At 71.7% G+C, this 55,186-nt stretch carries 51 protein-coding genes and 7 tRNA genes (2 of these 58 running past the window's edge); 21 read left to right on the top strand and 37 right to left on the bottom strand.

Annotation, left to right across the window (positions count from 1 at the left end; genetic code table 11):
* Positions 1–508: the 5' portion of a phosphatidylinositol phosphate synthase gene (pgsA, locus tag ACZ5PB_RS38245; RefSeq protein WP_468697764.1), read on the bottom strand. Its footprint begins 149 nt before the window's first position; only the first 508 of its 657 coding nucleotides appear in the window; it begins with the start codon at positions 506–508; its stop codon lies off the left edge, out of view.
* 391 nt (positions 509–899) lie between these two features.
* Here pgsA and ACZ5PB_RS38240 point away from each other — a divergent pair, with 391 nt between their 5' ends.
* On the top strand, positions 900–3,104 hold the full coding sequence (locus tag ACZ5PB_RS38240) for an elongation factor G-like protein EF-G2 (RefSeq protein ID WP_468697762.1): 2,205 nt from the start codon (positions 900–902) through the stop codon (positions 3,102–3,104).
* A gap of 222 nt (positions 3,105–3,326) precedes the next feature.
* Positions 3,327–4,994 (top strand): hypothetical protein, encoded by a 1,668-nt coding sequence (locus ACZ5PB_RS38235; RefSeq protein ID WP_468697761.1) that lies wholly within the window; start codon positions 3,327–3,329, stop codon positions 4,992–4,994.
* A 15-nt stretch (positions 4,995–5,009) separates the two neighbouring features.
* On the opposite strand, the gene ACZ5PB_RS38230 is transcribed toward ACZ5PB_RS38235, so the two are convergent.
* The 4 genes from ACZ5PB_RS38230 to ACZ5PB_RS38215 form a co-directional block, all read right to left on the bottom strand.
* Positions 5,010–5,564, bottom strand: coding sequence for an HIT family protein (locus ACZ5PB_RS38230; protein WP_468697759.1), 555 nt, complete (start codon positions 5,562–5,564; stop codon positions 5,010–5,012).
* A gap of 96 nt (positions 5,565–5,660) precedes the next feature.
* Entirely contained in the window at positions 5,661–7,637 is a 1,977-nt protein-coding gene (gene thrS, locus ACZ5PB_RS38225; protein WP_468697758.1) for a threonine--tRNA ligase, read from the bottom strand.
* A gap of 114 nt (positions 7,638–7,751) precedes the next feature.
* Positions 7,752–8,975 (bottom strand): hypothetical protein, encoded by a 1,224-nt coding sequence (locus ACZ5PB_RS38220; protein ID WP_468697756.1) that lies wholly within the window; start codon positions 8,973–8,975, stop codon positions 7,752–7,754.
* A complete protein-coding gene (locus ACZ5PB_RS38215) occupies positions 8,975–9,541 on the bottom strand; it encodes a DUF4365 domain-containing protein (protein WP_468697755.1) in 567 nt (188 codons plus the stop codon). The genes ACZ5PB_RS38220 and ACZ5PB_RS38215 overlap by 1 nt, the downstream gene beginning before the upstream one ends.
* Before the next feature lie 227 nt (positions 9,542–9,768).
* Here ACZ5PB_RS38215 and ACZ5PB_RS38210 point away from each other — a divergent pair, with 227 nt between their 5' ends.
* A complete protein-coding gene (locus ACZ5PB_RS38210) occupies positions 9,769–10,497 on the top strand; it encodes an exonuclease domain-containing protein (RefSeq protein WP_468697754.1) in 729 nt (242 codons plus the stop codon).
* Here the strand turns inward: ACZ5PB_RS38210 and ACZ5PB_RS38205 are convergent.
* The 3 genes from ACZ5PB_RS38205 to ACZ5PB_RS38195 all read right to left on the bottom strand — a co-directional run bounded on the left by ACZ5PB_RS38205 (position 10,494) and on the right by ACZ5PB_RS38195 (position 11,497).
* Positions 10,494–10,703, bottom strand: coding sequence for a hypothetical protein (locus tag ACZ5PB_RS38205; protein ID WP_468697752.1), 210 nt, complete (start codon positions 10,701–10,703; stop codon positions 10,494–10,496). The two genes, ACZ5PB_RS38210 and ACZ5PB_RS38205, sit on opposite strands and share 4 nt — an antisense overlap.
* 216 nt (positions 10,704–10,919) lie before the next feature.
* A tRNA-Val gene (locus ACZ5PB_RS38200) sits at positions 10,920–10,991 on the bottom strand.
* A gap of 50 nt (positions 10,992–11,041) precedes the next feature.
* Positions 11,042–11,497, bottom strand: a complete 456-nt coding sequence (locus ACZ5PB_RS38195; protein WP_468697750.1) for an SRPBCC family protein — start codon at positions 11,495–11,497, stop codon at positions 11,042–11,044.
* A 104-nt stretch (positions 11,498–11,601) separates the two neighbouring features.
* Between ACZ5PB_RS38195 and ACZ5PB_RS38190 the strand changes: the two genes are divergently transcribed.
* The gene (locus ACZ5PB_RS38190; protein WP_468697746.1) at positions 11,602–14,016 is read left to right on the top strand and encodes an SCO7613 C-terminal domain-containing membrane protein; all 2,415 of its coding nucleotides are present in this window, start codon (positions 11,602–11,604) and stop codon (positions 14,014–14,016) included.
* Positions 14,017–14,077: 61 nt separating this feature from the next.
* Here ACZ5PB_RS38190 and ACZ5PB_RS38185 read toward each other — a convergent pair.
* Both ACZ5PB_RS38185 and ACZ5PB_RS38180 read right to left on the bottom strand, forming a co-directional pair.
* Positions 14,078–14,149 (bottom strand) — tRNA-Val (locus ACZ5PB_RS38185).
* Positions 14,150–14,218: 69 nt separating this feature from the next.
* Entirely contained in the window at positions 14,219–14,674 is a 456-nt protein-coding gene (locus ACZ5PB_RS38180) for a TIGR02611 family protein (protein ID WP_468697745.1), read from the bottom strand.
* A 190-nt stretch (positions 14,675–14,864) separates the two neighbouring features.
* Here ACZ5PB_RS38180 and ACZ5PB_RS38175 point away from each other — a divergent pair, with 190 nt between their 5' ends.
* Positions 14,865–15,278, top strand: a complete 414-nt coding sequence (locus ACZ5PB_RS38175; RefSeq protein ID WP_003959770.1) for an SsgA family sporulation/cell division regulator — start codon at positions 14,865–14,867, stop codon at positions 15,276–15,278.
* Positions 15,279–15,483: 205 nt separating this feature from the next.
* Positions 15,484–16,041: a CGNR zinc finger domain-containing protein gene (locus ACZ5PB_RS38170; RefSeq protein ID WP_468697743.1), complete on the top strand. Its 558-nt coding sequence runs from the start codon at positions 15,484–15,486 to the stop codon at positions 16,039–16,041.
* 63 nt (positions 16,042–16,104) lie between these two features.
* On the opposite strand, the gene ACZ5PB_RS38165 is transcribed toward ACZ5PB_RS38170, so the two are convergent.
* Entirely contained in the window at positions 16,105–16,263 is a 159-nt protein-coding gene (locus ACZ5PB_RS38165) for a hypothetical protein (RefSeq protein WP_468697741.1), read from the bottom strand.
* 169 nt (positions 16,264–16,432) lie between these two features.
* Positions 16,433–16,894 (bottom strand): hypothetical protein, encoded by a 462-nt coding sequence (locus ACZ5PB_RS38160; RefSeq protein ID WP_468697775.1) that lies wholly within the window; start codon positions 16,892–16,894, stop codon positions 16,433–16,435.
* A gap of 160 nt (positions 16,895–17,054) precedes the next feature.
* On the opposite strand from ACZ5PB_RS38160, the gene ACZ5PB_RS38155 reads away from it, so the two are divergent.
* Positions 17,055–17,582 (top strand): DsbA family protein, encoded by a 528-nt coding sequence (locus tag ACZ5PB_RS38155; RefSeq protein WP_468697740.1) that lies wholly within the window; start codon positions 17,055–17,057, stop codon positions 17,580–17,582.
* 18 nt (positions 17,583–17,600) lie between these two features.
* Here the strand turns inward: ACZ5PB_RS38155 and ACZ5PB_RS38150 are convergent, their stop codons facing one another.
* From ACZ5PB_RS38150 to ACZ5PB_RS38140, 3 genes are read right to left on the bottom strand one after another with little or no spacing between them, the layout of a single operon-like run.
* Positions 17,601–18,440, bottom strand: a complete 840-nt coding sequence (locus ACZ5PB_RS38150; protein WP_468697738.1) for a GNAT family N-acetyltransferase — start codon at positions 18,438–18,440, stop codon at positions 17,601–17,603.
* 42 nt (positions 18,441–18,482) lie between these two features.
* Positions 18,483–19,304: an aminotransferase class IV gene (locus ACZ5PB_RS38145; protein WP_468697736.1), complete on the bottom strand. Its 822-nt coding sequence runs from the start codon at positions 19,302–19,304 to the stop codon at positions 18,483–18,485.
* Positions 19,301–20,365 (bottom strand): chorismate-binding protein, encoded by a 1,065-nt coding sequence (locus tag ACZ5PB_RS38140; protein ID WP_468697734.1) that lies wholly within the window; start codon positions 20,363–20,365, stop codon positions 19,301–19,303. The genes ACZ5PB_RS38145 and ACZ5PB_RS38140 overlap by 4 nt, the downstream gene beginning before the upstream one ends.
* Before the next feature lie 225 nt (positions 20,366–20,590).
* Here ACZ5PB_RS38140 and ACZ5PB_RS38135 point away from each other — a divergent pair.
* From ACZ5PB_RS38135 to ACZ5PB_RS38115, 5 genes are all read left to right on the top strand, one after another.
* Positions 20,591–20,663 (top strand) — tRNA-Gly (locus ACZ5PB_RS38135).
* Positions 20,664–20,703: 40 nt separating this feature from the next.
* Positions 20,704–20,777, top strand: a tRNA-Cys gene (locus ACZ5PB_RS38130).
* A 1-nt stretch (position 20,778) separates the two neighbouring features.
* Positions 20,779–20,850 (top strand) — tRNA-Val (locus ACZ5PB_RS38125).
* A 65-nt stretch (positions 20,851–20,915) separates the two neighbouring features.
* Positions 20,916–20,987: transfer RNA gene (locus tag ACZ5PB_RS38120), tRNA-Val, on the top strand.
* 41 nt (positions 20,988–21,028) lie between these two features.
* A tRNA-Val gene (locus tag ACZ5PB_RS38115) sits at positions 21,029–21,100 on the top strand.
* 80 nt (positions 21,101–21,180) lie between these two features.
* Here ACZ5PB_RS38115 and ACZ5PB_RS38110 read toward each other — a convergent pair.
* The 6 genes from ACZ5PB_RS38110 to ACZ5PB_RS38085 form a co-directional block, all read right to left on the bottom strand.
* Positions 21,181–21,303 carry an MFS transporter small subunit gene (locus ACZ5PB_RS38110; RefSeq protein ID WP_468697733.1) on the bottom strand — a complete coding sequence of 41 codons (123 nt, stop codon included), beginning with the start codon at positions 21,301–21,303 and terminating at the stop codon, positions 21,181–21,183.
* Positions 21,284–22,663: an L-lactate MFS transporter gene (locus ACZ5PB_RS38105; protein WP_468697732.1), complete on the bottom strand. Its 1,380-nt coding sequence runs from the start codon at positions 22,661–22,663 to the stop codon at positions 21,284–21,286. The genes ACZ5PB_RS38110 and ACZ5PB_RS38105 overlap by 20 nt, the downstream gene beginning before the upstream one ends.
* A gap of 135 nt (positions 22,664–22,798) precedes the next feature.
* Positions 22,799–23,107, bottom strand: a complete 309-nt coding sequence (locus tag ACZ5PB_RS38100; protein ID WP_468697730.1) for a TFIIB-type zinc ribbon-containing protein — start codon at positions 23,105–23,107, stop codon at positions 22,799–22,801.
* A gap of 81 nt (positions 23,108–23,188) precedes the next feature.
* Complete coding sequence (locus tag ACZ5PB_RS38095; protein WP_468697728.1) at positions 23,189–24,151, bottom strand: phosphotransferase; 963 nt, start codon at positions 24,149–24,151, stop codon at positions 23,189–23,191.
* 261 nt (positions 24,152–24,412) lie between these two features.
* On the bottom strand, positions 24,413–24,634 hold the full coding sequence (locus tag ACZ5PB_RS38090; RefSeq protein ID WP_468697726.1) for a hypothetical protein: 222 nt from the start codon (positions 24,632–24,634) through the stop codon (positions 24,413–24,415).
* Between the two features lie 259 nt (positions 24,635–24,893).
* On the bottom strand, positions 24,894–25,142 hold the full coding sequence (locus ACZ5PB_RS38085; RefSeq protein ID WP_468697724.1) for a hypothetical protein: 249 nt from the start codon (positions 25,140–25,142) through the stop codon (positions 24,894–24,896).
* Positions 25,143–25,373: 231 nt separating this feature from the next.
* On the opposite strand from ACZ5PB_RS38085, the gene ACZ5PB_RS38080 reads away from it, so the two are divergent.
* Positions 25,374–26,675 carry a serine/threonine-protein kinase gene (locus ACZ5PB_RS38080; RefSeq protein WP_468697723.1) on the top strand — a complete coding sequence of 434 codons (1,302 nt, stop codon included), beginning with the start codon at positions 25,374–25,376 and terminating at the stop codon, positions 26,673–26,675.
* A 101-nt stretch (positions 26,676–26,776) separates the two neighbouring features.
* Here the strand turns inward: ACZ5PB_RS38080 and ACZ5PB_RS38075 are convergent, their stop codons facing one another.
* From ACZ5PB_RS38075 to ACZ5PB_RS38040, 8 genes are all read right to left on the bottom strand, one after another.
* Entirely contained in the window at positions 26,777–27,607 is an 831-nt protein-coding gene (locus tag ACZ5PB_RS38075) for a TrmH family RNA methyltransferase (RefSeq protein ID WP_468697721.1), read from the bottom strand.
* A 69-nt stretch (positions 27,608–27,676) separates the two neighbouring features.
* Positions 27,677–28,951, bottom strand: coding sequence for a uroporphyrinogen-III C-methyltransferase (gene cobA / locus ACZ5PB_RS38070; RefSeq protein ID WP_468697719.1), 1,275 nt, complete (start codon positions 28,949–28,951; stop codon positions 27,677–27,679).
* Between the two features lie 569 nt (positions 28,952–29,520).
* Entirely contained in the window at positions 29,521–33,480 is a 3,960-nt protein-coding gene (cobT, locus tag ACZ5PB_RS38065; protein ID WP_468697717.1) for a nicotinate-nucleotide--dimethylbenzimidazole phosphoribosyltransferase, read from the bottom strand.
* 500 nt (positions 33,481–33,980) lie between these two features.
* A complete protein-coding gene (gene cbiE / locus ACZ5PB_RS38060) occupies positions 33,981–35,270 on the bottom strand; it encodes a precorrin-6y C5,15-methyltransferase (decarboxylating) subunit CbiE (protein ID WP_468697716.1) in 1,290 nt (429 codons plus the stop codon).
* 118 nt (positions 35,271–35,388) lie between these two features.
* Positions 35,389–36,039, bottom strand: coding sequence for a GNAT family N-acetyltransferase (locus ACZ5PB_RS38055; RefSeq protein ID WP_468697714.1), 651 nt, complete (start codon positions 36,037–36,039; stop codon positions 35,389–35,391).
* A 292-nt stretch (positions 36,040–36,331) separates the two neighbouring features.
* Positions 36,332–37,192 carry a MetQ/NlpA family ABC transporter substrate-binding protein gene (locus tag ACZ5PB_RS38050; RefSeq protein WP_468697711.1) on the bottom strand — a complete coding sequence of 287 codons (861 nt, stop codon included), beginning with the start codon at positions 37,190–37,192 and terminating at the stop codon, positions 36,332–36,334.
* A gap of 102 nt (positions 37,193–37,294) precedes the next feature.
* Positions 37,295–37,963, bottom strand: a complete 669-nt coding sequence (locus ACZ5PB_RS38045; RefSeq protein ID WP_468697710.1) for a methionine ABC transporter permease — start codon at positions 37,961–37,963, stop codon at positions 37,295–37,297.
* Positions 37,960–39,048: a methionine ABC transporter ATP-binding protein gene (locus ACZ5PB_RS38040; protein WP_468697707.1), complete on the bottom strand. Its 1,089-nt coding sequence runs from the start codon at positions 39,046–39,048 to the stop codon at positions 37,960–37,962. The genes ACZ5PB_RS38045 and ACZ5PB_RS38040 overlap by 4 nt, the downstream gene beginning before the upstream one ends.
* A gap of 524 nt (positions 39,049–39,572) precedes the next feature.
* On the opposite strand from ACZ5PB_RS38040, the gene ACZ5PB_RS38035 reads away from it, so the two are divergent.
* Together ACZ5PB_RS38035 and ACZ5PB_RS38030 are read left to right on the top strand one after the other, a co-directional pair.
* Positions 39,573–39,932 carry a hypothetical protein gene (locus tag ACZ5PB_RS38035; protein ID WP_468697705.1) on the top strand — a complete coding sequence of 120 codons (360 nt, stop codon included), beginning with the start codon at positions 39,573–39,575 and terminating at the stop codon, positions 39,930–39,932.
* A gap of 1 nt (position 39,933) precedes the next feature.
* The gene (locus ACZ5PB_RS38030; RefSeq protein ID WP_468697704.1) at positions 39,934–40,356 is read left to right on the top strand and encodes a hypothetical protein; all 423 of its coding nucleotides are present in this window, start codon (positions 39,934–39,936) and stop codon (positions 40,354–40,356) included.
* Positions 40,357–40,755: 399 nt separating this feature from the next.
* Here the strand turns inward: ACZ5PB_RS38030 and ACZ5PB_RS38025 are convergent, their stop codons facing one another.
* The 3 genes from ACZ5PB_RS38025 to ACZ5PB_RS38015 all read right to left on the bottom strand — a co-directional run bounded on the left by ACZ5PB_RS38025 (position 40,756) and on the right by ACZ5PB_RS38015 (position 43,060).
* Entirely contained in the window at positions 40,756–41,256 is a 501-nt protein-coding gene (locus ACZ5PB_RS38025; RefSeq protein ID WP_468697703.1) for a GNAT family N-acetyltransferase, read from the bottom strand.
* Between the two features lie 36 nt (positions 41,257–41,292).
* Positions 41,293–41,799, bottom strand: a complete 507-nt coding sequence (locus ACZ5PB_RS38020) for a sigma-70 family RNA polymerase sigma factor (RefSeq protein ID WP_468697701.1) — start codon at positions 41,797–41,799, stop codon at positions 41,293–41,295.
* Between the two features lie 91 nt (positions 41,800–41,890).
* On the bottom strand, positions 41,891–43,060 hold the full coding sequence (locus tag ACZ5PB_RS38015; RefSeq protein WP_468697700.1) for a glycerophosphodiester phosphodiesterase: 1,170 nt from the start codon (positions 43,058–43,060) through the stop codon (positions 41,891–41,893).
* 202 nt (positions 43,061–43,262) lie between these two features.
* Between ACZ5PB_RS38015 and ACZ5PB_RS38010 the strand changes: the two genes are divergently transcribed.
* The gene (locus tag ACZ5PB_RS38010; protein ID WP_468697699.1) at positions 43,263–43,934 is read left to right on the top strand and encodes a lysophospholipid acyltransferase family protein; all 672 of its coding nucleotides are present in this window, start codon (positions 43,263–43,265) and stop codon (positions 43,932–43,934) included.
* Between the two features lie 103 nt (positions 43,935–44,037).
* Here ACZ5PB_RS38010 and ACZ5PB_RS38005 read toward each other — a convergent pair whose 3' ends face one another.
* The 4 genes from ACZ5PB_RS38005 to ACZ5PB_RS37990 all read right to left on the bottom strand — a co-directional run bounded on the left by ACZ5PB_RS38005 (position 44,038) and on the right by ACZ5PB_RS37990 (position 49,033).
* Positions 44,038–45,597, bottom strand: a complete 1,560-nt coding sequence (locus ACZ5PB_RS38005) for an MFS transporter (protein ID WP_468697698.1) — start codon at positions 45,595–45,597, stop codon at positions 44,038–44,040.
* On the bottom strand, positions 45,594–46,142 hold the full coding sequence (locus ACZ5PB_RS38000; protein WP_468697696.1) for a TetR/AcrR family transcriptional regulator: 549 nt from the start codon (positions 46,140–46,142) through the stop codon (positions 45,594–45,596). The genes ACZ5PB_RS38005 and ACZ5PB_RS38000 overlap by 4 nt, the downstream gene beginning before the upstream one ends.
* 177 nt (positions 46,143–46,319) lie before the next feature.
* Entirely contained in the window at positions 46,320–47,747 is a 1,428-nt protein-coding gene (gene argH, locus ACZ5PB_RS37995) for an argininosuccinate lyase (RefSeq protein WP_468697694.1), read from the bottom strand.
* Between the two features lie 92 nt (positions 47,748–47,839).
* Entirely contained in the window at positions 47,840–49,033 is a 1,194-nt protein-coding gene (locus ACZ5PB_RS37990) for an argininosuccinate synthase (RefSeq protein ID WP_468697693.1), read from the bottom strand.
* A 200-nt stretch (positions 49,034–49,233) separates the two neighbouring features.
* On the opposite strand from ACZ5PB_RS37990, the gene ACZ5PB_RS37985 reads away from it, so the two are divergent.
* From ACZ5PB_RS37985 to ACZ5PB_RS37965, 5 genes are all read left to right on the top strand, one after another.
* Complete coding sequence (locus ACZ5PB_RS37985; RefSeq protein ID WP_468697692.1) at positions 49,234–50,592, top strand: NAD(P)/FAD-dependent oxidoreductase; 1,359 nt, start codon at positions 49,234–49,236, stop codon at positions 50,590–50,592.
* 447 nt (positions 50,593–51,039) lie between these two features.
* Positions 51,040–52,266 (top strand): hypothetical protein, encoded by a 1,227-nt coding sequence (locus ACZ5PB_RS37980; protein WP_468697690.1) that lies wholly within the window; start codon positions 51,040–51,042, stop codon positions 52,264–52,266.
* A gap of 25 nt (positions 52,267–52,291) precedes the next feature.
* Positions 52,292–52,876 carry a pyridoxamine 5'-phosphate oxidase family protein gene (locus tag ACZ5PB_RS37975; protein WP_468697689.1) on the top strand — a complete coding sequence of 195 codons (585 nt, stop codon included), beginning with the start codon at positions 52,292–52,294 and terminating at the stop codon, positions 52,874–52,876.
* Positions 52,877–52,878: 2 nt separating this feature from the next.
* The gene (locus ACZ5PB_RS37970) at positions 52,879–53,580 is read left to right on the top strand and encodes a L,D-transpeptidase family protein (RefSeq protein WP_468697686.1); all 702 of its coding nucleotides are present in this window, start codon (positions 52,879–52,881) and stop codon (positions 53,578–53,580) included.
* 89 nt (positions 53,581–53,669) lie between these two features.
* Positions 53,670–54,737, top strand: coding sequence for a bile acid:sodium symporter family protein (locus ACZ5PB_RS37965; protein WP_468697684.1), 1,068 nt, complete (start codon positions 53,670–53,672; stop codon positions 54,735–54,737).
* Here ACZ5PB_RS37965 and ACZ5PB_RS37960 read toward each other — a convergent pair.
* Positions 54,734–55,186, bottom strand: the 3' portion of a protein-coding gene (locus ACZ5PB_RS37960) for an arginine repressor (protein ID WP_389248745.1). The gene runs 96 nt beyond the window's last position; the window shows 453 of its 549 coding nt (coding positions 97–549); the start codon falls outside the window, past its right edge; it ends in the stop codon at positions 54,734–54,736. The two genes, ACZ5PB_RS37965 and ACZ5PB_RS37960, sit on opposite strands and share 4 nt — an antisense overlap.

Here is a 55,186-nt window from a genome sequence, read left to right as displayed (position 1 = left end):
ACTTGTGCAGTCCCGCGACACCTGCCGCGACCAGCGTGATGACCAGGCGCTCCGCCCGCTCGACGAGACCGTTGACCGCCACCGGCAGTCCGATCGCCTCGCCCCTGGCCTTGGTGTACGACACGACCTGACCGCTCGCCAGACAGAAGATGGCGATCGCGCAGAGGATGTTGTCGTTGCCGTTGCCCGCGTACCAGAGGGCCAGTCCGCCGAAGATGCCCGCGTCGGCCACCCGGTCCAGGGTGGAGTCGAGGAAGGCGCCCCACCGGCTGGACACCCCCGCCTGGCGGGCCATGTTGCCGTCGACGAGGTCGGAGAAGACGAAGAGGGTGATGACGATGGTGCCCCAGAAGAACTCCCCGCGAGGGAAGAAGACCAGCGCACCCGCCATCACTCCGGCCGTACCGATGAGCGTGACCGCATCGGGGCTGACTCCGCGTCGGAGCAGAAATGCGGCAAACGGTGTGAGGACACGCGTGAAGAATGCACGCGCGTACTTGTTCAGCATGGCCTTCCCGAGGGGTCGGTGGGCCGAGCGGCCCCTACGGCCACCGGCTGGCCCATCGTAGCCACGGCGGCCCCGGTCCAGCGCCGGGCACCCGGCCGGGCGCCGTGTCCGTACGGCGGATGGCGGCACCGGGCCGCGCGTCGACCGCCTGCCGGCCCCGCGTCGGCCGCCTGCCGGACGCGTGCCTCACACCCGTCGGCCGCCTGCCGGCCCCGCCCCGGCCGCCCCCGCACCACAGCAGAGCGCACCGGGGTATGGACGCACAGTGACCCGAGTGGAAAGCTCGAATGACCGCGGGCGTCATCGGTGCCGCCACGCCGCTGCGGCTCCTCGTGCTCCGATGTCCGCGCCCTTCTCCTCACCGTGCACCAACACCGGGAGGCCAGAAACCATGGGCGACAAGTCACACACGAGCGCACACTCCGGAGCCGCCGGCAGGGCAGCGACGGCCGACCGCCCCTCATCCGTACGGAATGTGGTGCTGGTCGGCCACAGCGGATCGGGCAAGACCACACTGGTGGAAGCCCTCGCGCTGGCGGCGGGGGCAGTGAACAGGGCGGGCCGGGTCGAGGACGGCACCACCGTCTCCGACCACGACGAGATCGAGCACCGGCAACAGCGCTCCGTCCAGCTCTCGCTGGTCCCCGTCCCCTGGGACGGCATCAAGATCAATCTTCTGGACACTCCCGGATACGCCGACTTCGTCGGGGAGTTGAGGGCCGGTCTGCGAGCCGCGGACGCGGCCCTCTTCGTCGTCTCGGCCTCGGACGGCGTGGACGGCGCGACCCGCATGGTGTGGGAGGAGTGCGCGGCCGTCGGCATGCCGCGCGCCATCGTGGTGACCCACCTGGAGGCCGCCCGCGCCAACTTCGAGTCCATGACCGACTTCTGCGCCGAGGCCTTCGGGCACGACGACCCGGACGCCGTGCTCCCCCTCTACCTCCCGCTGTACGGCGACCACGGGGCCGACGGGCACGCCCCCGTCGTCGGCCTCCTCGGTCTGCTCTCGCAGCGGATCTACGACTACTCCTCGGGCGAGCGCAGGGAATTGCTCCCCGACCCGGCCCAGTTGCCGCGCATCGAGGCGGCCCGCAACCGGCTCATCGAGGGGATCATCGCCGAGAGCGAGGACGAGTCCCTGATGGACCGCTACCTCGCGGGCGAGGAACTCGACCTCAAGACCCTGATCGGCGACCTCGAACGGGGCGTCGCCCGGGGCACGTTCCACCCCGTGCTCGCCGCCGCACCCGCCCCCGAGGGCAGCCGCCAGGGCCTGGGCACCGTGGAGATCCTGGAACTCATCACCGGCGGCTTCCCGACCCCCGCCGAACACGAACTGCCCGCCGTCACCACCCCGCAGGGCAAGCCCTGCCCGCCGATCACCTGCGACCCGGCGGGCCCGCTGGTCGCCGAGGTGGTCAAGACCGCCTCCGATCCGTACGTCGGCCGGATCTCCCTGGTACGCGTCTTCTCCGGCACGCTGCACCCCGACGAGACCGTCCACGTCTCGGGGCACGGCCTCGCCGACCGGGGACACGAGGACCACGATGTCGACGAACGCGTCGGCGCCCTCTCCTCCCCCTTCGGCAAACAGCAGCGCCCCCTCTCCCACGCCATCGCGGGCGACCTCGCCTGCGTGGCCAAACTCACCCGCGCCGAGACCGGCGACACCCTCTCCGCCAAGGACAACCCGCTGCTGATGGAGCCCTGGTCGATGCCCGACCCGCTGCTCCCGCTCGCCATCGAGGCGCACAGCAAGGCCGACGAGGACAAGCTCTCGCAGGGTCTGGCCCGGCTGGTCGCCGAGGACCCGACGATGCGCCTGGAGCAGAACCAGGCCACCCGCCAGCTCGTCCTGTGGTGCCTGGGCGAGGCCCACCGCGAGGTCGCCCTGGAGCGGCTGCGCTCGCGGTACGGGGTCCAGGTCGACGCCGTCGACCACAAGGTGTCGCTCCGCGAGACCTTCGGCGAGCGCACCGCGGGCCGCGGCCGGCACGTCAAGCAGTCCGGCGGCCACGGCCAGTACGCCATCTGCGAGATCGACGTGGAGCCGCTGCCGCCGGGCACCGGCATCGAGTTCGTCGACAAGGTGGTGGGCGGGGCGGTGCCGCGCCAGTTCATCCCGTCCGTGGAGAAGGGCGTACGGGCCCAGGCCGCGCGCGGTCTGGCCACCGGCTACCCGCTGGTCGACGTACGGATCACCCTGCGCGACGGCAAGGCGCATTCGGTGGACTCCTCCGACGCCGCCTTCCAGACGGCGGGGGCGCTCGCCCTGCGCGAGGCCGCCGCCGACGCCAGGATCGACCTGCTGGAGCCGGTCGCCGCCGTCACCGTCATGGTCCCCGACAACTACGTCGGCCCGGTCATGAGCGACCTCTCGGGACGCCGGGGCCGGGTCGTCGGCACCGAACAGGCGGGCCACGGCCGCACCCTGATCCGGGCCGAGGTGCCCGAGATCGAGATCGGCAGGTACGCGGTCGACCTGCGCTCCGTGTCGCACGGCACGGGCCGCTTCAGTCGTACGTACGCCCGGCACGAAGCCATGCCGCCCCCACTGGCAGGCAAATTCCGCGAAAAGGAGCAAAACGGCGGGTAGTTGACCGATTTGCGGCATTGCCGTCCGCCCAATTCCCTTGCGGTGGGCGGCATTCCGTGCACCCATGACGAGCAGTGCACCACGTCGATAGTCTGTGACCCCAGCTCAGCAGGTGTGCGGTGGGCGGCAGTTGGGCACAGGCCGCAGAGCGGGACCGTCGCCCGCGGCACACGCGAGCGGCGGGCAGTGTCCTGCACAGACGATGTCGTACGTGAACGGTCGATGGGGGCGGTAGTGGCGGACTCGGGATTCGATTTCTCACCCGGTGCACAGGTACCACTCATGGGCGCCGCAGGGCAGACCGCGGCGACCCATGCGCTGGCCTCGGCCGCGTACCGGGACAGCCCGGTGACCCAGATCCTCGACGCGAACAGCGACTGGCACAAGTCCGAGGTGAAGAAGGGCAGGCTCTCCCTCTTCGAACCCAACCTGGGCGAGGCGTTCTCCCGGGCCGTGCAGGTCCGCATGCTCGGCGGCGCCCGCGCGGCGCTCATCCAGTCCTTCGGCACCGAGCCGCAGACCGTCGTCGAGCACTGCCTGGCCGCCACCAACATCCGCAAGGCACGCGACACCAAACTCACCGCCGTCATGGCTGTCTTCGGCCTGCTCTTCCTGCCCGGACTGCTGATCTGGCTGGCGGTCTTCCAGCTCCGCCGCACCATCGCGGGGGCCAAGGACAGGAGGGCCGGAGCCCTCGGCACCGCACTCCTCATCGCCGTCGCGGGCCTGGTGGTGATCTTCCTGATCAAGCTGCCCTTCGGCGGAGTCCTCGGCATCTACCTGCGGGCGATGGTCGTCGCCCCGGTCATCGGGTGGTTCCTGGCCAAGCAGATCTGCGAGTCCACCGCGAAGGACCTGCGCGAGCGCTGGTCCGCGCTCCTGTCGGGCGGCGGGATCGGCGCCAAGATCCCCGAGGCGGTCCCCCGCAGCCCCGGCGAGATCTCCGCCGAGAACCTCCGCCAGGGCCTCGCCCGCCTCACCGCCGAGCAGCAGTCCAACTCGGTCTTCTACGCGGGCCCCAAGGGCATACTCGGCATGGGCACCCGCTGGGGCAGCTGGCAGCTCGCCGAGGAACTCAACCGCGCGGACCCCGCCAAGGAGATCCACGGCTTCCGCAGCTGGGACGTCATCCGCGCCATCCACGACCAGCTGCGCATGCTGGAGCGCGGCCCGCTGCACACCGGCGGCTTCCCCGCTCCCTCGGTCAAGCACTGGATCGTCGCCCCGGTCGGCGAGAACGCGGGCTCGGTCAGCCGCCCCGAGGGCCAGGACGTGGACGCGTACCAGATCAAGACCCACGAGATACAGCGCATCTGCAACGAGCAGCAGTTCGGCGCCGGCAACCGGCACTACCTGGGCGTCCAGTTCACCCTGTGGGACGGCCAGCTGGTGATCACCATGCTCATCACCGTGACCGTCCTGCACGAGACCCTGCGCATCGAGGTCACCGGGCACGCGCTCGGCCCCGTGCACTCCCTCTTCACCACGAAGCCGAGCCCCAAGACGGTGACGGTCAGCAAGACGGTCAAGTTCTGGGAGACCAAGACCAACGAGCTGCCGCTCATCGACACGGCCGATGTCGTACGCCTCAGCGTCCGGGCCCCGCTGACCTGGTTCCCGAACGTACTGGACTTCATGGGCGGCAAGCTCGTGCTCCCCGAGCCGTTCGGCCTGCGGCACGCCTGGGCGGACAAGCCCTGGCGGCACCGCTTCATGGCGGACGACGCGATGCGCGCGGCGGCCCCGGTACTGCGGGTGGTGCACACGGCCGCCATCAAGGTCCTGGAGGACCACGGTGTCGACACCGAACGCTTCAGCGGCCGCGCGATGAACCTCAGCGGCGCGATCCAGGACCCGTCACCGCGCAGGGCCGACGTCTACGACGCGTAGCACCGGCAAAGACGCCTACGGAACGTCCGGCCACACGTCGGCGAGCATCTTGCGCGTATCGGCGAGGAGTTGCGGCAGCACCTTGGTGTGCCCGGTGACCGGCATGAAGTTGGTGTCGCCGTTCCAGCGCGGCACCACGTGCTGGTGCAGATGGGCGGCGATGCCGGCACCGGCGGCGGCACCCTGGTTGAGCCCAATGTTGAATCCGTGCACCCCGGACGCTATCCGCAACGCCGTCATCGCCTTCTTCGTGAAGACGGCCAGCTCGGCGGTCTCGGCGTCGTCCAACTCGGTGTAGTCGGCGACGTGCCGGTACGGCATGACCATCATGTGGCCGCCGTTGTAGGGGTACAAATTCATGATCGCGAAGACGCTCGTGCCGCGCGCGACGATCAGCGCGTCCTCGTCACTGTGCCGGGGAGCCTCACAGAAGGGGCAACCGTCACCGGACCCGGGCCCGGTCGGCTTGTTCTCACCCTGGATGTACGCGATCCGGTGGGGCGTCCACAACCGCCCGAACCCGTCCGGCTCACCCACCGGTCCACTCTGCTGCTCCGGCTCAGTCGTCATGCGGAAAGCATAGGCGTACGACCTGGGGGGACGGCGGGGAGGGCAGCGAAAAGGGCGGCCCCGGAAGGGACCGCCCTCTCACTCGTTCAGCAATGCTCAGACCTGGACGCGACGCTCCACGACGTCCACCAGCTTGGCCAGTGCCTCGTCCTTGGCGATCCCGTTCTCCTGCGAACCGTCGCGGTAGCGGAAGGAGACGGTGCCCGCGGCCATGTCCTCGTCACCGACGATGATCATGAACGGGACCTTCTGCTTCTGCTGGTTGCGGATCTTCTTCTGCATCCGGTCGGACGAGGCGTCCACCTCGACCCGCAGCCCCTTCTTCTTCGCCTCTGCGGCGAACTCCTGGAGGTACGGGATGTGGCTGTCGCCGATCGGAATGCCGACCGCCTGGACGGGCGCCAGCCACGCCGGGAACGCACCCGCGTAGTGCTCCAGGAGCACCGCGAAGAACCGCTCGATCGAACCGAACAGCGCCCGGTGGATCATGACCGGCTGCTGCTTCGTGCCGTCCGGACCGGTGTACTCCAGGTTGAAGCGCTCCGGCAGGTTGAAGTCGAGCTGCACGGTCGACATCTGCCAGGTGCGGCCGATGGCGTCCTTGCACTGCACGGAGATCTTCGGCCCGTAGAACGCGGCCCCGCCCGGGTCCGGAACCAGGGGCAGCCCCTGCTTCTCGGCGACCTGCTGGAGCGTGGCGGTGGCCTCTTCCCAGAGCTCGTCCGAACCGACGAACTTCTCCGGGTCCTTGGTCGAGAGCTCCAGGTAGAAGTCGGTCAGACCGTAGTCGCGCAGCAGCCCGAGGACGAAGGTGAGCGTCTTGTCGAGCTCGTCCGCCATCTGCTCCTTGGTGCAGTAGATGTGCGCGTCGTCCTGGGTGAAGCCACGGGCCCGGGTCAGACCGTGCACCACACCCGACTTCTCGTATCGGTACACGGTGCCGAACTCGAAGAGACGCAGCGGCAGTTCACGGTACGACCGCCCGCGCGCATCGAAGATCAGGTTGTGCATCGGGCAGTTCATGGGCTTGAGGTAGTAGTCCGTGCCCTCGTCGAGCTGCATGGGCGGGTACATGCCGTCGGCGTACCAGTCCAGGTGCCCGGAGGTCTCGAAGAGCTTCCCCTTGGTGGCGTGCGGGGTGTAGACGAACTCGTACCCCTCCTCCTCGTGCCGGCGTCGCGAGTAGTCCTCCATGACCCGGCGGATGACGCCGCCCTTGGGGTGGAAGACCGCGAGGCCGGAACCGATCTGCTCCGGGATGGAGAAGAGGTCCAGCTCGTTGCCCAGCTTGCGGTGGTCGCGCTTCTCGGCCTCGGCGAGGAACTCCAGGTGCGCCTTCAGCTCGTCCTTGGAGGGCCACGCGGTGCCGTAGATGCGCTGGAGCATCGGGTTCTTCTCGCTGCCGCGCCAGTAGGCGGCCGCGTTGCGCATCAGCTTGAAGGCGGGGATGTTGCGGGTGCTGGGCAGGTGCGGGCCCCGGCAGAGGTCGCTCCAGCACACCTCGCCGGTCTTCGCGTCGAGGTTGTCGTAGATGGTCAGCTCGCCGCCGCCCACCTCGACGTCCGCACCGTCGTCGCTGGACGCGGCGCCCTTGAGGCCGATGAGCTCCAGCTTGTAGGGCTCGTTGGCGAGCTCCTCGCGGGCGGCCTCGTCGGTGACCACCCGGCGGGAGAACTTCTGCCCCCGCTTCTGGATGATCTGCATCTGCTTCTCGATCGCCTTGAGGTCCTCCGGGGTGAAGGGCTTCTCGACGTCGAAGTCGTAGTAGAACCCGTCCTTGACCGGCGGGCCGATGCCCAGCTTGGCCTCCGGGTGCAGCTCCTGAACGGCCTGCGCCATGACGTGCGCGGTGGAGTGGCGCAGGATGTTGAGGCCGTCCTCGGAGGTGATCTCGACCGGCTCGACCTCCTCGCCGTCCCGCACCTCGTAGGACAGGTCCTTCAGCTCACCCGCGATGCGGGCGGCGACGATCGAGCGCTCGCCGGCGAAGAGCTCGGCTGCCGTAGTGCCCGTCGTCACCACGCGCTCTTCCCGCTCGGAATCGCGTTGGATGATCACACGGACGTCTGACACCGGTCTCTCCTGACTGAGGGGGTACGTGCCTGTGGAAGCGGCACGCACCCGAATCGTACCGAGCCGGTGGGGCCGCGCGCGAAACGGTTATGCGCGCCCCCTCCCCCTGCCCCCTCAGTCCTCCCCGCTGCACGCCTCCTCGAAGAAGTCCAGGTTCTCGTGCAGCGCCTTCATCAGCCGGTCCCGTTCCGCTTCGTCGACCTGTACGGGGACGATGCCGTGCGCCCCGGTCAGCCGCCGGAACCCGCCGCGCCGCTCCAGCCGCCCGCCCACCTGGATGGGCAGCCCGACCAGATGCGCGTGCCCGGCGATCCGGTACGCCTCCTCGTCCAGCGCCATCCGTACGTGCGGCACCTCCGCCCCCGCGAGCACCCGCAGCCGCACCGTCCCGCCACCGCGCGGAGCAGACCTCCGCATCCGTACGACCGCACCCGTGACCCGTACCGAGACCGAGGGCTCCTCCCGCAGGTAGCGCGCGCCCGCCGACCGCAGCGCGGGCAGGTCGCCGGGCGAGAACTCCACCGCCTCGGGCCGCACCGCGCACCCGGGCGGCGCGCCCGCGGCGGGCGCCCAGTCCAGGGCGATGCGGGCGCCCTCGGAGCCCTGCACCAACGCCACGACCGCCTCGGTGAGTTCGTGGCTGACCCCGGCCTCGACCGCCGCGTCGTAGGCCTCCATGCCGCCGGTCGCCCGCTGGTAGTCGGTGGCCTCGCGGGCCGCGTGCAGGGCGTGGTGCAGTCGTACGACGGTTTCCCGGCCGGTGGAGACGGGCACAAACGCGGTCAGCCTGCGCCCGCCCGTGCCCGCCCCCACCAGTACGCCTTCCAGCGCGCTCTGCGCCTGCCGCCGGTGCCGCGCCCCGTGGTACCCGGCACGCCCGCGCGCCGCGAGCGCCCCGGCGAGCAGCATCTGCCGTGCGGCCGAGCGCAGCTTCTCCCCGGCGGGCCAGCTGGCCGCTCCCGCCACTTCCTCCGGTACGTCGCGGAACCACCGGATCTCGTCGCTGTCCACCGCGAGCTGCACGAGCACCTCGCGGGCGGACGGCGCGGGGCAGCGCTCCAGTGCGCCGAGCGCCTCGCCGAGCAGGTCGGCGCTGTCGGGGAAGGCCCGTGATTCCGGTACGAGCACACTGGTGCCGCCCGCCCCGGCGCCGGGGGGCGTCCACCGCGCGTAGCGTCCCGGTGCTCCGCCGCGCCGGTGCCACCCGTGCCGGGCGAGCAGCGCGCCGAGGACGGCGGGGTCGACCTGGGAGGGTTCGGGGCCGCCGCCGTCCCAGGCTCCGGCCACCTCGCCGGGATGTGGTCGTGCGGGATCGTCGATCGGCCGGTACCGGTGCATCAGGGTTTCCCTCCAGCCCCGACGCGGGTCATGATCTCGCAGAGGGCTCGGTCGTCGAATATCCGCGAGGTGGGGACCCGCACATTGGTCCTGTACCTGCCGGTCACCGGGTGTCCGGCCAGGTTGATCCAGTAGCAGCAGTGCCGCAGGTCGAGCCGGTCGTGCCCGGCGCGCAGCCAGTCGTCCCTGGTCCTGGGCACGATCATCACGACCAGGATCTTGTGCACCGAGACGGGGGTTCTCGCCAGCTTCACCAGGTGGTCGTTGTCGAGGGTGAAGGAGAAGGCGTTTTTGGGCGGGTGCGGTGCGAGTTGGTAGGTGCACTTGAGCTGCACCTTGATCGTCACTTCGTCGTCGACGGTGTGCACGGGGGATCCGTGGCTGACGTGCCAGTCGATGCCGTTGTCCGGGAACGGCTGCGAGAGCGAGCAGCCGGCGGCTGCCGCGACCGCGTGCAGATAGCCCACCTGGAGTGTCTCCATGCAGGCGGTGGTGGCGAGTGCGCCCCGTAGCGGAGAGGTCCGCTCGGGCAGCAGCCCGCCCGGTTCGGGCTGCGCGAGCGCCATGGCTGACGTGTGCCTTCCGGGCTGTGCCGATCGGTTCGTTGCGTGCCGGTTCCGTGCCAGGACCCGGCCGAAGGTCGACGGGCCGTCAACTTCCTGACCTGTCACCTGTGTTGTCTCCGTACGGCTTATGGCGTAAACGGCCCGGGTATCACCGCTTCGGGCAGAAAAGCGCACCGGGTCGATCCGTGGAGCACGCCATCTGCCGGAGGAGCAAGAGGAGTGGGGACATGACGTGCTGGTACGAGGGGCCCCTGGCGGCCTTCGACACGGAGACCACGGGCGTGGACGTGGAGGGTGACCGGATCGTTTCGGCGGCGCTGGTGGTGCAGGACGCGGCGGGCGCGCGGTTTCGCGCCACCCGCTGGCTGATCAACCCGGGCGTCCCGGTGCCGGCCGCCGCCACGGAGATACACGGTCTCACCGACGAGCACCTGCAGCGCAACGGCCGTTGGCCGTCCCCCGTGATGGAGGAGATGGCGCGGGCGATAGCCGAGCAGTGTGCGGCGGGGCGGCCACTGGTCATCATGAACGCGCCGTTCGATCTGACCATGCTGGACCGGGAGTTGAGGCGGCACCGGGCCTCTTCGCTGTCCCGCTATCTGGAGGCCAGGCCGTTGCAGGTGGTGGATCCGAGGGTGCTGGACAAGCATCTGGACCGGTACCGCAAGGGGCGTCGCACCCTGACGGACCTGTGCGCGCACTACGGCGTGGAGCTGGACGGGGCGCACGACGCGGTGGCGGACGCGACGGCTTCGCTGGAGCTGGTACGGGCGTTGGGCAGGCGGTTCGCCGCACGCCTGGAGCGCCTGTCCCCGGCGGAACTGCACACGCTCCAGGCGGTGTGGTTCGCGGCCCAGGCGCGCGGCCTCCAGGCGTGGTTCGCCCGCAACGGTTCCGACGAGGCGGTCGACCCGGCGTGGCCGCTGCGCCCGGAGGTGCGCGCCGAGGCGGCCTAGAAGGTACGTGCCGCTGTGCGGGAGGTACGTGAGCCACGGGAGCGCCGTACGACCACCAGCCCTGCCACGGCGGTGAGTCCGACCAGTCCGGCCAGCGCGCTGAGCACCACCCGGAACACGCCGTCGGCCGCGAAGCCGAGGAACGCGTTGGCGGCCACGGCTACGGCCAGCAGCATCCACAGCATCGCTTTGATCATGGTGTCCATCGGGGCGGCATCTCCTGGTTCGGGTCGCTCACGGTGATCCGTGCATCGACCACGCTAGGAAATCCGCGGCTCCGGTACGAGGGAGCAGACCCCCCGGTCGAGGGTGGGGCCAGCCACACCCCGCACCCACCGCGAGCACCCCTTGAGCACGCCCGAAGGCGCCGTCGTGCCACAACGAAAAGCCGGTCCGTCTGTGACGGACCGGCTCTCCCGGGGTGGGCGATACTGGGTTCGAACCAGTGACCCCTTCGGTGTGAACGAAGTGCTCTCCCACTGAGCTAATCGCCCGGGAACGGGTTGAACCATACAGCGCTTTTCGGGTTTGGTTCAAACCGCGCTCAGAGTGCGAGTGCGGCCGCCAGTCCGCGCTGCCCGGAGCGCATCATCCAGGCGTGGTTGGCGAGGAAGACGGGCCGCCCGGGCACGGCCAAGTGCCGCAGCAGCGGCTTGCGTACGTCCACCACCTGCTCGTAGAACGCCCGGGTGCCGGGCACCGTCCCCAGGAGTGCGGGCCGGAGGATCCAGCGCACCCACCCCTCCATGTCGCCCGCCATCTCGATCTCCAGGATGCCGGCGGCCGGGTCGCGCCGCCGTTCCGTCGCGGTGACCACCAGGTCGTACGGGAGGAAGGAACGGAAGCGGGCGGTACCGCTGTGCTCGTCGACGGGGGTGACCTCGCGCACCTGCGGCCACCAGGCCGGGTAGTCCTCGGCGTTCTCCAGTACGCGGTAGACGGCGGCGGGGTCGGCGGGCAGTTCCCAGATGCTGCGGAAGCGGTAGTGGCACCAGTCCATGTGCCCAGTCTGCTCCAACGGACCCGTGTCCACTCCGTACCTGAGTACCCGTCTGAGTACCCGGCCCCATGACGGGTGTGCGCCCGCTCGCCCACACTCCCCCCATGAACAACGTTCCGCACCCCGCACCCGCCGAGGAGCTGGTGCTCCTCGACGCCGAGCTGGCCCGGCTCGACGCGCGCCGGGGGCAGTTGCTGCACCGCCGCGCGTATCTGGTGCAGGTGCTCAGTGCTCCTCTCGCGCCGCCGCCCCACGCCCAGGGGAAGCAGCCGCTCACCCCGGCCCAGCCCCCGCCCCCGGCCTCCTCGCCGAGTGCCCAGAACGTGCTGCTGACCCTCGGCGGCATCCTCCTTGCGGTCGCGGCGCTGGCCTTCACCCTGGTCGGCTGGGGTCAGATGGGCATCGCCGGGCGCTCGGCGGTACTGGGCTCGGTCACGCTCGCCGCCCTCGCGGCACCGGCCCTGCTGGTACGTCGCGGCCTGGTCGCCACCGCGGAGTCGGTGGGCGTGCTGGCCCTGCTGCTCACGGTGCTGGACGCGTACGCGCTGCACGAGGTGGCCTTCGCGTCCACGGGCACGGCGGGCTACACGGCCGCCGCGACCGCCGTCCTCACCCTGCTGTGGGCGGGCTACGGCCTGGCCGTCCCCCGTCTGCGCACCCCGCTCCCCGCAGCCGTCGTCGCGGCCCAATTCCCGCTCTACCTCTGGGTGTTGTCCGCGTCGGCGGCACCGCTCACGCTCGCCTGGGCGCTGCTGGTCACCGCCGCTCTCGACTTCGCCCTGGTGCTGGGCACGTCGCGCCGCGCCCCCGCTCCGGTGGGCGGGTTCGCCGAGGCGGGTGCGTGGGTCACCGGTGGCATCGCGCTGCTGATCGCGCTGGTCCGCTCCGCGACGGCGTCGACCGCCGCCGAGGCCCTTCCCGCGTCCGCGCCGCTGCTCGCAGGTGCGGCGCTCGCCCTGGCCGCCGCCCTGCTGCGGCCGGGGTTCGCGCCCGCCCTGGTGGCGGGTCTGGCGGCGGTGGCCTCGGTGGGCGGGGCGGTGCGGCCCGCGCTGCCGGTGGCGTGGGTGGTCCCGGTGTACCTGCTGTGCGCGTTCGCCGTCCTGGCTTCGGTACGCGGCCCCCGTCCGGCGCGTCCGGTACGGCTCGGTCTGGCCGCCGCGGCCGGGGCGGTCGGCGGGTGCGCGGCCCTCACGGTGCTGCCCGCGCTGGCCGTGACCGTCGTGGCGGGGCCGCTGTCACGCGCCGTCGCTCCGTGGCGGGGGCTGCCCGACACCGTCCGCGCGACGGTGGAGTTCGGCTTCCCGTGGGCACAGACGGCCACCGGCCCCCTGGTCGCACTGGCGCTCGCGGCCGCGCTCGCCGCCGCCCACCGCCGTGCTCCGCACCCGGCGACCGCCTCCGGGGCGCTCGCCCTGGCCGCCGTCGGGGTCCTCCTGCTGCCGACCGCCCTGGACCTCCCGTACGTCGTGGCGCTCTTCCTGTACGTGGCCCTGGCCGCCGCGGCGCTGACCCTGGTGTGCCGTACCGCCGCCGCGCCCGCCGCATCCACCGCCGAGCCCGCCGTGCGCACCGCCGTCTCGTACACCGCTCTGGCGGCCGGTACGGTCGGCGCGTTCACGGCGTCGTGTCTGGCGCTCGCCGCGCGGGGGACCACGTTCACCGTCCTGGGCGCACTGCTGGCGGTGTGCGTGCTTCTGGCGGCCCGGGTGCCGGGCACGGTGGCCGGAGCGGTGGGCTGTGTCGCGGCCGTCGGCTGTGCGACCGGGCTCGCGCTCGCCGCCTCGGCCGCGCTGGAGCTGCCGCAGCAGCACACGGCGCTGCTGGTGCTCGCCGTCCCGGCGGGCGTCGCCGCGCTCGCGGCGCGCTTCCGCTGCGCCCCCGCCGAGTTCGCGGCGCCCGCCGTGGCGCTCCTGGCCGTCACGCTGGCGACGGCCCACCTGCCGACGCTGGCCCTGGTGCTCGGCCTGTGCGCGGTGATCGCCGGGGGTACCTCGCTGCGTGCCGACCGCAGGGAGGTCCGCTGGGCGGCGGGCGCGCTGTTCCTGGCGGCGACCTGGGTGCGGCTGGCCGCGTCCGGGGTCGACACCCCCGAGGCGTACACCGTGCCGGTGACCGTCCTGGCGCTGGCCGTGGGCTTCCTGCACCGGCGCGCCCACCCGGCGGTCTCGTCCTGGACGTCGTACGGCCCCGGCCTGGCCGCGACGCTGCTGCCGAGCCTCGTCGCCACCTGGGCCGACCCGCAGTGGCTGCGTCCGCTGCTGCTGGGCTGTGCGGCGCTCGTGGTGACCCTGCTGGGGGCCCGGCACCGGCTGGGTGCCCCGTTGCTGCTCGGCGGCGTCACGCTCGGCCTGGTGGCCCTGCACGAGCTCGCCCCGTACGTGATCCAGGTGGTCGGCGCGCTCCCCCGCTGGCTGCCCCCGGCGCTGGCCGGTCTGCTGCTGCTGGCCGTCGGTGCCACGTACGAACAGCGGCTGCGCGACGCCCGCCGGCTGCGCGCGCGGCTGGGCCGGCTGGGCTGAGGTCGACGGCGTACGACAGAGGCCCGAGAGACTTTGCGTCTCTCGGGCCTCTGATCCCGGGTGGGCGATACTGGGTTCGAACCAGTGACCCCTTCGGTGTGAACGAAGTGCTCTCCCACTGAGCTAATCGCCCGGGCACAGACAGAACATTACCGCATGTCAGCGCGTGCCCCCGACCACTTTTCCGGGTGGTCGGCGCTCGTTACTCGTTGATCTTCCACGGCATCACGATGCCGAACTTCCAGACGTAGATCCCGACCAGCACGGCGATGATCACCAGGCCGATCGTGGTCAGGATGATGTTCCGCCGCCGGACCTTCGGGTCGAGCGCCTTCTGGGCGGCCTCGGTGAGCTTCCGCTTCGTCCAGCGCATGACCAGCTGGGCCCAGACGAACTCGGTCGCCCAGATCGCCATGCCACCGAAGATCACCACCCAGCCGGGTCCGGGCAGCGGAAGCATGATGATGCCCGCGATCACGACCGCCAGGCCGACGACGAAGACGCCGACCTGCCAGCTGAGGTGCAGCGTTCTGCGCGCCTGGATGTACTGCGGTGCCCGCGATCCGAGCTCGCGCTCGTCGCCCTTCACGTCCCCCGTGGCGGGACCGGCCGTCGTCGCCGCGACAGCCCCGTCCCGTCCGTCACTCTCCGCGTTCATGGGAGCCAGCCTACCGGGACGATTCCCTTCACTGGAATAGCCGTACGAGTCAAACCCGGACTCGGCCGTACGAGCTACCTCAAGAGACCTAAAACACTCACAAGGGTTTACAACTGCATCAGAGGTGGCATGTCGATTTCGCCGACGTGCGAATCCCCGAGCGCACACTGAGCGAAAGGCCCTGGCGCTTATGAACACCACGGTCAGCTGCGAGCTGCACCTGCGCCTCGTTGTGTCGAGCGAGTCATCACTGCCTGTACCCGCGGGCCTGCGGTACGACACGGCCGATCCCTATGCCGTGCATGCCACCTTCCACACCGGAGCCGAGGAAACGGTCGAGTGGGTCTTCGCCCGCGATCTCCTCGCCGAGGGCCTGCACCGGCCCACCGGAACCGGCGACGTCCGAGTCTGGCCGTCCCGGAGCCACGGTCAGGGCGTTGTCTGCATCGCCCTGAGCTCACCGGAGGGCGAGGCCCTGCTCGAAGCCCCGGCGCGGGCGCTTGAGTCGTTCCTGAAGAGGACGGATGCCGCAGTGCCACCCGGCACTGAACACCGGCACTTCGACCTCGACACGGAGCTCTCTCACATCCTGGCCGAGAGCTGAGCCAGGTCGAGAGTCGTTCCTCGCCGTCCGACTCGGGGCGACGGCGCGGGGCGGACACCCCCATAGGGACAACTTCATAAGCGGTCCATCGGCGCCGTCGTCGCGGAATCCACCGCGGCGACGGCGCCGCTGTTCGTTTTCCGCGTACGACTAGAGTCGTCCGGCATCGGCGGGCACCGGCCCGCAGCAGGCCAGGGAGCGAACCGTGCTGATCCCCCACGACACCCGGAAAGCCCTCGACGTCGTCGTCGATCTGGTGAACACCGCGCCGGAGAGCGAGCCCACCGACCGCCTCGCGGACCTGGAATCGCTGAACGCCTTCGTAAGGCTCCACGACGTGAGCGACGTGGGCTGGCTCGGCGAGGACGATCTGAGGGCCGTACGGGACGTCAGGGCCCGCTTCGCGGAGGTGTTCGCGGCTCCCGACCCCCGCACCGCGGCCGAGCTCATCAACCGGCTGGTGGCCGCGGCCGGGACGACGCCCCGGCTGACCGACCACGACGGCTTCGACTGGCACGTGCACTACTTCGCGCCCGGCGCCTCCATGGCGGACCACCTGGCGGCGGACTGCGGGATGGCGCTGGCCTTCATCGTGGTCTCCGGGGAGCAGGAGCGGCTGCGGCGCTGCGAGGCGCCGGACTGCCGGCACGCCTTCGTCGACCTGTCGCGCAACCGCTCGCGGCGCTACTGCGACAGCCGCACATGCGGGAACCGGCTGCACGTGGCGGCGTACCGGGCCCGGCGTAAGGAAGCCTCCGGCTGAGCACGGCCCCTGCCCGCGTCGGCCGCGGCGATGCCGGTGGCGGCGGCGTCGGTCGAGGCGGCGTCAGTCGAGGAACAGGTCATGGACCGCCCCCATCATGAGCAGCGTGCCGATCAGCGCGAGGAAGATCATCAGGGGCGGCTGGGAAAGCGCGAAGAGACAGCCTCGCGCTTCTTCGGCGGGGGCGGGCGCCGGGGCTTCGTCCGGGGAGGTCTGGAGCATCTCGGGCCGATGATGACTCAGCCCGGTGGTACGGAATGACCAACACGCCCACTTCTGGCGGCCGTTCGTCGAATTCCGTGCAATTCCACAATCGCTCCGCTGTCCGAAGCGCCAGGCTTCCGGGGACGGCGGTCCAGCCCGTCCCCGCCCGGCCCGGCCGCCCGGACGCTCAGATGCCGTGCTTCTTGAGGATCGCCTCGATGTCGGAAAAGTCCTCGTCGGCGGCCTTCTTCGGCTTCGCGGCGGGTGCCTGAGCCGGTGCGGCGGCGGGCGCGGCGGCCGGAGCCCCGGCGCCCAGCGAGGGTGCCGACGCCGTCGGGGCGACCGCGTCGCGCTGTGCCGCCTTCGCGGCCTTGCGCTCCTTGCGGGTGCCGCCGGTGCGCCGCTCCACGGCCCGCGTGGTCATGAAGAGCAGCCAGGCGAGGGCGAGCACGCCGAAGCCGGCCCACACCATGGGTTTGAACACCATGCCGGAGATCCAGCCCACGGCTCCGGTCATCACCAGACCGACCGGTACCAGTGAGTAGGCGGCCAGGCGGGTCGCGGCGAGGAACCGCTTCCGGTACGCGGTGATCGCGGCAATGCCCAGGCCGGCCGCGGACACCGCCGAACAGACGGTCTCTACCAGCAGCATCGGTCCTCCAGCGGTGGGAAGTGCGTTCCCACCCATCCTGCACCGAGCCAGGTGCGCGCGGCCATCCTCGGGGCCCGTCTCAGGGAGATCTCCGGGGCGCGGCTCCTCCCCAGGTCCCGGTTGGGGCGCCCGGCGTACGACTGGGAGACTGGACCCCATGAGCAACCCCTCTCCCAGTGCCCCCGCCTCCCCCGTCGTCCTCGACGTCTGGTGCGAGCTCCAGTGCCCCGACTGCCGCACCGCCCTCGCCGACCTGGCCGCGCTGCGCGCCAGGTACGGGGACCGGCTGGACATCCGGCTGCGGCACTTCCCGCTGGAGAAGCACAAGCACGCGTACGACGCGGCGCAGGCCGTCGAGGAGGCGTTCGAGCAGGGCAAGGGCTGGCCGTACGTGGAGGCGGTGCTGGCCCGCACGGAGGAGCTGGGCGAGCGGGGGCAGCCGGTACTGCTGGACGTGGCGCGCGAACTCGGCCTGGACGCCGAGGAGTTCGACACAGCCCTCATCGACGGCCGGCACATGCTGATCGTGGACGCCGACCAGGCGGAGGGCAAGGCGGTCAAGGTGACGGGCACCCCGACGTACGAGATCGGCGGGGAACTCCTCGACGGCAGCAAGGACCAGACCGGTCTGCGCGCGCGCATCGAGGAGATCGCGGACAGGCTGCTGGCCGGGCGGACCGGCTGACGGCCCCGACGGCTCCCGCTAGAGCAACGGCTTGATGGCGTAGAGGAACGTCGTGCGGTAGCCGAGGGACTCGTAGAGCCGCAGGGCCGGGGTGTTGTCGGCGAAGACGTGCAGGCCGATGCGGGTTTCGCCTGCCTGGAGGGCGATCCGCTCGGCCAGCGTCATCAGGGTGCGTCCGTACCCCTTGCCGCGCTCCTGCTCCACGACCTCGACGTTGAACACGAAGGCGGCCCACTCGCCGGGGTCCATCTCGTGCCGGGCGAGCCACAGCAGTCCGACCGGCTCGCCGTCGTGCAGAAGGTGGTTGATCCAGGTGTGGGGGGTGGCGAGACCGTCGGGGAGGAACCTGCGGTCGCTGGCCTCGGCCTTGATCCGGGCCTGGTCGGCGGGGACGCCCTGGTCGATCCAGCTCTGCGCGTAGCTCAGATGCTCCTCCCGCCGCCAGGTCTCGTACGCGTCCTGCGCGAGGGGGCGGACCGTCACGTGGGCGGGCAGGGCGGGCGGTTCGGCGGGCAGGTCCTTGAGCATGTTGCGGCTGCGTTCGACGTAGCCGAGGGCCGTCGCCATCCGCAGCGCGGGCTCGGCGTCCGCCGGTACGGAGACGGAGACCTGCTCGCACCCCCAGCCGCGCAGCACCTCCTCGGCGGCGAGGGCGGCGACGGTGCCCCGCCCCCGGCGGCGGTCCGCCTCGTCGATCCGCAGCGAGGTGATCCGTCCGACCTTGGCGCCGAAATCCGCCAGGGTCTCGATGTGCGCAGTGCCGACGGGGCGGCTGTTCACACACACTTCGTAGTGGCGCGAGCGCGCGCCGTCAGCACCGGTCTGGAGCGGCCCGGTCGGCCGTAGGGTCGTGGTCATCACGGGAGTTGTACCCCTGCCGGGCCCCCTCGTCATCACGTTTTACGGGTCGAGGTCGTCGCCCGCGCGCTCGTCGAAGATCCGCATCGCCTTGGCAGTCACCGGGCCGGGCGCTCCGGGCAGTTCGCGCCCGTCGACGCGGTGGACGGCCTGCACGTCGCGCAGGGTGGAGGTCAGGAAGACCTCGTCGGCGCGCGCCAGCACGTCGAACGGCAGGTCCCGCTCGCGGGCGCCGGTCCACTCGACGGCGAGCGCGCGGGTGATGCCGGCCAGGCAGCCGGAGGCGACGGGCGGGGTGAGCAGTTCGCCGTCGACGACGACGAAGACGTTGGACCCGGTGCCCTCGCAGAGCTGTCCGGCGGTGTTCGCGAACAGGGCCTCGGACGCGTCGTGTTCGCGCGCGCGGGCGAGTGCGACGACGTTCTCGGCGTACGAGGTGGTCTTGAGTCCGGCGACGGCGCTGTGCTCGTTGCGCGTCCAGGGGACGGTGACGACGGCGGTGCTGTCGGGGCGGCGGCCGGTCTCGCCGAGCGCGACGATCAGCGTCGGCGCGGCGTCGCCCCGGTCGGAGCCGAGCGGCGAGACCCCGCCGGTGTAGGTGACCCGGAGCCGGCCGAGCGGCATCGGGTTGGCGTCGAGGACGGCGGCGCAGGCGCGGCGCACCTCGTCGTGGTCCGGGGCGGGCAGGCCGAGGCCCCGGGCGGAGGCGGTGAGCCGGTCCAGGTGGCGGGTGAGCGCGAAGGGCTGCCCGTGGCGCGCCTTCAGCGTCTCGAAGACGCCGTCGCCCACGGTCATCCCGTGGTCGAGTACGGAGACCCTCGCCGAGTCGGCGTCGACCAGTCCCCCGTTGACCCAAATCTTCATGAACCGGACCCTCCACTTGCACTCGCCGTCGCGCTGTACGCACCCGACGCTACCGCGAGCAGCCGGGCCGCCTTGAGCTCGGTCTCCGCCCACTCCCGCTCGGGGTCGGAGCCCCAGGTGATGCCCGCTCCGGTGCCGAACTTCAGGACGGGCCCGCCCGGCGCCGTACGGTCGATCCAGAAGGTACGGATGCCGACGGCCAGCTCGCCGGTGCCCCGGTCGGCGTCGACCCAGCCGATGCCGCCGCAGTAGGGGCCGCGGGGAGAGGTCTCCAGCGCTTCGATGATCTTCAGCGCGCTGGACTTGGGGGCGCCGGTGACGGAGCCGGGCGGGAAGGTCGCCGCGAACAGGTGGGCCCATCCGGCGCCGGGGCGCAGTTCGGCGCGGACGGTGGAGACGAGGTGGACCAGGCCGGGGTGCGGCTCGGTCTCGCAGAGCCTGGGAACGGTGACGCTGCCGGTGACGGCGACGCGGCCGAGGTCGTTGCGGACCAGGTCGACGATCATCACGTTCTCGGCGTGGTCCTTCTCCAGCAGGTCCTCGGCCGTCTTCCCGGTCCCCTTGATGGGCCCGGACTCGATGACGCCGCCGTCCCGCCGCAGGTAGAGCTCGGGGGACGCGGTGGCTATCTCCACGCCGTACGCGGGCAGCCGTATGGTGCCCGCGTAGGGGGCGGGGTTGCCCCGGGCGAGGAGTGCGGTGAGCGCGTCGACGTCGGCGCCCGGGTCGACGGGTGCGCTCAGTACGCGGCAGAGGTTGGCCTGGTAGACCTCCCCCTTCGCGATGTGCGTACGGATGGCGCGTACGCCCGCGGTGTAGGCGTCGCGGTCGAGCGAGGACGTCCAGCTGTCGGCGGCGGGGCCCCGCCAGGCGCCGGGGACGGCGGCCGGCACCGGCTGCGTACGGACGTCGCCGAAGCGGGCGCAGACGAGCCGGCCTTCGAAATCGGCGGCCACGGCCCAGAAGCCGGAGGAGTCGAGGGCCGCCGGGTCGCTGGTCACGTCGCGCAGGTCACGGGCGACTAGGCCGCCGAAGCGGGCCAAGGAGGGGAGGTCGTGCACGGCACCGAGTCTATGGCGGCGACGGGGGCCCCACCTGGGCGAGGACGGTGCGGGGGTCCTGGCAGGTCGGGTACGTGACCCGTGCGTGACCGGCACATGACGCGACGGCCGGAGTGGGCGCCGGGGACAACGCAGCACGCTGCACAAACGCGTTTTTGTACTGGCCCAGGAATCCGCTAGAGTTCAACACGTCGCCGGGACACGCAAGTGAAACGGAACAGACAAGCGGACGTAGCTCAGTTGGTAGAGCACCACCTTGCCAAGGTGGATGTCGCGAGTTCGAGTCTCGTCGTCCGCTCGATAGTGGGGGTTCTTCCCGATACCCTTACTGCACTCCTGGTGGAGTGGCCGAGAGGCGAGGCAACGGCCTGCAAAGCCGTCTACACGGGTTCAAATCCCGTCTCCACCTCCAAGCGCGATTAGCTCAGCGGGAGAGCGCTTCCCTGACACGGAAGAGGTCACTGGTTCAATCCCAGTATCGCGCACGCAGAACCTGCACCACCCGTACCACCTGCTTCACCTGTAGCACCCGGTCCGCATGGATCGTCCCGCGCGATTAGCTCAGCGGGAGAGCGCTTCCCTGACACGGAAGAGGTCACTGGTTCAATCCCAGTATCGCGCACGCAGTAACACGCAGTACCTGTAGGATCACGCAACACCCCCGCGCGATTAGCTCAGCGGGAGAGCGCTTCCCTGACACGGAAGAGGTCACTGGTTCAATCCCAGTATCGCGCACCGCAGTTGAAGCCCCCGGCCGGTTCTCGGTCGGGGGCTTCTTCGTGTGGGCTTCGTGCTCGCTGCGGTCGGCTTTCGGGTCAGCCGGTGAAGAGCTGGGTGGCCTTGCGGATGAGTTCGTACAGGCCGTAGGCGAGGGGCAGCAGGACCCAGAGCCAGACGACTGCGGCGAGTGCCCGGGGGCTACGGCTGCGGGACCGCACGGGCGGGCCCTCCTTCCTTGGCGGGGGTGTCTTCCGGGGCGGACTTGGGCTCGTGGAAGCGGGGGTTCACCGGGCGGACCAGCTCGTTGGCGACGAAGCCCACCAGGAGCAGGCCGATCATGATGTACAGCGAGGTCGTGTAGAGGGTGGGGCCGCTGTGGCCCGCCTGTTCCTGGCTGTCGGCGACCCGGTTGACGATCAGCGGGCCGAGGACTCCGGCGGTGGACCAGGCGGTGAGCAGACGGCCGTGGATCGCGCCCACCTGGTAGGTGCCGAAGAGGTCCTTGAGGTACGCGGGGATGGTCGCGAAGCCGCCTCCGTAGAAGGACAGGATCACCAGGGCGCAGATGATGAAGAGGGGCTTGGAGTCGTTGCCCAGGTGGATGATCGCGAAGTACATGAGGGCGCCGGCGCCGAGGTAGATCCGGTACATGGACTTGCGGCCGATGAGGTCGGAGGTGGAGGCCCAGAGGATGCGGCCGGTCATGTTCGCGAGGGAGAGCAGGGCGACGAAGCCGGCGGCGGCGGAGGCCGAGACGGGGGTCGGGGTGTTCGCGAAGTAGTCCTTGATCATGGGGGCGGCCTTTTCGAGGATGCCGATGCCCGCGGTGACGTTGAGGCACAGGACCACCCACAGGCACCAGAACTGCGGGGTGCGCAGGGCGTTCCTGGCCGAGACGTTCGCGGTGGTGATCAGGGCGCGCGGCTCGGCCGACGGCTGCCGGCCCCCGGGTTTCCAGCCGTCGGGCGGGACGCGGACCAGCAGGACGCCGAGTGACATGAAGACGGCGTACGACAGACCCATCACCAGGAAGGTGGTGGCGATTCCGGCGTCGTCGGCGCCGAAGGACTCCAGCATCCGGGACGACCAGGGCGAGGCGATGAGCGCGCCGCCGCCGAAGCCCATGATGGCGATGCCGGTGGCCATTCCCGGCCTGTCGGGGAACCACTTCATCAGGGTGGAGACCGGGGAGATGTACCCGATGCCCAGGCCGATGCCGCCGACGAACCCGTAGCCGAGGACGATCAGCCAGAACTGGTGGGTGGCGGCGCCGAGTGCGGAGATCAGGAAGCCGGAGGAGAAGCAGACGAGGGAGACGGACATGGCCCAGCGCGGTCCGTTGCGCTCGACCAGGGTGCCGCCGAACGCGGCGGCCAGCCCGAGCATGACGATGCCGAGCTGGAAGGGGAGGGCGCTGGCCGTGCCGGAGAGGCCGAGCGCCGATTCGAGCGGGGGTTTGAAGACGCTCCAGGCGTAGGCCTGGCCGATGGAGAGGTGGACGGCGAGGGCGGCGGGCGGCACCAACCAGCGGCTCCAGCCGGGTGGGGCGACGGTCCGGGACCTGTCTAGGAAGGTCATGGGGCCGAACACTAAGTAGGGGGTGGGGTGTTGGGCCAGACGCCGGGCCGGGGAGGCGGGTGGGGCTCCCCGGCCTGGCGCGGCCGGTGGGGCTCCCCGGGCCGGGGCGTCGGGTGTGCGGGAGGGGGCGGGTGCTCAGGAGGAGAAGAGCATGCGGCCGAAGCCCTTCTGGCGGTGGTGGCCGCCGTAGTGGCCACCGTGGCCTCCGTGTCCCCCGTGGCCGCCGTGGCCGCCGTGCTGCGGGGCGCCCCAGGCGGGGGCCGGGCCGGAGGGGTACGACTGCGGGGGCGGCGGGGACTGCTGGGACCACTGGGCTTCCAGGCGGGTCAGCGACTCCAGTTCGCCGTAGTCCAGGAAGATGCCCCGGCAGTTGGCGCACTGCTCGATCTGGACGCCGTTGCGGTTGTACGTGTGCATGGGGGCGTGGCACTTGGGACATTGCATGGGCGCACTCCTCGGTAGGTCCGGCGGGCCCGGTTGGTCCGTACGACGCCGGAATGCATGCCCGGTGGGCGGTAATTCACCCTATGACGGAGGTCTCCCGTCCTCATCGGGCCGGAGCGACGCGATTCGGGCGCAGGAGTCGACCATCAGTTGCTCGACCTCGTCGAGGGGGCGGCGTTCGGCCGTGGACTTGGCGAGGGCGAGGGCCGCCGTCTGGACCGTCAGGGCGCGGGCGGCGACGTCGAGTTCGGGCCAGGGGTCACCCTCGGGGCGTACGGCGGGGCCGCCGGCGGCGCGGTAGGCGGTGAGGAAGCGCTGCCAGACGTCGGGCGGCAGCAGGCCGGCCGCGTACCAGGCGGCGGGGCGGGCCAGGTCCCAGGTGGGGTCGCCCAGGCCGAGGTCGTCCACGTCGATGAGGTGCCAGGGGCCGTCGGGGGCGGGGTGGCGGACCAGTTGGCCGAGGTGGAGGTCGCCGTGGCAGAGGGTGCGCCGGGGGTCGGGGGCCTCGTTCCTGGCCCGGGCGGGGAGGCCTTCCCAGGCGGCGGTGACCGCGTCGTGCGGGTGGGACGCTCGCATGCGGGCCATGGCGCGGGCGGCTTTGGCGGGGCCCCGCATGGGCGGCAGCGGGGCGGGAAGGGCGGTGGTGTCGGTGCGGTGCAGGCGGGCGAGGAGTACGGCGGTCTCCTCCCAGGGGGCGGCTTCCGGGTCCTCCGGGTCGACCGGGGTGCCGTAGGGCCACGCGGAGAGGGGGCGGCCGTGGGTGTGCGCCGGGTCTGCGGGGAGCGGCAGCGGGGGAAGGAGGATGCCGCTCAGGAGGGGGTGGGCGGCCACGGCGATCCGTACGTCCAGGGCGGTGGGGTCGGCGTCCGGGGCGTGAGCCTTGGCGACGAGGGGGCCGTGGCGGACGACGGTGCCGTCGGGGCGGTCGGCGAGGAGGCGGCGGGTTTCGGGGGCGTGGGGACAGGGGTGGGGGCCGGTGCGGGGGTGCGGGTGGGCGGTGGCGGCGGCCAGGGCGGTGAGTGCCAAGGCGACGGTTTCGGGCATGGGGTCCCCCGGGGTGTGCGGTGGGGTGGAGCGTACGCGGGGTGGAAGGTACGCGGGGTGGTGGGCTCGGACGCCCGACGGGCTGGATGGCGCCGGACGGGGCGGGTGACGCCGCACGGCCGGGGCCGGGCACACGTTTGCCCGGACAGCTCCCCAGCTGTCCGGGCAAACTCAGCCGTCCGCCGCACCCCCGTCCCCACGGGGCTGATGGGTCTGATGTTGTTGTTCGGACCGGGCCGCTCTCCCGGTTCGTGGCGCCGCTCAGCGCCCCAGCAACATACCCACGGACGACGCTTGTGCGACCACTGCTTCCCAGCCTCCGAAGAGGAAGAGGAGCAGGGCAGCCAGGGGGAGGACCATGGCCGTTGCCACCAGGGGGTGGCGCGGGCCGGAGTTGCGTCCGCCGAACACCGCGAAAGCGCGGCGGCGGTGGAGGCGCATCGCGGCGTTGCGGCTGATCGTCCTCGATGCCGTGTCCGCCATGGTCCCTCTCCTGTCGTGTAGGAAGCGGTGGGTGTCGGACCTCGGGGGACGAGTGCTGCACCCACCGCTTGATTTCAAGATTAGGGGCGGGTGAGCACCCGGGCGTCATGCCCTCGTACCGATTGCCTGGCCTCCCGGAGGATGACGCACCGGGTGACGAAGTACTCCCCTGGGTGGAGAGACGGGTGGAGGTCTCGGGGACTTCCCCGAGGGGTCGCCCGGGGGGTGCCCTCAGCGGGGGCCCGGGCCGCGCTCTTTCCTAGTCGGCGGTGGTGCGCTGTTCCGAGGCGTCTTCCCTGGGCACCGGCTGTTCGACCAGGGCAAGGACGCGGGTGGCCATGAAGCGGGCGGTGCGCACGACGCTGCCGCTGCGGGTGACTTCACTCACTTCGACCACCCCCCTGCGGACCGCCGTTTCGACCCTGCGGCCGGCCCTGCTGGCCACCATTTCGTACGTCCGTGTGGTGTCTCCGGCGTCCACCACTATCTCGACTCGATCGCCCTTCATTGATCCAATCCCCCTTCTGCTGCGGCCCGTTGAGAGTGAGCAGGAGTCAGGGAGGCTGGAACACACGTTCCCTGACCGTGCTTCAAGTTTCGCACCCGGCACTGACAACGGATCGATCCGTGAGGGTGTGGCCTATGAGCACACCGCGCCACGGGTACGTAAGCTGTGCCACGTCGAACGGACCGGTCAGCAGTGGGGTGGGGGAGGCCCCACCGGAGGTAGGGGACGGACATGGCGATGATGCGGCTCCGGCGCGAGGACCCGCGTGTCGTCGGCTCGTTCCGGATTCACCGGCGGCTGGGCGCGGGCGGTATGGGTGTCGTCTATCTGGGCTCTGACCGGCGCGGCCAGCGGGTCGCGCTGAAGGTGATCCGGCCTGACCTGGCGGAGGACCAGGAGTTCCGCTCGCGGTTCGCGCGCGAGGTCTCCGCGGCCCGGCGCATCCGGGGCGGTTGTACGGCGCGGCTGGTGGCGGCCGATCTGGACGCGGAGCGGCCGTGGTTCGCGACGCAGTACGTGCCGGGGCCCTCGCTGCACGACCGGGTGGCCGAGGAGGGTTCGCTGATCGCCGCCGAGGTGGCTGCCATCGGGGCCGCGCTCGCGGAGGGTCTGGTCGCCGTCCACGAGGCGGGCGTCGTGCACCGGGACCTCAAGCCGTCGAACATCCTGCTGTCGCCCAAGGGGCCCCGGATCATCGACTTCGGCATCGCGTGGGCGACCGGGGCGAGCACGCTGACCCATGTGGGCACGGCGGTCGGCTCCCCCGGCTTCCTGGCACCCGAGCAGGTGCGCGGGGCGGCCGTGACCCCGGCGACGGACGTGTTCGCGCTGGGGGCGACGCTGGCGTACGCGGCGACCGCCGACTCGCCGTTCGGGCAGGGCAGTTCCGAGGTCATGCTGTACCGGGTGGTGCACGAGGAGCCGTTGCTGGACGGCGTACCGGACGCACTGGCTCCGCTGGTGCGGGCCTGTCTGGCCAAGGACCAGGAGGAACGTCCCAGCACCCTCCAGCTGTCGATGCGGCTGAAGGAGATCGCGGCACGGGAGGCGCAGGGCGGCGGGCCGGAGAAACGGCCCCCGGCGCAGCGGGATCCCGGCGGTGACGCGTACGCCGACCAGCGGACGCAGCGGACCACCCAGCCCCGGCGCAGCACGGAGCCGAGGCCCGAGGGGGCCGGGCAGCAGCCCGACTCCCGGGGGCACTCCGGGCAGCCGCCGCGCGGCTCCCAGCCCCGTAACGGAACACCCTCCACGCCGCGTACCGGAACGTCGTCCGGGGGCCGGAACACCACTCGCTCCGGGGCGCGCAAGGGCACCCGGCCGGGGGCACGCCCGACCTCGGGGGGCAGACTGCGGCCCGCGAACCCGCGGCTGTTGCGGCAGCGGCTCGTGGTGTTCGTGGTGGTGACGCTGCTGGTCGCGCTCGGGATCGCCGCGGCGCAGGGGTGCCAGGGGCCGTCCCGTGGCATCGGGCCCGAGGTGCCGCGCGAGGTCATAGCGGGGCTGTGGGACGGACCGGTGCGGGGGCACTAGCGGGGGCTCTAGCGGGGGCAATGGGGTCACGCGCGCGTGGCCCCGGCCGTACGCGGGTTTCGCGCAGGCGCAGGGCCACGGGGCAGCCGGACGGTGGTGCGTCAGGGGCGGTGGGCCCTCGTCGCGTAGAAGGCGACCGCGGAGGCTGCGGCCACGTTGAGCGAGTCGACGCCGGCCTCCATCGGGATGCGGACGTGTTCGTCCGCGCCGATGAGGGCCTCGGCGGTGAGGCCGTCGCCCTCGGTGCCGAAGATCAGCGCCAGCTTGTCGTCGTCGCGGGCGGCGAGTTCGTCCAGGGTGATCGCCTGGTCGCTCAGGCACAGCGCGGCCGTGGTGAAACCGGCCTCCCGCATCAGGCCGATGTCCTGCGGCCAGGACTCCAGCCGCGTCCACGGCACCTGGAAGACCGCGCCCATGGAGACCTTCACCGCACGGCGGTAGAGCGGGTCCGCGCAGCGGGGGGTGAGGAGGACCGCGTCGACGCCGAGGGCCGCCGCGTTGCGGAAGGCCGCGCCGAGGTTGGCGTGGTCGACGATGTCCTCGAAGACGGCGACGCGGCGCACCGCGCGGTCCTCGGACTCCCCCGTGAGGAGGTCGGCGGGCGCCGGGAGGGGCCTGCGCTGCATCGAGGCGAGGGCGCCCCGGTGCACGTGGTAGCCGGTGACCCGCTCGGCGAGGTCCGGGCTGACGGCGTACACCGGTGCCGGGACCTCGTCGATGACGTCGCGCATGACGTCGACCCACTTGGCGGACAGCAGCATCGACCGCATCTCGTACCCGGCCTGGCGCGCACGGCGGATGACCTTCTCGCCCTCCGCGATGAACAGGCCCTCGGCGGGCTCGCGGCGGCGCCGCAGCTCGACGTCGGTCAGGTTCGTGTAGTCGCTCAGGCGCGGGTCGTCGGGATCGTCGATGGTGAGGAGATCGGCCACAGGGTGATACTGCCTTGTCGTGGGTGCGGTGCCAACGGGGGCGGGCGAGCTCATTACCCCCGGTTACGGTTACTGGGGCGGGGCGGCGAGATCGGTGGTGTTCACGGCAACGACGTCGCCGATGACGATGACCGCGGGCGGCCGTACGTTCTCGGACCTGGCCTTCTCCCCCACGGTCGCCAGGGTCGCGTCGACCCGGCGCTGGGTGGCCATCGTGCCCTCCTGGACTATCGCCACGGGGGTTTCGGGCGAACGGCCGTGCGCGACGAGGGCCTCTGCGATGGGGGCGATCCGCTCGACCGCCATGAGCAGGACGAGGGTGCCCCGGAGCTTGGCGAGCGCCTCCCAGTCGACGAGGGAGCGCGGGTCGTCGGGCGCGACGTGCCCGCTGACCACGGTGAACTCGTGGGCGACGCCCCGGTGGGTGACCGGGATGCCGGCCGCGCCGGGGACGCTGATGGTGCTGGAGATGCCGGGGACGACGGTGCAGGCGATGCCCTCGGCGGCGAGTGCCTGGGCCTCCTCCATGCCCCGGCCGAAGACGAAGGGGTCGCCGCCCTTGAGGCGTACGACGTTCTTGCCCTGCTTCGCGTGGTCGACGAGCGCCTGGTTGATCGCCTCCTGGGCCATGAAGCGGCCGTACGGGATCTTCGCGGCGTCGATCACCTCGACGTGCGGCGGCAGTTCGTCGAGGAGGTCGCGGGGGCCGAGGCGGTCGGCGATGACGACGTCGGCCTCGGCGAGAAGGCGGCGGCCGCGCACCGTGATGAGGTCGGGGTCGCCGGGGCCGCCGCCGACGAGGGAGACGCGGGGGGCGCTGTCGGTCTTGCGGTGGTGGGGGGCGGCCAGGGTGCCGTTGCGCAGGCCCTCGACGACGGCGTCGCGTACGGCGGCGGAGCGGCGGGGGTCGTGGCCGGTGAGGACCGCGACGGTGACGCCGTCGGAGCGACCGGTGGCGGGGGTCCAGGCGGTGGCGGCCTCGGCGTCGTCGGAGCGGACGCACCAGGTGCGGGTGCGTTCGGCTTCGGCGGAGGCGGCGGTGTTGGCGGCGGGGTCGCTGGAGGCGACGAGGGCGTACCAGGTGTCGGCGAGGTCGCCGTCCTGGTAGCGGCGGCGCTCCCAGGTGATCTCGCCCGCTTCGGCCATGGCTTCCACGGAGGGGGTGGCGGAGGGCGAGATCAGGGTGATGTCGGCGCCGGCGGCGATGAGGGCGGGGAGACGGCGCTGGGCGACCTGGCCGCCGCCGATGACGACGGTGCGGCGGGAGGCGAGGCGGAGGCCGACGGGGTAGGCCGGGGTCGCGGGTTCGGGCGTCGGTTGGGCACCTGCGGCGTGCGCGGTCATGGCGTGCGGCTCCTCGGGAGGACGATCGGGAGGTCCCGGACGGGAGGCGACCGCTTCGGCGGTGGAGCGGCGCTGGGGAGGGAGGGTGGGGCGGGGGATCGTGCTGGTGGGGCGGGGTTTTGCGGGGGGGCGGACCTTGGTCCACTAGCTTACGGGTGGGGGTGGGGGGTGGCCGGGGGGTGGGGGCTGTGGGAGGGGGTCGCGCCTGTGGCGGGCGGGTGCCACTCCCTGCTGCGCTTGAAGCATGGGGCGGTGTCGCGCCTGCGGCGGGCCAGTGCCCCTCCCCACCCCTTCCCTAAACCGCTGGCCGCGGGGCCGGGGGTTCGTTACGCGCGGGTCGAGTGTGGTTGCCCGCGCAGTTCCCCGCGCCCCTGAGTACTCAGGGGCGCGGGGAACTGCGCGGCCAGCCACGCACACACCTGCACCTTGACCACCGGCGGTGGCCGGGCCCGCCACCTGCCCACTCACCCCCGCCCGGCCGCACGGGCCGGGGTCTGGGGCAGCGCCCCAGTTTCGGGAAGGGGCGGGGAGGGGAAAGCCCCGCGCAGCGGAGCCCCACCCCCGCCCCTCTACTTCTCGGTGACGCCCGCCGAGTCAAAAGTGGCGACCTCGTGCATGGCCCTGGCCGCGCTCTGCACCACCGGGAGGGCCAGGAGGGCGCCCGTGCCCTCCCCCAGCCTCAGGTCCAGGTCCACCAGCGGGCGCAGGCCCAGCTTGTTCAGTGCCGCGACATGCCCCGGCTCCGCACTGCGGTGTCCCGCGATGCACGCCGCGAGTGCCTCGGGCGCGACCGCTCGGGCGACCAGCGCCGCCGCTCCGGCGCTGACGCCGTCCAGGATCACCGGCGTACGCAACGACGCTCCGCCGAGCAGGAAGCCCACCAGCGCCGCGTGCTCCAGGCCGCCCACCGCCGACAGCACCCCGATCGGGTCCGCCGGGTCCGGCTTGTGCAGGTCCAGCGCGCGGCGGACCACGTCCACCTTCCGGGCGTGCATCTCGTCGTTGATGCCCGTCCCCCGGCCCGTCACCTCCGCCGGGTCCTGCCCCGTGTAGACGCAGATCAGGGCGGCGGAGACAGTGGTGTTGGCAATGCCCATCTCGCCCGTGAGGAGCGCCTTGTTGCCGGCGGCGACCAGGTCGCGGGCCGTCTCGATGCCCACCTCGATCGCTGCCAGCACCTCTTCGCGGGACAGCGCGGGGCCGGTCGTGAAGTCGGCCGTGCCCGCCCGTACCTTGCGCGGCAACAGGCCCGGCGTCGCCGGGAGTTCGCCCGCGACACCCACGTCGATCACGCAGACCTCCGCGCCGACCTGGTTGGCGAACGCGTTGCACACCGCTCCCCCGCCCAGGAAGTTGGCCACCATCTGCGAGGTGACCTCCTGGGGCCAGGCCGTGACGCCCTGCGCGTGCACCCCGTGGTCGCCCGCGAAGATCGCGACGGCCGCGGGCTCCGGGATCGGCGGCGGGCAGGCCCGGGACAGACCGCTGAGCTGCGCGGAGATGATCTCCAGCATGCCGAGCGCGCCGGCCGGCTTGGTCATCCGCTTCTGCCGCTCCCACGCCTCGCCGAGCGCCTTGGCGTCCAGCGGGCGGATGTTGGCGATCGTCTCCTGGAGCAGGTCGTGCGGCTCCTCGCCGGGCAGGGCGCGGCGGCCGTACGTCTCCTCGTGGACCACCCACGACAGGGGGCGGCGCTTCGACCAGCCCGCCTGCATCAGTTCGGGCTCCTCGGGGAACTCGTCCACGTACCCGACGCAGAGGTACGCGACGACTTCGAGGTGCTCGGGCAGGCCCAGTGCACGGACCATCTCGCGCTCGTCGAAGAAGCTGACCCAGCCGACGCCCAGGCCCTCGGCGCGGGCGGCGAGCCAGAGGTTCTCGACGGCGAGCGCCGAGGAGTACGGCGCCATCTGCGGCTGCGTGTGGCGGCCGAGGGTGTGCCGGCCGCCGCGCGTCGGGTCGGCGGTGACGACGATGTTGACCGGGGTGTCGAGGATGGCCTCGATCTTCAGTTCCTTGAACTGCTTGGCCCGGGCCTTGGGCAGCGACTTGGCGTACGCGTCGCGCTGGCGGGCGGCCAGTTCGTGCATCGCGCGGCGGGTCTCGGCCGAGCGGATGACGACGAAGTCCCAGGGCTGTGAGTGGCCGACGCTGGGCGCGGTGTGCGCGGCTTCCAGGACGCGGAGGAGCACCTCGTGCGGGATGGGGTCGCTGCGGAAGCCGTTGCGGATGTCGCGGCGCTCGCGCATGACGCGCAGCACCGCTTCACGCTCGGCGTCGTCGTAGCCGGGGGCAGCGGGGCCCGCCGGGGCCTCGTCCGCGACGGGCTCGGCGGCCGGTTCGGCGGCCGGTTCGGCGATGACCTCGGCGGCGGTGTCCGCTGCCTCCGCATCGGGCGCCGGGGCTTCAGGGGCTTCCGGTACGGGCTCGGTGGTCGCGGCCTCGGGCTGTGCCTGCGTCTCGATGACCTCGGCCGTCTCGATGACCTCGGGCTTACCGGTGTCCTCCGCCTCGGCCACCTGCTCCGGCTGCGCGGGCTGCTGCGCCGTCGGACCGCCGTCGCGCGGCGCGGGCACCGTGGCGGGCTGCTCCGCTTCCTGCGGTACGGCGACGGGCTCGGCGGGCTGCGGCGTCACGACGGCCGAACCCTGCGCGGGCGTAGGCGTGGCAGTGGGCGTGGGCTCCGGGGTCGGTACGGCGGCCGGAGCGGTCTGTTCCGGCAGCGGTGCCGGGGCGGGCGTCGGCTGCACCGGGGTCGGAGCAAGCTGCGAAGCGTCCGGAACCGAGCCCTCCACCTGTACGAACTGGCCCTGCGGCGGCGTCGGGTGGAGCACCTGCGGCGCGGCGGCGGGTTCAGCCGCTTCGGCCGCCGGTGGCGCGAATGCGGGGACGGGGCCGAGAGCGTTCTCGGGGGCGGGAACGGTCACAACGGCACCTTCTTGAACGACTTCCTCGGGCACGGCACCGTCGGACACCAGGTCCGCCGGAGCGCCCTCCTGCACTGCGCCCCCCTCCGGAGCCACTCCCTCCGGAGCAGCGCTCACGGGAGCGTCCCCCTCGGGAGCAGCGGCCACCGGAGCGACCGCCACGGGCGCGGGCACGGCCTCCGCCGGAGCGACTCCCGCCGTCACCACACCCTCCGCCACGGCAACCTCGGGCGCCACGGCCTCGGGAGCCACTCCTTCCGGCGCCACGACTTCCGGTGCCACGGCCTCGGGAGCCACGGCCTCCGGAGCGGCCGACTCCGGCGAGACCGCCTCCGGAGCGGCGGCACCCTCCGGGCTCACGGCCACCGGAGCAACTGCCTCCGGCGCCACGGGCTCAGGAGCCGCGGTTTCCGGAGCCGGAGCTGCGGCCGCAGCCGCAGGTTCCACTACGACAGGAGCCGCAACCTCAGGGGCCGCGCTTTCCGGAGCGGCGGGCTCCGGAACGACCGTTTCTGCTGTGTCGTCCTGGGGCTCCTGGTGCGGCTGTGACTGCGCCGGTACGACGCCGGGAACGGCCTGGCCCTGCGCGGGCACCGCCACCGGCACTTCGGCGGCCTGCGGCTGCGCCGGGGCCTGTTCCTGGGCCTGGGCCTGGGCCTGGGCCTGGGCCTGGGCCTGAGCCTGGGCCTGAGCCTGGGCCTGAGCCTGGGCCTGTTCCTGGGCCTGGGCCTGCGACGGCACCGGCACCGGCACCTGCCCGGACTGTTCCTGTACGTGCACCTGCGCCACCGGCGCCTGCACGGCCTGCATCTGCTGCTCGGACAAGGACGCGGGCGCGGGTCCGGGTGCGGGCGCGCTCACGGGCGCCTGCGCGGCCACCGGCGCAGCCGCGTACACCGGCGCGCCCTGCGGCTGCGGCGTCCACGGCGTCGGGCCCTGCGAGGGGATCTCGCCCAGCTGCGGCCCCGGCAGCATCGCGGAGTCGTCGCGCGGGATGTCGAGGTACTCGGGGCCCGTGGTCGGCGGACCCGCGTTGCGCATCGGCGTCGCCGCCGGAGTCGCGAACACGCCGGGGGCACCGCCGGGCACCGCACCCTGCGCCACACCCGGCATCGAGCCCTGCGCGGCCTGTCCTGGCACCGGGGCCTGAGCCGCCGGTCCCCGGTCGGCCAGCGACCGTACGACACCGCCGGAGGCGTCCGGCACGGGCGGGCCCATGTGCAGCGGCCGACGGGACGGCGGCGGGGTCGGGGCGGCGGAGGCCGCCGGCATCGGAGCGGGCGGGGGCATCCGTACGTCCGACAGGTCGACGGAACCGGAATCCCGGCCACCGGCCTCGTGCGCACCGGACTCACCGAACTGCGGAGCCGGCGCGGGCGCCGGCGGGGTCTGCGCGGGCACCACCTGCGGGTCGCTCCACGCGCCCTGCGAGGCGGGCATCAGCAGGAGGTCGTCGTCCTCCATGCCGGTTTCCGCGGAGTGCCCCGAAGGATCGGAGGTGTCGAGGAAGGTGTAGGCGCCTGGGGCGGGTACGCCCGGCTGCTCCACCATGCCTGCGCCCTCCGGCAGTCCCTCGCCCGGGACCTGGCCGGTGTCAGTCATGCGTACCCCTCGCCCATCTGTAGCGCCAGCGCTTCTTCGGCCCACCCGCCTCTCGCCGGCAGGGCCCCGTCGCCCGGAACGACCGCTCGACACGACCGCGCCCGTCAATGGTTGAACGAGCGGGGGTGCCGCGCGGCACGAAAGGTTCCGCGGACACCAAGCATTGTCGCGGCCCTTCGGGGCCGGGGCAGGGAGATCCGCCACGACCCTCTGTGGGCTGCGCCACGTCGCGCACGTCCCGGGTCCGCCGTACCGCTCGGAATCCCAAAGGGGGCTCCTTTTCAGGACATTGGCGAACGTTCCACCAACCGCCCATCTGCGGTACAACGATCGGCCAGCCTACCTCCCGCCACCGACAACGCTCGCCCTGGGGAGCGATCAGTAGAACATCCGCGCGAAGAGGGGGAGATGGTCCCACCGGATCGGGTACGAGGGTCCCGAATCGCTCCTCGTGCGGGGCGGGATCCGCTAGTGGACGAGGGGATCCGGCAGCGGATCCCCTACGGAAGCCGGTCGGCCGCGCCCCGCCCCTGGGATCCTCCCTGGAACCCGCCGCTCCGGTCGCGCCTGCCCGTCACCAGGAAGACCACCGACCTGGTCCGCTCCGCCCAGTCCCCCGCCGTGTCCAGGTCGACCGTCTGGAAGAGCGCGCACTCGACGGCGTACCCGCCCTCGGCGAGCACCCGGCCGATGGCCTCGGCGTCGTCGCGGGTGCGGGCGTGGGTGACGATCCGTTCGGGCCGCCGGTCCACGCACGCCTCGACGACGGCCGCGCCGCCGCCCCCGATCCGTACGACGTCCGGTTCGGGCAGGTCCTCCAGGACGTGCGGCGCGTGACCGCGCACCACTTGGAGCTGCACCCCGAACCGGCGCGCGGCGGCCGCCGTCCGTACGCACGCGTCCGCGCTCTCGTCGACGGCGATGACCGCGGCACCGAACCGGGCCGCCTCCACGGCGAGCGCCCCGGGACCGGTGCCGATGTCCCACACTAGGTCGCCGGTACGGGGCCCGAGGCGGGCCAGCTGGGCGGCGCGCAGCCCGGGGGCGTCGCCGCCGATCAGGTCCTCGCCGTACTCGCGCGAGGTCAGCGACCAGCCGCGCAGCTCCTGCGGGTAACCGGGTTCGCGGCCGGCCAGCCAGCCGCTGCCCTGGGCCGGGGTCTGCGGCTGGGCGGGGGCGGGGGCCTGGGCGCCGCCGATGGCGATGACGACGTTGGGGTCGCGCCAGGTGTGGTCGGCGACCTTGTCGGAGGTGAGGACGGTGATGCTCTCGCGCTCGGTGCCCAGTTCCTCGCAGATGACGAAGGTGCGGTGCACCCCGTCGAGGAGCAGGGCGAGTTCGGCGGGGCCCGCGCCCGGGGAGGTGAGGACGGCGACCTTGGTGTGCGCCCGGATCACGTTGACCGCGCGGCGCAGCGTACGGCGGTGGGCGGCGACCACCTGGGCGTCGTCCCAGGGCATCCCGGCCCGTGCGAAGGCGGTGGCGACGGCCGACACGGCGGGTACGACCTCGACCTCCAGGCCGTACGCCGGTGCGCGCAGGGTCCGTACGACGCCGAAGAACCCGGGGTCCCCGTCGGCCATGACGACGGCGGTGCCGCGGTGTCCGGCGATCCGGCGGGCGGCGAGGTCCACGCTGCCCAGGCGGATGCGTTCGGCGCCGGGCGGCACTTCGGCCAGGTCCAGGTGGTGGGCGGCTCCGGCGACCAGGGTCGCGGCGGAGAGGGCGGACCTGGCTGCCGCGGTGAGGGGTGAGCCGTCCCAGCCGATCACCGTGACGCGGTCGGCCATCTTCGTGTGTCTCCTGAAAAAGGTGGAACGGGCTGGTGGGCAGGGTGAGCGTACCTGGTCCAGACCACTGGGAACGGCGGCCCGAGGTCCTGAAGCCCCGAGCGTCCCGAGGTCCGGCTCAGTTCCAGTCGGTGTACGTGGAGGCGTAGCCGCCCGCGTCCGCCATCTGGTCCGCGACGCCTTCGAGGTCCTCCGGGAGCAGGCTCCAGACGATGAGGTCGGTACGGATCTCCGTCCAGCCCCCGTCGGTGCCGTTCTCGGTGCGCGTACGCGCTATCCAGGCGTTGCGCAGCACCCCTTCGCTGATGCAGCCCATCTTCTGCGCGACCTGCTGGGCAGCGGTGTTGTCGGCCGGGGTGCGCAGTTCGATGCGCTCGAAGCGCTGGTCGCGGAAGAGCCACTGGGCGACGGCGAGCACGGCCTCGGTGGCGTATCCCTCGCCGCGGGCCCACGGGGCGGTGACGTAGCTGATCTCCGAGGCCTGGATGCGCCAGTCGGTACGGGAGAGACGCACGAGGCCGACGAGGCGCTGGGTGAGGAACTCGGTGACGGCGAAGACGATGCCCCGGCCCTGGGTGCGCTCGGTGGGGGCGATGCGGCGCACCCACCGCTCGGCGTCGCGCGCGGTGTAGGGGTGGGGGGAGTCCGTCCAGGCGGTGACGGACTCGTCGTTCATCATCTCGATGTGCGCGGGGACGTCCGCCTCCTCGTAGGGGCGCAGCACCAGCCGGTCCGTGCTGATGGAGACGTCCGGGAAGGTGGTAGTCATGCGCAGCTCCATACCGAAATACCGAAGGAATACCGAAGTGCCGAATGACCGGAGGCCGTCGGCCAGGTCCGTCGTGCGGGGCGTGAACGCCGTGAATGCCGTGAACGCACAGCATGCAGCATGGTGCGCCCGCCACGCATGACCGGGTCCGCGCTGCGGGTGACGTCGGCAGGACGGGCCGAAGCCCCGTACTCCGTGCGGGAGTACGGGGCTTCGACGTCAAGTATCGTACGAAATCGGCCACTTGGGCCGCGCGTGTCGCGCGGCGCCGGACCGGCGGCCGACCGGGGAGTTACTTGACCGGGCCGAAGGACGGGACGACGGCGCCGTTGTACTTGCCCTCGATGAACTTCTTGACCTCGTCGGACTGGAGCAGCTTGACGAGCTTCTCCACGCGGGGGTCCTTCTCGTTGCCCTTCTTGACGGCGAGGAAGTTGGCGTAGGGGTTGCCGTCGGCCTTCTCCAGCACCAGGGAGTCCTTGGCCGGGTTGAGCTTGGCCTGGATGGCGAAGTTGCCGTTGATGACGGCGGCGTCGACGCTGTCCAGGGCGCGGGGCACGGTCGGCGCCTCGATCTCCTTGAACTCAAGGCCCTTCTTGTCCTTGATGTCGGAGAGCTTGGCGTCGGTGCCCACGCCGTCCTTGAGGGTGATCACGTTGTTCTCCGCGAGGAGGTGCAGCGCGCGGCCCTCGTTGGTGGTGTCGTTGGGGACGGCGATGGTCTGGCCGGCCTTCAGGTCCTTGAGGTCCTTGACCTTCTTGGAGTAGAGGGCGAGCGGCTCCAGCTCGACGTTGGCGACCGGGACGATGTCGGTCTTCTGCTTCTTGTTGAAGTCGTCGAGGTAGGGCTTGTGCTGGAAGAAGTTGGCGTCGACCTCGCCGGACTGGGTGGCGGTGTTCGGCAGGACGTAGTCCGAGAACTCCTTCACCTCCAGCTTGAGTCCGGCCTTGTCCGCCAGCTCCTTCTTCACGTAGTTGAGGATGTCGCCGTGCGGCGTCGGGGACGCGGCGACGACCAGTGCCTTGGACTCGTCGACCTTGCCGCCGGTCTCCGCCTTGGTGGACGGGTCGGAGGCGGTGCCGCAGGCGGTGGCGCCCAGGGCGAGGGCGGTGACGGTCGCGGCGGCCAGGGAGATCTTGATGTTCTTACGCACGAAAAGTGCCTCTTTCTTGATCTTGCGGGTGGTACGCCCGGACAAGGAGTGCGGGCTCGGGGGAGAAAAGTTCAGGAGGTACGGGGGCGGTGTCCGCGGTGATCAGGAGGTACGGCCCCGGCGGGCGAGCAGGCGCACCGCGCCGTCGCCGATCAGCTGGGCGAGCGAGACCAGGACCACCAGCACGACCACCGTGATGATCATGAACTGGGTCTCGAAGCGCTGGTATCCGTACGTCACGGCCACGCTGCCGAGTCCGCCGCCGCCGACCGCGCCGGCCATCGCGGAGTACCCGATGAGCACGATGAACGTGGTGGTGACGGAGGAGATCAGCGAGGGCAGCGCCTGCGGCAGCAGCACCTTGAAGACGACGGTCGGCACCCCGCCGCCCATCGCCTGGGCGGCCTCGACCAGTCCGTGGTCGACCTCGCGGACGGCCGTCTCGACGAGCCGCGCGAAGAAGGGGATGGCGCCGATCGCGAGCGGCACCACCATCGCGCTGGGGCCGATGAACGTGTTCATGATGAGCGTCGTGAAGGGGATCAGCGCGATCAGCAGCACGATGAACGGCAGCGACCTGCCGATGTTCACGATGACGCCGACGACCTTGTTGACGACCGTGTTCTGCAGCAGGCCGCCCTTGTCCGTGAGGACGAGGAACACACCGAGCGGCAGGCCGACGGCCACCGAGACGACGGTGGACCACAGCACCATGTAGAGCGTGTCGATGATGCCCTGCGACAGCAGTGGCTGCATCTCTGACCAGGTCACTTCACGTTCTCCTTGACCAGCGCGGTCTCGTTGACCAGGGCGGGGACCTGTACGGGCAGCGCGGCCGGCTCGACGTCGTCCTCGTCGTCGACGACGTCGACCTGCAGGCCCTGCTCGCGCAGGAAGCCGACGGGCACGACGTTCTCCTCGTAGTGACCGGGCAGCTCGATGCGCATCCGGCCGATCTGCTTGCCGCCGACGGTGTCCATCGCGGCGCCCAGGATCGAGATGTCGATGTTGTACGTGCGTGAGAGCTGCGAGATGACGGGCTGGGTGGCGGCCTCGCCGTGGAAGGTCACGTCGATGACGGTGCGGCCGGGGCCTGTCGCCTGGCCGGTGACCGGGAACAGCTCCGCCGCCAGCTCGGAACCCGGGGTGGCGAGCAGTTCGTTCACCGTGCCGGACTCGACGATCCGTCCGCGCTTCATCAGCGCCGCCGAGTCGCAGACGGTCTTGACGACGTCCATCTCGTGGGTGATGAGCAGGACTGTCAGGCCGAGCTGCTGGTTGAGGTCGCGCAGCAGCTGGAGGATGGAGCGGGTGGTCTCGGGGTCGAGCGCGCTGGTCGCCTCGTCGGAGAGCAGCACCTTGGGGTCGCCGGCGAGTGCGCGGGCGATGCCGACGCGCTGCTTCTGACCGCCGGAGAGCTGTCCGGGGTACGACTTGCCCTTGTCGGCGAGGCCGACCAGGTCCAGCAGCTCCAGCGCCTTGCGGGTGCGCTCCTTGCCGGAGATGCCGAGGATCTCCAGCGGCAGTTCCACGTTGCCCTGCACGGTGCGCGAGGACAGCAGGTTGAAGTGCTGGAAGACCATGCCGATGCGGCTGCGGGCCTCGCGCAGTTCCTTGCCGGCGCGGGTGGAGCGTCCGGCGAGGGCGGTGAGGTCGACGCCGTCGACGGTCACGGTGCCGGAGGTGGGGCGCTCCAGCAGGTTGACGCAGCGGATGAGCGAGGACTTGCCGGCGCCGCTCTGGCCGATGACGCCGTACACCTCGCCCTCACGGACGTGCAGGTCGACGCCGTCGAGGGCGGTGACCTCACGGCCGCGTGACTGGTAGACCTTGGTCAGGCCAGTAGTGGTGATCACAGGGTTTCCATCACTGTTGTCGAGTGCGCGGCGGCGTGGTGGTGATGTCCGCCGGCACGGGGCAGGAAGTCCGGGGTGGGCACGGCACTGCTCGGCTCGGGGGGTTCCGGTTCTACGGAGCCGAGGGCGCGGGGGCGGGCGCGGAACGTACGGGAACGGCGTGGAGGCTTCCTTCGTACGTACGCGGCCGGACCGGTCCTCGCTTCGGGGCGCGAGGTGCTGGCAGGGGCCCTCAGAAGTCGCACATTCGACACATACAACGAGCACCGGGCGTCATCATCGCCTCGGTCGCAAGGGTGCGGCTGCTCGTCGTGGTCATGGGAACGAGTAAACCAGACACCCGTCCGAGCCGATCCAGGGTGTCCGAATAGCGGACGACAATTGTCCGTACAACGGACGGGGTCTGTACCGGATCCCAGCACTGACGGGACTTCCGGCGGTCCGGCTGTGGCGAACACCACGCCCGCGGGACGTGGACGGGGGCCGCGGGCGGATGCGGGGAACTGCCCGATACGCTCCTTCTCATGCTTGACGCCCTGACGGCTCTGATCTCCGTGGCCGCGCTCGCCCTCGCCGCCTGGTGCGGTTACGCCGCCTTCCGCGACCAGCCCACCAAGGACTGGCACTTCATCGGCATGGCCGTGGTGACGGTCCTCGCGCTCGCCCAGCTGGTCGTGGGCATCGTGCAGCTGGCACGGGGCGAGAAGCCCGCCGAGGGCAACGTGATCTTCGTGTCGTACCTGATCGGCTCGTTCGCCGCGGTCCCCGCGGCCGGCTTCATGAGCCTCGCGGAGCGGACCAAGTGGGGCTCGATCACGGTGGCGGCCGGGGCCGTGGTGCTCGCCGTCCTGGAGGTCCGCCTCCACGACATCTGGGGCGGCTGACATGCCGGACACGACGGCGTCCGCGGGCGCGGGCGCGGGCAAGAAGCGACTGGTCAAGGGGCCTGGGCTGCTGCTGGTGTGGCTGTACGGGGTGATGTCGGTCGGCGCGGTGTCGCGCTCGGCGTACCAGATCGCGACGGAGTTCGACCGCGCGCCGCTGGCGTACTCGCTGTCGGCGGTGGCGGCGGTGGTCTATGCCTTCATCACGTACACGCTGGTACGGGGCGGGGAGACGGCGCGGCGGGTGGCGTTGGTGTGCTGTGCGGTGGAGCTGGTGGGGGTGCTGGTGGTGGGCACCTGGACGCTGGTGGATCCGGGGGCGTTCCCGGATGCGACGGTGTGGTCGAAGTACGGGGCGGGGTACTTGTTGATCCCGGTGATCCTGCCGGTGACGGGGTTGCTGTGGCTGCGGGGCCGAAGGTAGGCCCGGGACCGGGCCTCCCTGCCCTGGATGTACGGCGGGCAAGTTGCCCCTCCCCACCCCTTCCCTAAACCGCTCCGCGGGGCCGGGGGTTCGCATGCGCGGGTCGAGTGTGGTTGCTCGCGCAGTTCCCCGCGCCCCTGAGTACTCAGGGGCGCGGGGAACTGCGCGGCCAGCCAAGAACTCACCTGCAACATGACCACCGGCCGTGGCCGGGCCCGCCACCTGCCCAACCACCCACATGCCCGCACCCAGCCGGGGCCCGGGGGCGCAGCCCCGGCAGCCCACCCACCCCCGCCCGGCCGCACGGGCCGGGGTCTGGGGCAGCGCCCCAGTTTCGGGAAGGGGCGGGGAGGGGAGAAGCCCCGCGCAGCGGAGCCTCCATGCGGCTCCCGCCCAGGGTCAGGCGCTGGTTGTGTACGCCTGGGGGGATTCCTTTTCCAGCGTGATCAGGGTGAGCCGCGTCGTGGCGGCCGTCGACGTGGTCTGCGCGTAGCCGCGGCTTCGGTAGAGGCGGAGGTTGGCCTCGCTCCGGTGGCCCGTCGTGAGGCGGAAGCGTTTGGCGGGGGTGGCCGCCGCCACATGTGCCTCGATGGCCGCCAGCAGCCGCCCGCCCAGCCCGTGCCTGCGCATCCTCGGATGCACGATCAGTTTGGCTATCAGCGCCGTGCCGTCCGCGGAGACGGTCGCCCGTACCGACGCGACGATCTCGTCGCCGAGCCGGGCTACCAGCCCGTACCCCTCCCCCAGTTCGGACTGGAGCGCCGCCAGCGTCTGGGTCAGCGGCTCGATGCCGTAGTCGTCGTAGAGTTCCGCCTCGCTCTGGTAGCAGAGGTACTGGAGTTTGAGGATCTGCTCGGCATCCCGCTCGTCCGCCGCAGAGATGATCACGCTCGTGCCCATGTGTGTGCCTCCTGCTCGCCCGCTGCACCGGCCGGTCTACGGCTCCATTCCCCAGCGTTCGGGGGGCGCAACCTCCGCCGCGAGCATTCTGCGCAGGCATCCCAGGCAACGGGAACGCATGGGCCCCAAACTCCCTTGTGACATTCCCAACTCCCCTGCGATTTCCCGGTAGGTGGGGTCGGCCGGCGAGAGCAGCAGGGCGAGGAGCGGACGGCAGCGCGCCGGGAGGCGGCGGACCGCCGCCCGCAGTACCCGGCGCCGTTCGGCGGCCAGCAGTACCGGTTCGGGGCCCGCGTCGTACGCCTCCGGCGGCTCGGCGGCGTACGGCTCCTCCCGCTGCGTCCGGCGCCTGGCCAGTCGCGCCTCGGCCCGTACCGCACTGCGCAGCCAGCCGGCCGGGGACTCGGGCACCCCGCCGTCCTGCTCCAGCAGCCTCACCCAGACGGCCTGTTCGAGGTCGGCCGCCTCCACTCCCGCGCCCGGCGCCTCCGCCGCGGCCTCGGCGGCGAGCAGCGGGGTGAGTGCCTGCACCTCTTGCAGCATGAGATCCATGCCGGGCGGGACGCGGCCGGAGCCGGCTGCGGTTGCCGGTCCGCCCACGTCTCACCCGTTCGGGCCTCCCGCGGACGCGGGGTTACCCCCTGAGGTCCGCCGCCGCGAGCAGCGCGGTGTCCGGGTTGTCGGAAAAGATGCCGTCGATGCCGGTCGCGAGGTACGCCTTCAGGGCGCCGAAGACGTCCCCGTAGGCGGCCGGGTCGGTGCCGACTCGGAAGTCGGCGGGCAGGAAGCTGTTCTCGTTGCGTGCCGTATACGGGTGCAGGATCAGGCCGCGCGCGTGGGCGTCCCGTACGAGGGTGGTCGGCTTGCCCAGCTTGCCCGCGGCGTCCTTGGGGATGACCAGGTCGAGGGAGGGGCCGAGTCCCTGTGCGAAGGACGCGATCCACTTCAGGCCGCCCGGGCCCTCGGGCTTGATCAGGTCGCCGACGGTGCGCGGGTCACCGGAGGTGACGAAGTCGTACGGGCGCGAGGCGCGGTTGCCGTCGAGCAGGACGACACGCGGCGCGTCCACCAGCTTCGCCAGGCGCTGGAGGCTGGTGGGCTCGAAGGACTGGAGGAAGGTCGGGGAGTTCTTCCTGTGGCGGCCGTACTTGCGCAGGAGGCGGGCGAGCGGCTCCTCGGTGCCCAGGCCCAGGCCCCGGAAGTAGGTGGGGTGCTTGGTCTCGATGTGCAGCCAGACCTGGCGGCCCCGCCTGCGGCCCTCCTTCTCTGCCCAGCGGAGCACCTCCTCCAGGGTGGGGACCTGCCAGCGGCCGTCGTAGAGGGTGTTGCGCTGCCGGACGGCCGGGATGCGCTCCTTGGCCCGCAGGGTCTTCAGCTCGGCGAGCGTGAAGTCCTCGGTGAACCAGCCGGTTATCTCGACGCCGTCGACTTTCTTGGTGACCTTGCGGGAGGCGAACTCGGGGTGCGCGGAGACGTCCGTGGTGCCGGTGATGTCGTTCTCGTGGCGGCAGACCAGGTGCCCGTCCTTGGTCGGCACGACGTCCTGTTCGATGACGTGCGCACCCAGGTCGAGGGCGAGCTGGTACGCGCCGAGGGTGTGCTCGGGCCGGTAGCCGCTGGCGCCCCGGTGGCCGACGACGGTGGGCACGGGCAGGCTCTTGTATCCGCTGTCGCCGTGACCGCCCTTGCGCTGTCCGGCCGCGTTCGCCGTACCGGAGAGCCCGAGGGCCGCTCCACCCGCACCGAGAACCGCCGCGCCCAGCAGCGTCCTGCGGCCCGGACCGAATTGCGCACCTTGTGTCATGAAAACTCCTTGAGGCTGAGAGGTCTACGACGTAAAGAGTGGGGAACCTGGACGAGACGCACCGGAATCGCACGTCAACACTGCGTATCCACTTGGTGAACCCGATGTGCGATCACCGGCGACCCGCGAGTATCGTCCTCACCTGCACCGACCCGAGTAAAGGCGTCGGACCACCCAAAGAATTACGACTTCGGAGGAACCGTTGTCCCGTCTCGCGCTCATCAAGGCAGTGCTCGGACCGATCCTGCGCCTGATGTTCCGCCCCCAGGTGGAAGGCGCCGAGAACATCCCGGGGACGGGTCCGGTCATTCTCGCCGGAAACCACCTGACGTTCATCGACTCCATGATCATGCCGATCTGCCTGGACCGCCCGGTCCACTACATCGGCAAGGACGAGTACGTCACGGGCAAGGGCATCAAGGGCCGCCTGATGGCCTGGTTCTTCACCAGCTGCGGGATGATCCCGGTCGACCGGGACGGCGGGCGCGGTGGCGTCGCGGCGCTGATGACGGGCCGCCGGGTGCTGGAGGAAGGCAAAATGTTCTCCATTTACCCGGAGGGCACCCGCTCCCCCGACGGCCGTCTCTACCGGGGCCGCACCGGCATCGCGCGTCTGACGCTGATGACGGGTGCTCCGGTGGTCCCGTTCGCGATGATCGGCACCGACAAGATCCAGCCCGGCGGCTCGGGCCTGCCGCGCCCCGGCAAGGTGACGGTCCGCTTCGGCGAGCCGATGGAGTTCTCCCGGTACGAGGGCATGGACCGCGACCGCTACGTCCTGCGGGCGGTGACCGACTCGGTGATGTCCGAGGTCATGCAGCTGTCGGGTCAGGAGTACGTGGACATGTACGCGACCAAGGCGAAGGCGGCCTGAGCGTCCGCACCGGACACCGGACGTACGAGGAGGGCCCTGCCGGAGCGATCCGGTGGGGCCCTCCTCGTATGCGCGGCGCGTGCGGCCAGTGCGGCGCGTGCGGTCAGTGCTCGATGCCCTCTTCGAGCTTCTGCCCGCGCAGCATGAACCAGGCGGCGACCGCCGTCGCGAACAGCACCAGCGCACCGATCAGTGCGGCGGTCTGGAAGCCGTCGGTGAAGGCGTCCCGCGCGGAGTCGAGCAGGGCCGTCGAGAGGTCCGGCGGCAGTGTGGCCGCGGATTCGACGGCCCCGCCGAGCGAGTCGTGGGCGGCCGCCGAGACGTCGGCGGGGACTCCGGCCGGGACCGGGAAGCCCCGGTAGATGCCGGTCACGATGGAGCCGAGCAGGGCGATGCCGAGGGCCGCGCCGAGTTCGTAGGCCGTCTCGGACACCGCGGACGCGGCGCCCGCCTGCTCCTTGGGGACGCTGGAGAGGATGACGTCGGCGGTGACCGTGAAGGCCAGGCCCGCGCCGAGTCCGCCGAGGAAGAGGGCGCCGCCGAGCGCCACCTCGCCGGTGTCGGCGGTGAGGAACGTACAGCCGGCCAGCGCGAGGGCGACGGCGGTCAGACCGCCCGAGACGGCGGCGCGTACGGACACCCGGCGGGCGAAGTAACCGGCGGCGAGGCCCGCGATCACCGCGCCGACCGCGGCGGGGAGTTCGATGAGTCCGGCGTTCAACGGGGAGCGGCCCTGCACCAGTTGCAGGAACTGGGAGAGGAAGAAGACCAGTCCGGCGAGGCCGAGGATGGTCAGCAGGTCGGCGAGCACGGCGCCGGAGAAGCCGCGGTGCTGGAAGAGCCGCATGTCCAGGAGCGGGGAGGGCAGCGTGCGTTGGCGCCGTACGAACCAGTACAGCGCGGCCACGCCGACGACCGCGGCGGCGGCGATGTCCCAGCGGAAGCCGTGCACGGCCGCTTCCTTGATGGCGTACACGACGGCCACCATGCCGACCAGGGACAGTGCGACGCTGAGCAGGTCCCACGGTCCGGGGTTGGGGTCCTTGGACTCGGGGAGCAGCTTGATGCCGACGACGACGAGGACCGCCATCACGGGCAGGTTGATGAGGAAGACCGAGCCCCACCAGAAGTGTTCGAGGAGGAATCCGCCGACGACCGGGCCGACGGCCGCACCGGCGGAGGCGGCGGCGCCCCAGATGCCGACGGCGAGGCTGCGTTCCTTGGGGTCGTGGAAGATGTTGCGGATCAGCGCCAGGGTGGACGGCATGAGGGTGGCACCGGCGACGCCGAGCAGCGCGCGGGCAAGGATCATCATTTCGGGGCTGGACGCGTACGCGTTGAGCACGGACACCGCGCCGAACGCGACGGCACCCGTGAGCAGAAGTTTCTTGCGGCCGATACGGTCGCCGAGGCTGCCCATGGAGACCAGCAGGCCCGCGATGATGAACGAGTAGACGTCGCCGATCCACAGCAGCTGGGTGCCGGACGGCTTGAGGTCCTCGCTCAGGAACGGGGTCGCGAGGCCGAGCACCGTGGCGTCGACGGCGACCAGGAGCACGGCGAGGACGAGTACGGCGAGGGCCACCCAGCGGCCGAGGCGCGATATGGAGTCCGGCGGGAGGTCCGGCTCTGCCCCGTGCGCGCGCCGGTCGGTGCTTGTCATTTCTCCACGCTCCGTCGTGCGCCGCCGAGCAGCAACTCGACGATCATGTGCTGGAAGTCCTTCTTGGCGCTGCGCCCGTCCTGGATCGACCAGGCGGCCGACGAGATGAGCCCGTACAGCGCGTCGGTCAGCCAGGCGGGGCTGAGGTCGATGCGGAACTCGCCGCTCTCCTGGCCGCGCCGGAAGAGGGCGGCCACCCTGACGTCGATCCGGTCCCAGCCCTCGTTCTGGTCGTTCTCGAAGAGCTGGTTCTCGGTGATCAGGAAGGAGATCAGGCCGGCACTGGGTTCGGCGGCGGCGACGAGCCGGCGCAGTGCGTCTGCCGCGGTCCCCTCGTCGAGCCGCGCGGCGGCCAGGGCCGCGTCCATCTCGCGCAGGCAGAACTCCTCCAGCGCCTTGATCAGCGCGTCCCGGCCGGCGAAGTGCCGGTGCAGGGTGGCCCGTCCGATGCCGGCGGCCCTGGCGACCTCGTCCATGGTGGAGGTCGCCTTGCGGGTGAGGAGGGCGGCGGCGGCGCGCAGCACCTGTTCACGATCGACTGTCATGAGACAAGCATAGACCGAATGAGACGTCAGTGTCTCAACCGACCGACGCCGTACACCACTTAACCCAAATGGAACGAACAATCACCCTTGGTTAACCCGACACCCGACACAGACAGGGCCCGGCCGCCTCACTCACTGCGAGGCGGCCGGGCCCTGTCGTACGTACCCACACGGGGGCTACTGCTTGGCGGTCGCCCACGCGTGCTGCGTCGCCAGGTCCGCCTTCAGTTCGGCCAGCTGTACGGCGACGGCGGAGGGGGCGGTGCCGCCCCGCCCGCTGCGGGAGGCGAGCGCGCCGGGGACGTTGAGCACGGTGCGCACCTCGGGGGTCAGGTGCTCGGAGATCTTGGCGAACTGCTCGTCCGACAGCTCGTCGAGCTCGATGCCCTGCTGCTCGCACTCCTTGACGCAGGCACCCGCGACCTCGTGCGCCACCCGGAACGGCACACCCTGCTTGACCAGCCACTCCGCGATGTCCGTGGCCAGCGAGAAGCCCGCAGGGGCCAGCTCCTCCATGCGCTCGCGGTGGACCGTGAGGGTGGCCATCATGCCGGTGAAGGCGGGCAGCAGGACCTCCAGGCTGTCGCAGGAGTCGAAGACCGGCTCCTTGTCCTCCTGGAGGTCGCGGTTGTACGCGAGCGGGAGGGCCTTGAGGGTGGCCAGCAGCCCGGTCAGGTTGCCGATGAGCCGTCCCGACTTGCCGCGCGCCAGCTCCGCGATGTCGGGGTTCTTCTTCTGCGGCATGATCGAGGAGCCGGTGGAGAAGGCGTCGTGGAGGGTGACGAAGGAGAACTCCTTCGTGTTCCAGATGATGATCTCCTCCGCGATCCGGGAGAGGTTGATCCCGATCATCGCGGTGATGAAGGCGAACTCGGCGACGAAGTCACGCGATGCCGTGCCGTCGATGGAGTTGCCGACGGAGCCGTTCTCGAAGCCGAGGTCGGCGGCGACCGCCTCCGGGTCGAGCCCGAGCGAGGAACCCGCCAGCGCACCCGATCCGTAAGGGGATTCGGCCGTCCGGTCGTCCCACTGGCGCAGCCGCTCCGCGTCCCGGGCCAGCGGCTGTACGTGGGCCAGGAGGTGGTGCGCGAACAGCACGGGCTGGGCGTGCTGGAGGTGGGTGCGGCCGGGCATGGCCACGTCCTGGTGCGTCTCGGCGAGGCCGATCAGGGCGTCCTGGAGCTCGGCGATCAGACCGCCGATGATCCGGGCGTGGTCGCGGAGGTACATCCGGAAGAGGGTGGCGACCTGGTCGTTGCGGGACCGGCCGGCCCGCAGCTTGCCGCCGAGGTCGGCGCCGACCCGCTCGATGAGGCCGCGCTCCAGGGCGCTGTGGATGTCCTCGTCGGCGACGGTACCGACGAACGACCCTTCCTCGAAGTCCGCTTCGAGGCGGTCGAGCCCGGCGGTCATGCGGGTCAGCTCGTCGGCGGTGAGCAGCCCGGCCTTGTGCAGGACGCGGGCGTGGGCGCGGGATCCCGCGATGTCGTACGGGGCGAGCCGCCAGTCGAAGTGGACGGACGCGGAGAGCTTGGCCAGGGCCTCGGCCGGACCGTCGGCGAACCGGCCGCCCCAGAGCCGTACGTCACCGGTGTTGCTGCTCACAGCTGTTGCTCCTCGGGAAATCGGATTCGGGTGTGCCGCCGCCTCCCCGCGCGGAGGAACGGGGAGGGAGCGGCAGGTTCAACGAGCGGACCTCAGGCGAGGTCGCGCCGCGCGGCGATCTTCGAGGACAGGCCGAAGATCTCGATGAAGCCCTGCGCCTTGGACTGGTCGAAGGTGTCGCCCGAGTCGTAGGTGGCCAGGTTGAAGTCGTACAGGGACTGCTCGGAACGGCGGCCGGAGACGACCGCGCGGCCGGCGTGCAGGGTCATCCGGATGTCGCCGGTGACGTGCTGGTTGGCCTCGTTGACGAAGCCGTCCAGGGCGCGCTTGAGCGGGGAGAACCACAGTCCGTCGTAGACCATTTCGCCCCAGCGCTGCTCGACCTGCCGCTTGTAGCGGGCCAGTTCGCGCTCGACGGTGACGTTCTCCAGCTCCTGGTGGGCGGTGATCAGGGCGATCGCGCCCGGAGCCTCGTACACCTCACGGGACTTGATGCCGACGAGGCGGTCCTCGACGAGGTCGATCCGGCCGATGCCCTGGGCGCCGGCCCGCTCGTTGAGCTGCTGGATCGCCTGGAGGACGGTGACCGGGGTGCCGTCGATGGCGACGGGCACGCCCGCCTCGAAGGAGATGACGACCTCGTCGGCCTCGCGGGGCTCGGCGGGATTGGCGGTGTACTCGTAGATGTCCTCGATCGGCGCGTTCCAGATGTCCTCCAGGAAGCCCGTCTCGACGGCGCGCCCGAAGACGTTCTGGTCGATGGAGTACGGGGACTTCTTGGAGGTGGCGATCGGGAGGTCGGCCTTCTCGGCGAAGGCGATGGCCTTGTCGCGGGTCATCGCGTAGTCGCGGACCGGGGCGATGCACTTGAGGTCGGGGCCGAGCGCGGAGATACCGGCCTCGAAGCGGACCTGGTCGTTGCCCTTGCCGGTGCAGCCGTGGGCGACGATTGAGGCGCCGTGCCGGTGGGCGGCGGCGACGAGGTGCTTGACGATGGCGGGGCGGGAGAGGGCGGAGACCAGCGGGTAGCGGTCCATGTAGAGGGCGTTGGCCTTGATCGCGGGGAGGCAGTACTCCTCGGCGAACTCGTCCTTGGCGTCGGCCACTTCGGCCTCGACCGCACCGCAGGCGAGCGCGCGCTTGCGGATGACGTCCAGGTCCTCGCCGCCCTGGCCGACGTCGACGGCGACGGCGATGACCTCGGCGCCCGTCTCCTCGGCGATCCAGCCGATGGCGACGGAGGTGTCAAGGCCGCCCGAGTAGGCGTGTACGACGCGCTCGGTCACTGCTCTCTCCCTGCGGCTTGCTCGGTGCACGGGCCCTGCGGTGAGGGTCCATGCGGCGATAGGCATAACTATGCAGTCCTCCGTATGTTTTGTCAAAGCCCCCCTTGTGCGCCGTCGGGGGCCGTCCCGGGAGGCGGGCGGGCGGGTCAGCCGCAATGCTGGGGAAGACGTCGGCCAGAGGCGAAGGAGCGGTGTACCCCATGACGCGACCGAGGATTGTGGTGGTCGGCGCAGGCTTTGTCGGCATCGAGTGCCTGCACCGCCTGGAACGCAAGCTGTCCGCGCGCGACGCCGAACTGATCCTGATCTCCCCGCACGACTACCAGCTCTACCTCCCGCTCCTCCCCCATGTGGCGGCAGGCGTCCTGACCCCCCAGTCCGTCGCCGTCTCGCTGCGCCGCAGGCTGCGCCGTACGAAGATCGTGCCGGGCGTGGCGATCGGCATCGACGCCAAGGCCAAGGCGTGCGTCGTCCGCCGGACGACGGGCGAGGTGACGGTGAAGCCGTACGACCACCTGGTGATCGCCGCCGGTTCCACCACCCGCACCTTCGACATCCCCGGCCTCACCGACCACGCGCTCGGGGTGAAGACGCTCGCCCAGGCGGCGTTCATCCGCGACCACGTGATCGCCCAGCTGGACCTGGCGGCGGCCACCACCGACCAGGAGGAGCGGGTGGCCCGGCTCCAGTTCGTGGTCGTCGGCGGCGGCTACGCGGGCGTGGAGACGGCCGCCTGCCTGCAACGCCTCACCACCAACGCCCTCAAGCGCTACCCCCGCCTGGACCCGACCCTGGTCCGCTGGCACCTGGTGGACGTGGCCCCGCGCCTGCTGCCCGAGCTGGGCACACGGCTGGGAGTGAAGGCCATGGCCATGCTCCGCGAACGGGGCATCGAGTTCTCCCTGGGCACCTCGGTCGCCTCCGTCAACGACACCACGGTCAAACTCACCGACGGCCGCACGCTGCCCTCCCGCACCCTGATCTGGACCGCGGGAGTCGCCGCGAGCCCGCTGGTCACCACGATCGGCGCCGAGACGATCCGCGGCCGGATCACCGCCACCAACCAGCTCACCGTCCCCGGCTTCGACGGTCTGTACGCGGCCGGGGACGTGGCGTCGGTCCCGGACGACGCCAAGGGCGGCGACGCGATCTGCCCGCCGACGGCGCAGCACGCGCAGCGCCAGGGCAAGGTCCTCGCCGACAACATCGTCGCGAACCTGGCGGGCACGCCGCTCAAGCCCTACCACCACAAGGACCTCGGCCTGGTCGTCGACCTGGGCGGCGCGGACGCGGTCTCCAAACCCCTGGGCATCGAACTCCACGGCCTCCCGGCACAGGTGGTGGCACGCGGCTACCACGTGATGGCCCTGCCGACGCTGACGGCGCGGGCGCGGGTGCTGGTGAACTGGGGGCTCAATGCGGTGGCGGGTGACGATTTCGTCCGGACGGACTTTCAGGACAACCGGCCGAAGACGTTGCAGGACTTTGAGCAGACGAAGGCGTATCTGTCGGTGGAGGAGGTTCGGAAGTATGGGGGGTCGTTGAACGCTCGGGCGTGAGAGACGGGGGGGTGGGGGTGGGGGTCCGCTGCGCGGGGCCTTTCCCCTCCCCGCCCCTTCCCGAACTGGGGCGCTGCCCCAGACCCCGGCCCGTACGGCCGGACGGGGGTGGGGGGCTGCCGGCCCCCGGGGTGGGGCAGGTGGCGAGCCCGGCCACCGCCGGTGGTCATGTGCAGGTGTGTTCGTGGCTGGCCGCGCAGTTCCCCGCGCCCCTGGATGCCTGGGGGCGCGGGGAACTGCGCGAGCAACCACCCACCGGCCCGCGCGTACAAACCCCTGGCCCCGCGGCCAGCGGTCTAGGGAAGGGGCGGGGAGGGGCACAGCCCGCCGCAGGCGCGACACCGCCCCACGCTTCCAGCGCCGCGCGGCGGCAGCCGCAAATATCGCCTAGTGGGAAGGGCCCTGGCAGGGCGTACGTCCGTCGGCGGGCGTCCGTATCATCCGGTGATGACGTCCTCCGCCGCCCGGCTCGCCGCCACCTCCCCCCACGGCCCCCTCAGCACCCTCCTCGACGTGCGTGACCCCCGCGCCTGGGTCGAGTTCGATCTTGGGGTGCGGGTGCTCGGGTGGGGGTGGGAGGCGGGGCTGGGCCATCCCGTTCCGGGGCTTCGGTCTTCGTTGGAGCGGCAGGTTGCCGTGGCTCTCTGTCATCCCGACGGGCGGATACGGGAAGCGGCGCTGCTGCACCGTGCGCACCTGCATCCCGCGCTGCTGCCCCTCGTCGCGGTACGCGCCTCCGACTGGGCCGCGCCCGTGCGGGAGCAGGCGCGTGCGCTGCTGCGGGACGCGCTGCCCGGGCTCGGTCGTGAGGCGTTGGCCGACGTGGCCGCGGTGGCGCTGTGTCTGGAGCGGGGTTCGCGTGGCGGGGCCGCCGGTCAGGTCGTGACCTCGGCCGTGGAGGCGGCCGAGGCCGGCGTCGTGCGGGCGCTGACCGGCGCGCCCGACCGTCAGGTTCGGCGGCTGGCCACCCGCGTGGCCGTCCGGCGTGGACTGTTCGGTCCGGTGGAGCTGGTCCGGCTGGCCGCCCGCAGCGGCGACGTGGCCGTGCAGGGGGTGTGCGCGGAGGCCGCGGTCGCGGGGGCGGACGTCTCCGACGACGTGCTCGCCGTGCTGCTCGCCTCGCGCGGACCCCGGGTGCGCGCGATCGGTGTCACCGCGCTGCGCCGTCTCGGGCGACCCGAGAGCGCCGTCGGGTTCCTCGCGGACCGGGCCTCGATCGTGCGGGCCTGTGCCCGGTACACGCTCAAGCAGCTCGGCACCGAGCCGCTCCCCCTCTACCGGTCCCTGTGCGCGGCACCCGCCACCCTCGGCGCCGCCACGGCCGGTGCCGCCGCCGGGCTCGGCGAGTGCGGGGTCAGGGCCGAGGACGCGGTGCTGCTCCGCGCCCTCCTCGTACACCCTGCGCCGCAGGTCAGGGCGCAGGCCGTGATGGGCCTGCGGGCGTTGGACGCGGTCCGTGAGCAGGACGTACTGGCGCTGGTCGACGATCCGTCGGGGCAGGTCGTACGGGCGGCGACCCGCGCCCTGGAGCCGTACGCGCAGCAGCTGCCCGTGGAGTGGTTCGCGCGGCGGCTCGGTGAGGGCACGCCCCGGCACACCCGGGTGGCGGCCGCGCGGCTCGCCAGGGAGCGGCACCGGCGCGACCGGCGGCAGACCTCCTGGTCCGGCAAGTGACGGCGGGCTGCCGATAATTGCCCGCATGGGAAAGACACACGCACGGATAGACGGCCGGCTGCGCACCTTCATCGAGGCGCAGCCGGTCTTTTTCACGGCCACCGCGCCGCTCGCCGGGGACGGGACGATCAACCTCTCGCCCAAGGGCCTCCAGGGGTCCTTCGTCGTACTCGACGAACTGACCGTGGCCTACCTGGACTTCGCGGGCAGCAACGCCGAGACCGTCGCCCATCTGCGCGAGAACGGCCGCATCACCCTGATGTGGTGCGCCTTCGACGGGCCGCCGAACATCGTGCGGGTGCACGGAAAGGGCGAGGCGGTGTTCCGGGACGATCCCCGGTTCGAGGAGCTGCTGGCGCGGTTCGAGGGGATCGACAGCACGCCGCACGGGCTGCGCGCGATCGTGGTGGTGTCGGCGGAGCTGGTGCGGGACACCTGTGGGTACAACGTGCCGTTCATGACGTACGAGGAGGACCGCACGCTGCACGCGCAGCGGTTCGCGCGGGAGGACGACGAGTCCCTTTCCGCGTACTTCGCGAAGCGTGACATCGCGACCAGCATCGACGGCCTGCCGGGGGTGCCGCTGCCGCTTCCTCCTCGTAACGTCTGAGGATGATCCTGCCGCGCGCCGCCGCCGTCCTGGCCCTCGCCCCGCTGCTCCTCGCCGTTCCCGGCACGGCCGACGCGCCGCTGCCCGCGCGGATGGCCGACACCGGTGGGGGCAGTCAGCTCGTCACCGCCGTCGCGGACGGGACCGCCGCCACCACCGGCACCCTGACCTGGTGGGACCGGCGGCCGGGCGGGAGTTGGGTGGCGGTGGGGTCGGCGGCGGCGCGGTTCGGGGCGAAGGGGCTCGCGGAGGGGGCCACCCGGCGGCAGAGCACGAACACCACGCCGACCGGCCTCTTCGGGCTGCCGTACGCGTTCGGGGTGGCCGCGCCGCCGCCCGGGGCGCGGGTCGCCTACCGGCGGATCGGGCCCCGGTCGTGGTGGTGCCAGGACAACGCCTCGCGGTCCTACAACCGGTGGGTGGAGGGCCTCCCCCGCGACTGCCGGGCTTCCGAGGCCGAGAAGCTGGACGCGTACGGGACGCAGTACGCGCACGCGCTGCTCGTCGACTTCAATTACGCGAAGCCGGTACGCGGCCGGGGCGCGGGGATCTTCCTGCACGTCAACGGGAAGGGGGCGACGGCCGGTTGTGTGTCCGTGCCGGCGGACGCCATGCGGCGGATCCTGGGGTGGATCGATCCGGGGCGCTCGCCGCACCTCGCCGTCGGAACCGGCAGAGGAACGACGAACATCACCCGTTACTGACGTTACGGGCCCTGCCGTCCGATTGGTGTAGGGACCACATACCGAGACGGTGTTGCGCGGGACGCCCGCCGGGGCGTTGCATCACGGCCGTGAGTACCGAATCGCGCACCACCGCACCCCCTCCCACCAGCCAGAACAGCTCTGGAACCGACCGGGCCGCCCGCCGGGCCGTCACCGTCTTTCCCGTGCTCGTCCTCGTGGCCGGCGTGCTGGGGCTCCTCGTACCGGACGCCTTCACCGGGTGGAAGACCTCGGTGCCGTACCTCCTCGGCATCGTGATGTTCTGCATGGGCCTGACGATGACCCCGCTGGACTTCAAGGGCGTCGCCAAACGGCCGTGGGCGGTCGCGCTCGGCCTGGTGGCGCACTACGTGATCATGCCGGGTCTGGGATGGCTCATCGCCCATGCGCTGGATCTGCCGCCGCAGTTGGCGGCCGGGGTGATCCTGGTGGGGTGCGCGCCGAGCGGGACCGCGTCCAATGTGGTGACGTACCTGGCGCGGGGCGACGTGGCGCTGTCCGTGTCGGTGGCGACGGTCTCGACCGTGCTCGCGCCGCTGGTCACGCCGCCGCTGACGCTGCTCCTCGCGGGCGAGTACCTGCCGGTGGACGCGGGGTCGATGGTCGAGGACATCCTCAAGACCGTGCTGCTGCCGGTGATCGCGGGGCTGGTCGTACGGCTGCTGGCGGGGAAGTACGTGGACCGGGTGCTGGGCGCGCTGCCCTGGCTCTCCGCCGCGACCATCGCGGTGATCGTCGCGGTCGTGGTGGCGGGCAGCGCCGCCGCCATCAAGTCGGCCGCGCTGCTCGTCTTCGTCGCCGTCGTACTGCACAACGGACTCGGCCTCGCGCTGGGTTACGGCGCCGGCCGGCTGGCCCGGCTCGGGCAGCCCGCGAGCCGGGCGATGGCCTTCGAGGTCGGCATGCAGAACTCCGGGCTCGCCGCCTCGCTGGCCACCGCCCACTTCAGCCCGCTGGCCGCACTGCCGTCGGCCGTCTTCTCGGTGTGGCACAACGTGTCGGGCGCGCTGGTCGCGGCCTGGATGTCGTACCGCAGCAGGAAGCGCGAAACGGCGGAGCAGGAGGCCGGACAGCAGCAGACCGGAAACCAGCAGGCCGGACAGCAGCAGGCCTCGGGCGGGCAGGCTTCGGCCTAACGTTCCTTCTGGGCCAGCCGCAGCAGGTGGTCGGCGAGTGCCTGGCCGCCCGCCGGGTCGCGGCTGATCAGCATCAGGGTGTCGTCGCCCGCGATGGTGCCGAGGATCGCCCGCAGCTCCGCCTGGTCGATGGCCGAGGCCAGGAACTGGGCGGCGCCCGGCGGGGTGCGCAGCACCACCAGGTTGGCCGAGGCCTCCGCCGAGATCAGCAGTTCGGCGGAGAGCCGCCGCATCCGCTCCTCCTTGGCGGACTCCCCCAGCGGCGCCTGCGGGGTGCGGAAGCCGCCCTCGCTGGGCACCGCGTAGATCAGTTCGCCGCCGGTGTTGCGGATCTTCACCGCGCCGAGCTCGTCGAGGTCGCGGCTGAGCGTCGCCTGGGTGACGCTCAGCCCGTCGTCGCTGAGGAGCTTGGCCAGCTGGCTCTGCGAGCGCACCGGCTGCCGGTTGAG

The sequence above is a fragment of the Streptomyces sp. NPDC032721 genome, from assembly GCF_055579625.1.
Note: the sequence above shows the minus strand (reverse complement) of the source record. Positions and strands in the feature narration are given on the sequence as shown.

Coding starts and splice junctions, on each gene's coding strand:
- ACZ5PB_RS38030 (WP_468697704.1), top strand. CDS start 39,934: ATGCCGGACACGACGGCGTCCGCGGGCGCGGGCGCGGGCAAGAAGCGA.
- ACZ5PB_RS38175 (WP_003959770.1), top strand. CDS start 14,865: ATGAACACCACGGTCAGCTGCGAGCTGCACCTGCGCCTCGTTGTGTCG.
- ACZ5PB_RS38025 (WP_468697703.1), bottom strand. CDS start 41,256: ATGGGCACGAGCGTGATCATCTCTGCGGCGGACGAGCGGGATGCCGAG.
- ACZ5PB_RS38105 (WP_468697732.1), bottom strand. CDS start 22,663: ATGACCTTCCTAGACAGGTCCCGGACCGTCGCCCCACCCGGCTGGAGC.
- ACZ5PB_RS38145 (WP_468697736.1), bottom strand. CDS start 19,304: ATGAAGATTTGGGTCAACGGGGGACTGGTCGACGCCGACTCGGCGAGG.
- ACZ5PB_RS38100 (WP_468697730.1), bottom strand. CDS start 23,107: ATGCAATGTCCCAAGTGCCACGCCCCCATGCACACGTACAACCGCAAC.
- cobA (WP_468697719.1), bottom strand. CDS start 28,951: ATGACCGCGCACGCCGCAGGTGCCCAACCGACGCCCGAACCCGCGACC.
- ACZ5PB_RS38055 (WP_468697714.1), bottom strand. CDS start 36,039: ATGACTACCACCTTCCCGGACGTCTCCATCAGCACGGACCGGCTGGTG.
- ACZ5PB_RS37975 (WP_468697689.1), top strand. CDS start 52,292: ATGGGAAAGACACACGCACGGATAGACGGCCGGCTGCGCACCTTCATC.
- ACZ5PB_RS38230 (WP_468697759.1), bottom strand. CDS start 5,564: ATGACGACTGAGCCGGAGCAGCAGAGTGGACCGGTGGGTGAGCCGGAC.
- ACZ5PB_RS38035 (WP_468697705.1), top strand. CDS start 39,573: ATGCTTGACGCCCTGACGGCTCTGATCTCCGTGGCCGCGCTCGCCCTC.
- ACZ5PB_RS38005 (WP_468697698.1), bottom strand. CDS start 45,597: ATGACAAGCACCGACCGGCGCGCGCACGGGGCAGAGCCGGACCTCCCG.
- ACZ5PB_RS38220 (WP_468697756.1), bottom strand. CDS start 8,975: ATGCACCGGTACCGGCCGATCGACGATCCCGCACGACCACATCCCGGC.
- cbiE (WP_468697716.1), bottom strand. CDS start 35,270: ATGGCCGACCGCGTCACGGTGATCGGCTGGGACGGCTCACCCCTCACC.
- ACZ5PB_RS38020 (WP_468697701.1), bottom strand. CDS start 41,799: ATGCTGCAAGAGGTGCAGGCACTCACCCCGCTGCTCGCCGCCGAGGCC.
- ACZ5PB_RS38095 (WP_468697728.1), bottom strand. CDS start 24,151: ATGCCCGAAACCGTCGCCTTGGCACTCACCGCCCTGGCCGCCGCCACC.
- ACZ5PB_RS38155 (WP_468697740.1), top strand. CDS start 17,055: ATGAGCAACCCCTCTCCCAGTGCCCCCGCCTCCCCCGTCGTCCTCGAC.
- ACZ5PB_RS38000 (WP_468697696.1), bottom strand. CDS start 46,142: ATGACAGTCGATCGTGAACAGGTGCTGCGCGCCGCCGCCGCCCTCCTC.
- ACZ5PB_RS38210 (WP_468697754.1), top strand. CDS start 9,769: ATGACGTGCTGGTACGAGGGGCCCCTGGCGGCCTTCGACACGGAGACC.
- ACZ5PB_RS38090 (WP_468697726.1), bottom strand. CDS start 24,634: ATGGCGGACACGGCATCGAGGACGATCAGCCGCAACGCCGCGATGCGC.
- cobT (WP_468697717.1), bottom strand. CDS start 33,480: ATGACTGACACCGGCCAGGTCCCGGGCGAGGGACTGCCGGAGGGCGCA.
- ACZ5PB_RS38150 (WP_468697738.1), bottom strand. CDS start 18,440: ATGACCACGACCCTACGGCCGACCGGGCCGCTCCAGACCGGTGCTGAC.
- ACZ5PB_RS38180 (WP_468697745.1), bottom strand. CDS start 14,674: ATGAACGCGGAGAGTGACGGACGGGACGGGGCTGTCGCGGCGACGACG.
- ACZ5PB_RS37980 (WP_468697690.1), top strand. CDS start 51,040: ATGACGTCCTCCGCCGCCCGGCTCGCCGCCACCTCCCCCCACGGCCCC.
- ACZ5PB_RS38240 (WP_468697762.1), top strand. CDS start 900: ATGGGCGACAAGTCACACACGAGCGCACACTCCGGAGCCGCCGGCAGG.
- ACZ5PB_RS37970 (WP_468697686.1), top strand. CDS start 52,879: ATGATCCTGCCGCGCGCCGCCGCCGTCCTGGCCCTCGCCCCGCTGCTC.
- ACZ5PB_RS38190 (WP_468697746.1), top strand. CDS start 11,602: ATGAACAACGTTCCGCACCCCGCACCCGCCGAGGAGCTGGTGCTCCTC.
- ACZ5PB_RS38080 (WP_468697723.1), top strand. CDS start 25,374: ATGGCGATGATGCGGCTCCGGCGCGAGGACCCGCGTGTCGTCGGCTCG.
- ACZ5PB_RS38215 (WP_468697755.1), bottom strand. CDS start 9,541: ATGGCGCTCGCGCAGCCCGAACCGGGCGGGCTGCTGCCCGAGCGGACC.
- ACZ5PB_RS38195 (WP_468697750.1), bottom strand. CDS start 11,497: ATGGACTGGTGCCACTACCGCTTCCGCAGCATCTGGGAACTGCCCGCC.
- ACZ5PB_RS38205 (WP_468697752.1), bottom strand. CDS start 10,703: ATGGACACCATGATCAAAGCGATGCTGTGGATGCTGCTGGCCGTAGCC.
- ACZ5PB_RS37985 (WP_468697692.1), top strand. CDS start 49,234: ATGACGCGACCGAGGATTGTGGTGGTCGGCGCAGGCTTTGTCGGCATC.
- ACZ5PB_RS38165 (WP_468697741.1), bottom strand. CDS start 16,263: ATGCTCCAGACCTCCCCGGACGAAGCCCCGGCGCCCGCCCCCGCCGAA.
- ACZ5PB_RS38235 (WP_468697761.1), top strand. CDS start 3,327: ATGGGGGCGGTAGTGGCGGACTCGGGATTCGATTTCTCACCCGGTGCA.
- ACZ5PB_RS38015 (WP_468697700.1), bottom strand. CDS start 43,060: ATGACACAAGGTGCGCAATTCGGTCCGGGCCGCAGGACGCTGCTGGGC.
- ACZ5PB_RS38085 (WP_468697724.1), bottom strand. CDS start 25,142: ATGAAGGGCGATCGAGTCGAGATAGTGGTGGACGCCGGAGACACCACA.